Raw genomic sequence first — 55,558 nt, 5'->3', positions numbered from 1 at the left:
GGCCTGCTCCAGATCGTCGACCCGCGGCAGGGTCACCACGCGGAAATGGTCCGGCCACGGCCAGTTGAACGCCGTCCCCTGGACGATCAACAGTTTTTCCGACAGCAGCAGGTCGAGCACGAACTTTTCATCGTTGTGGATCGGGCAGACCTTCGGGTCGATCTTCGGGAAGGCATACAGCGCGCCCATCGGCTTGACGCAACTGACGCCGGGAATGTCGTTGAGCAGTTCCCAGGTGCGATTGCGCTGTTCCAGCAGCCGGCCCGGCGGCAGGACCAGGTCGTTGATGCTCTGGTAGCCGCCCAGCGCCGTCTGGATCGCGTGCTGGCTCGGTACGTTGGCGCACAGGCGCATGTTGGCCAGCATGTCGATGCCTTCGATGTAGCTCTGGGCATGATGCTTTGGACCGGAGATGGCAATCCAGCCGGAGCGGAAACCCGCCACCCGGTAGGATTTGGACAAGCCGTTGAAGGTCAGGCACAGCAGGTCCGGCGCCAAGGACGCGGTGCAGATGTGCACGGCATCGTCGTAGAGGATCTTGTCGTAGATCTCGTCGGAAAACACCACGAGGTTGTGCTGGCGGGCCAGCTCGAGCATGCCCAGCAGCACTTCCTTGGAGTACACCGCGCCGGTCGGGTTGTTCGGGTTGATGATGACCAGCGCCTTGGTGTTCGGGGTGATCTTGGCCTTGATATCCGCCAGGTCCGGGAACCAGTTGGCCTGTTCGTCGCACAGGTAATGCACGGGGTTACCGCCGGACAGGCTCACGGCAGCGGTCCAGAGCGGGTAGTCCGGTGCCGGTACCAGCACTTCGTCGCCATTGTTGAGCAGGGCCTGCATGGACATCACGATCAGCTCGGACACCCCGTTGCCCAGGTAGATGTCTTCGATACCAACGCCTTCGACCTGCTTCTGCTGGTAGTACTGCATCACGGCCTTGCGCGCGCTGAACAGGCCCTTGGAGTCGCTGTAGCCCTGGGCGGTCGGCAGGTTGCGGATGACGTCCTGGAGGATTTCATCGGGCGCTTCGAAACCAAAGGGCGCCGGGTTGCCGATGTTCAGCTTGAGGATGCGATGGCCTTCCTCTTCCAGGCGTTTGGCGTGCTTGAGCACCGGGCCGCGAATGTCGTAGCAGACGTTGGCGAGCTTGTTCGATTTGCTGACCTGCATGGCGATGTGTTCCCGAAGATGAACGATCCAGGCGGCGTATGGACGGCCGTGCTGGTGATCTTGCGTCTGTGGCGGGCCTGACGCGGCATGGCGTCACAATCCGTTTGAATACCCATGACGCGACTGCCAGACTGGCGCTGACGAGGCGCAATCATACGTGCCGCCCGACCCGCGGAAAAGCGTCGGATCGGGCTTTTTCAATTGCCGAGGTGGGACGATGGAAAAGTTGGAGAAAACCCTTGAGGAATGGCGCGCCATGCTCGACCCGGAGCAGTACAACGTCTGTCGGTTGAAGGGCACCGAACGGCCGTTCTCGGGTAAGTACAACGGCACCAAGACCGATGGTGTATATCACTGCATTTGCTGCAACGAGCCGCTGTTCGATTCGCAGACCAAATTCGATTCCGGTTGCGGCTGGCCGAGTTTCTACGCGCCCATCGAGGGCAGCGCGGTGGTGGAGGTCCGGGATGTCAGCCACGGCATGATCCGCACCGAAGTGGTCTGCGCCAAATGTGATGCCCACCTGGGTCATGTATTTCCCGATGGGCCGCCTCCCACCGGCTTGCGTTACTGCATCAACTCGGTGTGCCTGGATCTCGTTCCACGGGAGTAAATCCGGCGAGGCCCTTTGTGGCGAGGGAGCTTGCTCCCGCTCGGCGGCGCAGCCGTCGTCATTTGCAGATGCGGCTTATAGGAGCGTTTGCGTCGGCCTTGGGGGGGCTGCTCCGCAGCCCAGCGGGAGCAAGCTCCCTCGCCACGAGAAGCCTTTGAAAGTTTACAAAGGGACGCGGATATCCTCGGTAATTAAATTGCACGCAATTGAATTGCTCGCTATCTTGCACGTCAGTCCCATTCCGACGGAGCCTTGTCATGAGCGACAACCTGCTGAGCATTCCCTGCACCACCATCAAGGGTGAGCAAAAGACCCTGGCCGATTTCGCCGGCAAGGCCGTGCTGGTGGTCAACACCGCCAGTCAGTGCGGTTTCACCCCGCAGTACAAGGGGCTTGAGCAGTTGTGGCAAACCTACAAGGATCGCGGCCTGGTGGTGTTGGGCTTTCCCTGCAATCAATTCGGCAAGCAGGAACCGGGCAATGAAGGGGCGATTTCCGAGTTCTGCGAGCTGAACTTCGGCGTGAGTTTTCCGTTGTTCAAGAAAATCGAAGTCAACGGTGCCAACGCCCATCCGCTGTTTGTCCAGCTCAAGCAGCGGGCGCCCGGCGTGCTCGGGTCCAAGGGCATCAAGTGGAATTTCACCAAGTTCCTGGTGGGCAAGGATGGTCAGGTGGTCAAGCGTTTCGCCCCGACCACCAAACCCCAGGACCTGACCCATGAGATCGAAGCCCTGCTCAAATGAATGACGTGCCCGTCGATTCGCTGAAGCTCGACAGCCAGTTGTGCTTCAAGCTGTACGCCGCTTCGCGGGCTGTGATCCGCGGCTACAAGCCGATGCTCGACCAGCTCGGCCTGACCTACCCGCAATACCTGGCGATGCTGGTGTTGTGGGAATGGCAGGACACTGCGCCGGAACAACCCACGGTCAAGGCCCTGGGTGAACGGCTGTTGCTGGATTCCGGCACGTTGACGCCGCTGCTCAAGCGCCTGGAGCAACTGGACCTGGTCCAGCGCCAGCGTTCGGCCCGGGACGAGCGGGAGGTGCACCTGAGCCTGTCCCCGACGGGGCGGGCGTTGCGCGAGCAGGTCGGTCCCCTCAAGGCCCGCCTGCTGTGCGACAGCGGGATTGATCTCGACCGCCTGGGGGAGTTGCGTAACGGTCTCGATCATCTGCTGGGGCAGATCAAAGCGCTGACGTAGTCGGTACCCATTGATCCAGCATCGCCGCCAGTTCTTCGCGGCGGAATGGCTTGGACAGGTAATCAGTCATGCCGGCACCCCGGCAGCGTTCCCGTTCCTCGGGCATGGCGTTGGCCGTCAGCGCGACAATCGGCAGGTCCGGCCAGCGACCGCTGCGACGAATCTGCCGACTGGCTTCGTAGCCGTCCATCACCGGCATGTTGCAGTCCATCAGCACCAGGTCGAAAGTGCTCCGTTCGAGTTGATCCAGGGCCTCGGCGCCATGGGCGGCGACAAGCACTTCGCAGCCGAGCTTGACCAGCATGCCCTTGGCGACCAACTGGTTGACCGGATTGTCCTCCACCAGCAGCACTCGGGCGCGCCTGGACGGTGGCAGAGCTTCGATCTGCGTGTCATTGATGGTGGTCGTCTCGCTTTGCAGGGCGCGACGCAGGATCTGATACAGCGCATGGCGCGCCAGTGGCCGGGCCTGTTGAAGCAGCGGGGCCAGGGCGGCGGCCTGTTCGCTGGGCATGAAGCTACCGTAGGCGGTGACGAGCAGGATCGGTGCGTTGAAAGTTGGCCGCAAGTTGAACAGGCACTCGGGGCAGTCGGTGATCAGAACATCAGGCTTGAGGCCCTGCAACCTGTCATCCACCGAACGTCTCAGGTAGTCCAATCCCCAACCGGGTAGCAGCATGTCCAGCAGCTCGGCCAGACCGCTGCTGTTGGCGGTAATGGCGACGATATTGCCACGCAAGGGTTCGACCGGTGCCGCTGGCGTGTGGCAGGGCAGGGGCAGGTCGGCGCAGAACTGGCTGCCGAAACCGGCTTCGGAGCTGATCGTCAAGCGGCCCTGCATGGCTTCGCAGAGGTTATTGGTCAGTGCCAGGCCCAGCCCGGTGCCACCGAACTGGCGGGTAATGCCGGCGCCGGCCTGGGTGAAGGGCTGGAAGATTCTTGCCTGGGCATCCTGAGGAATGCCGATGCCGGTATCGCAGACCTCGATCCGCACTCCACCTTCATAGGCGCTCAATCGCACATCGACCCGGCCGAAGCGGGTGAATTTGAGGGCATTGGATAACAGGTTGCTGACGATCTGGCGCACGCGGGTCGGGTCGCCGAGCACTTGTGCCGGGAATTGCGGATCAATCAGGCAGGCCAGCTCGACGCTGGGGGCGGCATTCTGCGAAAGCAGGTTGGCCGTGTCTTCGATCAGGGAACCGAGATCGAACGGGATGCGTTCGAGTTCCAGTTGGCCGGCATCGAATTTCGACAGGTCGAGGATGTCGTTGAGCAGCTCGACCAACACCTTGCCGGAGTCATGGGCGATCGATAGCTGTTGCTGTTGTTCGGCGGTCAGGGGGCCGTCCAGGGACAGGGCGATCATGCCCAGCAGGCCGTTCAGCGGTGTGCGGATTTCATGGCTCATGCTGGCCAGGAACGCGGAGCGGGCCTCGGCCATGTCCAGGGCAGTACGCCTGGCCACTTCCAGTTCTTCGTTGGACTGGCTGAGGCGGGCGTTGATGGCCTTGAGTTCGGCGGTGCGAGCCGAGACGATGTTTTCCAGCTGCGCCAGGTATTCGGTCAGGCGATTTTCGGCCATGCGCCGCTGCTGGATTTCGGTGGAGATATTTTCGAACTGCTGGTTGGCGACCGATACCAGTACGCCGATTTCGTCGTATTGATGGCCGGTAGGGCATTCCAGGCTGCTCTGTTCATTACTGCCCGGGTCGCGGCTGCTCAGCTCGCGGATGACCCGCACCAGGGGTTTGGTCAGCATCACGTAGAACAAGGCCAATAACAGGCCGGTCAGGATCAGGCTGCGGGCGAAGCCGTTGAGTAACGTGACCTCGGCCCGACGCAGGAAGCGACTGCCGAAAGCATAGGTGTCGACGTCCAGTCGCAGCACGCCCAGGGATTCATTGGGCAGATGGTCCAGGTAGAGACGGTCTTCGAACCGGCGCTGGGCACCAAACAGGAAATCGCTGATGAAACGGTAACTGTTCTGCAGTTCGGGGCGTTTGACATTGGCCAGCACGGTATTGTTGTTGTCGACCAGCTCGGCGCCGATGATGGCGGGCGAGCGCAGCAGGCCCAGGGCCAACTCCTGGGCCAATTCGGCATCGATGTTGTAGGCGATGCGCGAGGCCGGGTTGTGGCTGATTTCCAGCAACGACAGGATCTCGCGGTTGATCGACGCGTCTTCGCTGGCATAATCGATGCCGATCTGCATCAGACTGAGCAAGGTGCCCAGCACGAAGCCCACCAGGACGGTCAGTCGGGCCTGCTTGTAAGACAGCCGTTGGGTGAATCTGATGTCCATGGAATGGTGAACCACTTACGTTTCCCTTCGCCGGTCAAGCATAGCTGATCATCTCCGGATACCGGCGCGGCCGGTGTGTGCTGGATGGGTTGGACTCATCCTTGAGAGCGGCGTTTCGGCGCAGCAGCGCCATCATTACTGTGAATTTGTCCGAGGAGAAGACGTGGACGCCCGATTGAATGCTTTTCTTGAGCGCGCCGATGCCGTACTGGCTCGCATCGAGCCTCTGTTGCCCGCTCCCCGGCCCGCCATCGACTGGACCGTGACCCTGGCCGCCCGCTGGCAGCGCGACGGACGCAGCGGCTATCTGCTGCCGCTGCAGGTCAGTCTCGACATGCGCCTGTCGGACCTGATCGGCGTCGATCGTCAGGTCGAGCAATTGGGTCGCAACACCCGGCAGTTCATCGACGGCATGCCGGCCAACCATGCGCTGCTTTGGGGGTCGCGGGGGACTGGCAAGTCGTCCCTGGTGCGTGCCTTGCTGGCCGAGCATGCAGACGATGGCCTGCGCTTGATCGAGATCGAGCGCGATCACCTGGCCGATTTGCCGCGGGTGGTCGAGCAGATCGCCAGGCTGCCCCAGCGCTTCGTGCTGTTCTGCGATGACCTGTCGTTCGAATCCGGCGAGGGCGATTACCGCGTGCTTAAAAGTGTGCTGGACGGTTCTCTCGAACAGGCGCCGGACAACGTGTTGTTGTACGCCACGTCGAACCGCCGTCACCTGGTGCCGGAGAAGGAAAGCGACAACGAGAACTGGAAACGGGTCGATGGCGAGCTTCACCCCAGCGAAGCCGTGGAGGACAAGATCGCGTTGTCCGACCGTTTCGGATTGTGGCTGTCGTTCTATCCGTTTACCCAGGAGCATTACCTCAACGTGGTGGAGCACTGGATCGGCGAACTGGCGGCGAAGGCCGGGCTGGCCTGGCAGCGTGACGAAGCGCTGGACGTACTGGCGGTACGCTGGGCCACCGGGCGCGGCAACCGCAACGGCCGTTGCGCCTATCAGTTTGCCCGTTATTGGGTGGGCCTGAAACTCCTGGAGCACAAGGCATGATCGATTTGAAGAGTATGGGCATGGGCCTCGACGGCTACGGCTTGCTATCGGCACAGCTGGAATCCCTGTTGGCGGATGAGCGGGATTTCATCGCCAACGCTGCGCAGTTCTCGGCTTTCCTGTTCAGCCAGCTGGACGACTTGAACTGGGCCGGTTTTTACCTCAATCGCAACGAGGAACTGGTGCTGGGGCCGTTCCAGGGCCAGATCGCCTGTGTGCGGATTCCTTTCGGGCGAGGTGTCTGCGGCACGGCGGCGGCGACCGGCCAGACCCAGCGTGTCGAGGATGTCCACGCCTTCCCCGGCCACATTGCCTGCGACAGCGCGTCGAACAGCGAATTGGTGGTACCGCTGCTCAAGGACGGGCGCCTGATTGGCGTGCTCGACCTGGACAGCCCGAAACTGGCGCGTTTCAGCGAGCATGACCAGGCTGGCATCGAGCAATTGGCGGAGATTTTCCTGCGTCTGACCGATTGCTGAATAGGCAGGAACTTCTGTGGGAGCAAGGCTTGCCCGCGATGGCGGCGGCATGGTCGACATCGTTTTCAACTGAACCACCGATCGCGAGCACGCTCGCTCCCACAGGGATTGTGGCGCGATCAGCATGACCGCAATCCCGCCTGGGCCAACAGGCTTTCCGTGTCGACGTCATCGATCTGCTGCGGATCGAGAAACTGGTTGGCGTAGCCCAGGTAGATCTGTTCATCGATGAACAGCCCGAACAGCTCGGGGTCGATGTGGGCCTCGCGGCACATGGTTGCCATGATGCCCAGGGCTTCGCTCAGTTTCTTGGCTTTCTTGTACGGGCGGTCGGCCGCTGTCAGTGCTTCGAAAATGTCCGCAATCGCCATCATGCGCGCCGGCAGGCTCATCTGCTCGCGCTTGAGTCGCTTGGGGTAGCCGGTGCCGTCCATTTTCTCGTGATGACCGCCGGCGATTTCCGCCACGTTGTCCAGATGACCGGGGAAGGGCAACTGGCTGAGCATCATGATCGTTTGCACCATGTGGTGGTTGATGACGTAGCGCTCTTCACGGGTCAGCGTGCCCCGCCTGACGCTGAGGTTGTAGAGTTCGCCACGGTTGTATTTCCATTGCGGGACGTCCAGCTGAAAGCCCCACGGGTTGTCTGTCGGAATCACTTCGGCAGCGTGGCGCTCGAACAGATGCTCGGGCTTGTCGGCCAGCAACGGTTCCGTCACCGGCAACGTTGGCTTCGGGGTGCGCGCCTGGCGCTGGTTTTCCTCCCAGGAAACTCCCAGCCGATCATCGAGGGTCCGGGTCCACTGGCGTTGGCTAATGCGTTGCAGGCGTTGCAAATCGGCATCGGCCATGGCTTCGGAGCCCAGGTTGCAGCGGGCGACGAAGGCAAAGTCATCGTCCAGGCCGGCCAGTGTCGCATCCCGTGACTGCGCCAGTGAAGATGGCTCGCCCCCCATCGCCATGGCCTGCCAGTAATCGATCCAGGCGTCGCGTTTCAGCACTTCGAAGCGGGTCCGGATCTCGTGGATGCGGTCGTTCAGGGTTTCCAGTTTGGTGGCTTTGTCCACCACGTACTCGGGAGTGGTGACTTTTCCGCAGTCGTGCAGCCAGGCGGCGATGTGCAAGGCCTCCCACTCATCTTCCGTCGGCTGGTAGCCCGCGAACGCCGGTGCCTGGCTGTTGGCGGCGGCCTGGGCGAGCATCAGCGTCAGGGCCGGGACTCGCTGGCAATGGCCGCCGGTGTAGGGGCTCTTGGCGTCGATTGCACCGGCCAGCAGTTGAATGAAGGCGTCCAGCAATTGTTTTTGCCTGGCCTGCAGGCGCTGGCTTTCGATGCTCACGGTGGCGGCACCGGATACCGCCTGCAGGAACGCGATGCGGTCGGGTTGCAATTTCTCCAGGTCGGCTTCGGTGCCGCTGTCGGTGATCAGCAGTACCAGGATCCCCACGGTTTCCTGGTGACGGTTGCGCAGGTGAATGCCGATTAGATGGACCCGCGGAGAGTCCAGCGCCCGCAGGACGCCCTGCAGGTCTCCCGCCTGCTCGAAACCCAGGGAAGTGACAAGGTTATCCGACACAGCCAGTTGCTGGAGCCAGGGAGGGCTGTCGTTGCCGGTCAGGGCGTGACCTTGCAATTCGAAGGCGGCCAGGTCCTGCGGGGTCTGCTCGATCACCAGCCCATAAGGGTTTACCCGGTCGCTGTCGTTCTCCCTCAGGTAGATCAGGCCGGCCTGGGCCTGGCCGATATTCACGGTCTCGAACAGCACCCGCTCCAGCAGCGGTGCGAAGCGGGTCTCGGCGCGCAGGCTGGCGGTGATTTCAAAGAAGCTTGCCAGGGTCTCTTTCATTCGGGCCATCGACAGGCTCAGCTGATCGACCTCCAGCACCAGGGAGCGACGGGACATCGGGTAATTGAAGTCGAAGCTGCGAATGGCATCGGCTTCTTGCACCAGCGCGTCCAAAGGCTTGACCAGGATCCTGGAGGTCAACCAGCCCAGAGGCAGACACAGCAGCAAGGTGACAAGGGTAATCAGCGCGCCTTGCCAGCGCATGCGATAGGCATCGGCCAGCAGTTCGTCTTCCGGAACCAGCAACGCCAGTTCCAGGCCGTGGGGGCCGCCTTCCTGCATATGGCTGCGGGAAACGATCCACCGACGTCCAGCCGCCTCCAGGCGCGAGGCATCAGCGCTTTCGTCCAGCGCGGCGGCGATAGCCGGATTAAGGTCGCGGGCCTTGATCAGGCGTGCCGAGTGGGTGTCGGTCAGCAATCGGTTGCTGTCGGGGTAGCCCACCGCGTTGCCAAGTGGATCGAGCAATACGATCTCGGTGCCCGGGGTGACCTTGTGCTTGGCAAGGGTCTGGGAAAGGGCCGCCAGGGTCAGGTCGGCACCGATGACCGCCTGGTCGCCGCTGCGCCGGGCGAGGGTAGTGCCGATGTCGTGGGTGGAGAAGAACACGTAGGGTTCGGTGGTGATCTGGCCGGCGGTCTCCAGTGCGCTGCGAAACCAGCTTCGGCGGCGCGGATCGAAGGCGTCGTCGGGGTTGTCCTGGCGGCTGATGAGCACCAGTGCCTGGTCGTAGAACAATGACTGGGAGCGGGTCGGGCCCACAGGGTTTGCGCGTTCCACGGTCCAGACCTGATAAAACGCGTTGGCGGGCGCTTTCAAGGCACTCTTCAGTGCGTCGGTGCGCAGCGGCCGGACCATCAGGAAGTCGCCCTTGCTATCGCCCAGGTACAACGATGCCAGGTTCGGATTGTCCCTCAGCGCCTGGCTGAAGGGCCCGAGCAGGGCCAGGCGCTGGTCCGTAGTGGATGCCTGTATCGCCGGATAGTCGGCCAGCAGGCTCAGCACATGGCGGATCGGTTCGTAGGTGTCGTACAAGTCCAGGCGCACGTCCTGTTCGATCCGGTTGAACAGTTTTTCACTGCTGGACAGGATGATCTGCGTCGTCTGCCGGTAGTTGAAGACCCCCAGCACCACACCGGTCAGCAGCAAAAGCAGTGTAAACATCACGCTGATGTGGACGTGCAGGGGAAACCGGCGTTGTTCCGGGCGCGGCGCGCTGGGCATTGCAGTCACTCCAGGAGTCAGGCGTTCTCAATGGTTTTGCACCGCGTTGTGTATTGAAGCGGGCCGCAAGGCGCGGAGGGGAACACCATTGAGAACGCCCCTGGTGCGCGCTGCTGAGCCAACAGCATAGTAAACACCAGTTTATTTTGCCTTGGCGATCTCTGTTTCCAGGACCCGCTCCAACTCGGCCATGGCGTGTTCGAGGGCGCTGGTGCATTCGGTAATCCGGTCGCGAGCCTGTGTTTCATGGCAAGCCTGCTCCAGCGCCTCGCATCGCTGGATCAGCAACGGCGACTGCACGATTCGGGCGGCACCTTTTATCTTGTGCGCTGCTTCGGTGAGTGCCTGCTGGTTCCCGCTGCGGGCTATATCAAGCAGTGCCTGGCGATCCGATCTGTTGCTGTTGAGCAATTCCTCCAACAGGCGCTGGGTGTACAGGGGATTGCCGCCGGTCAGCGCGTGCAGGTTCTGTACATTGAAGACGTTCGAGCAACTGATGGGCTTGATGGCCTTCATCCATTGGCTTAGGGCGCTCAGGCTGATCGGTTTGAACAGGCAGTCGTCCATGCCCGCTGCCTGGCAGCGCCGTTTTTCCTCGGGCTGCGCATTGGCGGTGAATCCAAGAATGGTGCAGGGTGTCAATCGGCGTCCGGACTCGTGTTTGCGAATCGCCCCGGCCAGTTCGTAACCGCTCATGACGGGCATGTTGCAATCGGCAATGACCAGGTCGAAGTCCCCTTCAAGCCAGGTCTTGAGCCCTTCGGCACCCTCGCGGGCGACTTGGTAGCGATGGCCGAGGTATTCCAGTTGTTGCGACATGAGCAAGCGATTGGCCGAATGATCGTCCACCACCAGAACGTTCAGGGCGGCCGTGGCGGTTTCTATCGTCGGTTCAGGAGGTGTGGCAGCCGTTACCGGGGGCAGGGCGGTCAGTTTCAGACAGACCCGGACCTGGGTGCCGCTGCCCGGCTGGCTGTGCAATTCCAGGCTGCCGCCCATCATCCGGCACAGGTTGCGACTGATCACCAGCCCCAGCCCGGCCCCCTTTCGAGCCATCCGGCCGGCATTGTCGGCCTGGGCAAAGGGCTCGAACAGACGTTGCAGGTCGGTGGGGCTGATACCGATGCCGCTGTCGCTGACCAGCAGTTGCATGTGCAGGGTATCGTCCCGGGCGGATCGGGTCAGCCTGACCTCGACCTTTACCCAACCCTGTTCGGTGAATTTGAGCGCATTGCTGATCAGGTTCGAAAGCACCTGTTTGAACCGCAGAGGATCGACCAGCACATCCGGATTGTCGTCAGCCGGTTCGAACTGCAAGGACAGCGCGAGATTCTTCTGGCGCGCCACGCCTTCGAATACCCGTATGACCGATTGCAGCATCGCCCTGAGATTGACCCGCTCGGGTGCCAGGCTCAGGTGGCCCGATTCGATGCGGGCGATGTCCAGGATGTCGCCTATCAACTCCAGCATGCCGGAGGCCGATTCGTAGGCCACTGCGATTGTCGAGCGATCCACGTGGCCCTTGTCGGCGTGCATCAATGCCAATTCAAGCATTCCGATCACCGCGTTCATGGGGGTGCGGATCTCATGGCTCATGGTTGCCAGGAAAGTGCTCTTGGCCCGGTTCGCGTCATCGGCCCGCTCCTTGGCGGCGCGCAGCTCATCGAAGAGCTGGCGTCGTTCACTGATGTCGATCCAGCCACCGATGATGCCTTGTACCTGCGCGGCGGAGTTCCGGTAAGGCAGGATCCAGTGATAGATCGTCAGTTTCCTGTCCCCGATGTGCAGCGGCCGGTCCACGATCAACGCAGTGCCTTCGGCCATGACCCGTTGATAGTCCGCCTGGTATTCCTGCGCTTCGAAGGCATTGCTCATCGATCCGGGCATCACGTGCTTGCCGATGACGTCTTCGCGGTTTACATCGAACACTTCCAGGTAGCTGTCGTTGCAGCTTTGCAGCACACCGTTGCGATCCCTTACGTAGATGGGGTGAGGGGTGCCGTTGACCAATGAGCGCATGAATTCGAGCTGGTCGTTCAACGCCAGCTCGGCCCTTTGCCGTTGGCGGATCTGCCGCTGCATGTAGGCGTTCCAGGCCAATGAGATCAGCAATAGCAGGCCGACGCCCGCAACGACCTGGAAGAACAGGCGATTATAGGTGCGCCAGGTGTGTTCCGATGCCGAGACGTAGCCTCGCCAACGGTTGTTGATCACGCCCAGTTCCTCGGGGTCGATGCTGGTCAAGGCTTTGTCGAGAATGGTGTTCAACTCGGGCGAGCCTTTGGCTGTGGCCAGGGAAAACAGGGCCTGCTGGGTGCCGACGGTGCTGCTGATCTGCAGTGTGTCCCGGAACGAATGCGACGAGAGAAAGTAATTGGCCATGACCAGGGCATTCACGCTGCCGTCGGCCTGGCCTTGGACGAGCAGTTCAATGGCGTGCGAGGGGTCGTTGCTTTCGACGATCCTGATGTCCGGATACTGCTTGTGCAACCACTCGATGAGCGGGTTGCCCTTGGCGATCGCCAGGGTCCTGGCCCCGAACTGGTCGAGTGTGGCGGGTGTGTCGGATTGCTTTCGGGTCAGCAGGACGAACGAGCTGTCGAGGTAGGGGCGGCTGAATCTCACCTGTTGCTGCCGTTCGCTGCTGGGTACGAGTGCCGCAATCAGATCGGCTTGACCGTTCAGGAGCGCGCTGATCGCGTCGCTGTCGTTGCGCTTGTGCTGAATTTCCAGGCGCAGGCCGGTGCGCAGCCGGATCAGTTCCAGCAGATCGGCGCTGATCCCGCGGAAATCGCCGTCCGAGTCAAAAAAAGTGAACGGGGCGAACGTTTCGTTCACGGCTACCCGAACCACCGGATGCCCGCTCAGCCAGCGTCGCTCACGATCGGTCAGTTGTATCCTGTGTTCCGTGAGATAAAGGTCGGCACCTGCACTCCAGCGTTTGGAAATCGCGGCTTGTTCGGCGATCGGGAGCTGGTTGAGCGTCGCATTGATGATCTCCAGCAGTCGGGTATCGTGACGTCGTAGCGCAAAACCGAATCCGTAGGACTCATGTTTGCCGAAGCTGGCCATGCGGATGTTGCTCAGGTAACCCTTGCTGATCATGTAGTGAGTGGAGATGGTATCGCCGAGAAATACATCGGCCTGGCCGAAGGCAACGGCGTTTATCGCGTTCTGATAGGACGGGTAGGTGGTGATGCGCGCCTTCGGGTAGAGTTTTTCGATGTCCTGCATTGGCAGGTAGTGATAGACCATGCTCAGCCGCAATCCCTCGAGATCCTCGTCCAGGGGGCGGTTTTCATTGGTTCGGGTGACGAGAACGGGCTGGTCTACGGCATAAGGGGCCGACAGGACAAGGTCGGGGTCGCGGGCCTCGAAACCGTTCGCGCTACCCAGCAGGTCGATCTGCCCATGCTTGAGCGCGGCAATGGCCGCCTCACGGGATTCGAATCGCAGGACTGTCATCGGCAGGCCGGTTGCCGCGGCGATGAGCCCGGCGTAATCGGCGGTCATGCCTTCGTAGTCGCGTCCGCTGGTAGAGAGATCGAAAGGTGGGTAATCCGGTGCGGACGTTCCCAGGACCAACGCCTTGCGTCCCCGCAACCAGTCACGCTGGCCCTCATCCAGGCTGGCCTCGGGATGAGCCGTAGTCGAGCGCCCCAGAAGCCTGTAGTGCTCGGGCGCACCAGGTGCCGCGGCGAGTAATCCTGCATATAATCCTGCCATCAAGAGCAGGAGGCATCCTTTCATGCATCTGAACATCCTGTTTATTCTCACACCAATGCGTTTCGTTTCGCCATTTCAATCAGTTCTACCAGAGACTTGACCTTGAGTTTCTGCATCAACCGTTTCTTATAGGTGCTGACGGTTTTATTACTTAGAAACATACCTTTGGCTATTTCCTTGTTGGTGCGGCCCTGGGCGAAAAGTTGCAATACCATCAATTCCCGATCATTGACGTTCTTGAAGAGATCCAACTCTATACTGCGCGGATCATCAGGGCGCATCGGATTCAGTGCCTGACTGGGGAAATAGTTGTAGCCGGATAATACGGCCTTGATTGCGCTGACAAGTTCGCTGAGGTCTTCCTGTTTACAAACGTAACCGGAGGCTCCGGACTGCATGCACCGAATGCCGAACAGCGTCGGTGACTGTGCCGTGAGCACCAGCGTTTTCAGCGGGGTCGTCATGGCGTTGAAGCGCGAGAGGATTTCCAGCCCGTCCAGCTTGGGAATGCTGATGTCCAGGATGACCAGATCCGGCATGCATTCGCGCACCATTTGCATCGCATCGACGCCATTGTCGGTTTCTCCTACGACTTTATAACCTTCGTGTTCCAAGAGCATGCGAACGGCGAGGCGAATGACCGGATGATCGTCGACAATGAAAACGGAGTTCATGAATAAAGTCCCTTGCGAGCTTAAATAAAGCGCGCACCTTAGCCCAGTTACAGCCGTGGTCGTACGAGGAGACGGGTGTACATATTCAATTTCAGAAGTTTCCTACAAAAAAAGAAGTGGGGTACTACGAGGTAATTAGGTTTTTAGTAGGTAATGGGCATGAGACGGGCGCGTTTTATGAGCGGACCACCCGTTAGGACGTTGTATTAGAGCGCCTGCTCTTACGGGCAGGTTGAAAGTATGTTGTCAATACTGTGCAACTTACGTTGCAGATCCATTGTGGGAGTGAGCCGGCTTCCGAAGCGAGGCGTCCGTCGCCACCAGGGCAAACGGATCGGACGCCATCGCGAACAGGCTCGCCTCACAAAGGGAAATGTCACTGGCGAATACGGCCGGTCATCTCCTGTGCCATTTCGCTGGCGTAGCTGTCGGTCATCCCGGCGATGAAATCGATCATCCGCAGGAACGCAGCATGCAACGGACCATTGGGGTCGGGTGCATTGTTCCCCAACAGGTCGAGAATGCGCCGATTCTTGAACGAGGGTGAGCGGCCTCCATGTTGTTCCAGGGCTGCACCGCAGAAGCCATTGAGCAGGATTTCGAGCGTGGTGTATGCACCGATTTCATTCAAGGTCTTGCGCTTGTCCTGGAATATTTTCTTGCGCGCCATGTCCTTGGCATTCAACACGCAACGCTTGGCCGGACCATGCATATGCTCCACCAGGTCACCTGCCAGCGTGCCAGCCAGTAACGCTTCCTGTTGCTCGACGAACGCCCGGGCGGCGGCGTTGGTCAGGTGTTCGATGGCCTTGCCCCGCAGGATCGCCAGTTTGCGTCGGCGGGAATCCAGTGGTCCGAGCTGGCGGTAGGTGTCCGGAATATCATCGCCCACCAGGTCCAGGAGCAACGACTCCACCTGGGAGTAGTCCAGCAGCTCCATTTCCACGCCATCTTCCAGGTCGATCAGCGCGTAGCAAATGTCATCGGCAGCCTCCATCAGGTACACCAGCGGATGCCGTGCCCAGCGCTGATCTTCAAGTTGTGGCAGGCCGAGCTTGTGGGCAATCTGTTCCAGCAATGGCAACTCGCTCTGGTAACAGCCGAACTTGTGCTTCTTGTAGCCCAGGGAGTCGGCATGGCGGGCGGTCCACGGGTATTTCAGGTAGGTGCCAAGGGTGGCATAGGTCAGTCGGGTGCCTCCATCGAACTGATGGTATTCAAGCTGAGTGAGGACCCGGAACCCCTGGGCATTGCCTTCGAAATTGAGAAAGTCGCTGCGCTCGGCCTCGCTCATGGCGTCGAGCCAGCCGCGCCCCGCCGCCTGTTGGAACCAATAGCGGATAGCGTCCTCACCGGAATGACCGAAGGGTGGATTGCCGATATCGTGGGCCAGGCAGGCCGATTGCACCACCATCCCCAGATCGCTCGGTTCGCACCAGTCGGGCAGGGCGCTACGGATGGTTTCCCCTACGCGCATGCCCAGGGAACGACCGACGCAACTGACCTCCAGCGAATGGGTCAGGCGCGTGTGGATGTGATCGTTGCTGGAAACCGGGTGTACCTGCGTCTTGCGTCCGAGGCGGCGGAAGGCGCCGGAAAAGATAATGCGGTCATGGTCCTTGTGAAAAGGGCTGCGGCCCAGCTCTTCCGGGCTGTGCACGGGTTTTCCGAGGCGTTCGCGAGTCAGCAGGGTATGCCAATCCAAGGCCGGTTGCTCCGTTGAGATAGATGCGCCCTAGCTTCCCGGTTCATGAAGCGTCCCGCAAGCCCATCAGGGCTTGCGTACGTTGCGGGCCAGTTTGATCAGCGGCACCAGCGTCGTTGCCAGCCGGATCAGCCGAACCAGCCCGCTGCTGCGGCCGCTGCGGGTGCGCTTGCCACCGATGAAACCGAGCAAGGACACGGCTGCCATGCCCCAGAGTGGCGCATGCTTGATGCCGAAGCCTTCATGCCAGCTCTGGCCAAGGCCACGCACCCGTTGCAGGGGTTGCAGCAGCTGGCGCGTTTCCTGACGGATTTCCTGGCGATGCATTTCCATGCGCAGGCGCACCAGCGCCTTGCGCATTTCCTGCCGGGTGCGGGCTTGAGGAATGTCGGGCAGGCTCATGGCAACAGACGCTCCCGGTCGTTGGTCAGTTCTTCGAGTGTGGCATGGAAGGGGGTCGATTCATCGTAGATCGCGGCCCGGAGTCGAAGGCCACAGAACAATGCCGCCAACAGATAGAACAGGCACAGGCCGATGATGCCCGCGAGGCGATACGTGTCCCATACCAGGATCAGCACCAGGGTCGAGAGGCCTACCAGGAGCAGCAAGGCAAACACCAGGGCCAGGCCGGCGAACAGCAGCAGGCTGACCGTCCGGGCTTTCTGCTCCTGCAGTTCCATGCCGAACAGTTCGACGTGGCTGTGCAGCAGCCCGAGGAACGCCGCGCCCAGGCGGCGTGCTGAAGAAGTCGTGCCCGATTCGGACGCGCCGGAGTCGTTGATATCCATATCAGCGCCGTGTCGCCAGCAGGCCGATCAGAAAGCCCACGCCGGCAGCGATGCCGACGGACTGCCAGGGATTGGCCTGTACGTATTCCTCGGTGGCAATGACCGCAGCCTGACCACGTTCGCGCATGGAGTCTTCGGTCAGTTTGAGGGTGTCGCGGGCGCGCAGCAGCGTTTCGTGGATCTGGCTGCGCAGCTCATCGGCCTGGTCGCCCGCCAGCGTCGCGGTGTGGTCCAGCAGCCGTTCGGTGTCGCTGACCAGCGTCTGAAAGTCTTCCATCAGGATTTCTTGAGCAGTCTTTGCCTGGGTTCTGGCCATGGGTGAATCTCCGTAAGTGACGTCTGAAGCGTTCGAGTGTGAGCCTTGCCGGAAGGTTCAGTGAAAGTGGCTGGTACAACTTTTGCTCGGTTTTGGCCCAAGGTTCTGCCATGTACTGGTGCGTTGCCCGCGCCGCTGCGCTGAAGCCGGGCGCAGCCCGCAAAACCTTAACCCAAATAATCAAAACCCGCGAAGCACCTCGCAACGGAACATCGCCTCGCCATTTTTCAACGCACCAAAGCGGTTCGTCAGCCTCTGACCGGCAGGCGAGCTGTTTCAACTTGGTGCGCTGGCAAGTCGAGCGAACCGCTTTGGTGCTTCTTTCAACTTTTTCAGGTCTGCCAACACCATGGAAAATATGCAAAGCGCCGTGGACAGTCTGGTCCACAGCTCCAACACTCTGTTCATCCTGCTCGGTGCGGTCATGGTCCTGGCCATGCATGCCGGCTTTGCGTTCCTGGAGGTTGGAACCGTCCGGCTAAAAAACCAGGTCAACGCACTGTCGAAAATCCTCAGCGATTTTGCCGTCTCGACCCTGGCGTATTTCTTCATAGGCTATTGGATTTCCTACGGCGTGACGTTCTTGCAACCGGCCGCCGTGTTGAGCACCGATCACGGCTACAGCCTGGTGAAGTTCTTTTTCCTGCTGACCTTCGCCGCCGCCATTCCGGCAATCATCTCCGGCGGCATTGCCGAACGTGCACGTTTCGCGCCGCAGCTGTGCGCCACGGTATTGATCGTGGCCTTCGTGTATCCCTTCTTCGAGGGTGTGGTCTGGAATGGCAATTTCGGCCTGCAAGCCTGGTTGCAGGCCCGCTTCGGTGCCGGTTTCCATGACTTTGCCGGCTCCGTGGTGGTGCATGCCATGGGCGGCTGGCTGGCGCTGGCGGCCGTGCTGCTGCTCGGTCCTCGTAACGGCCGTTACCGGGAGGGACGCCTGGTGGCGTTCGCGCCGTCGAGCATTCCATTCCTGGCCTTGGGTTCGTGGATCCTGATCGTCGGCTGGTTCGGCTTCAACGTGATGAGCGCCCAGACCCTGCCAGGAGTGAGCGGATTGGTGGCGGTCAATTCGTTGATGGCCATGGTCGGCGGTACGGTGGCGGCATTGATCGTTGGGCGCAACGACCCCGGCTTCCTGCACAACGGTCCGCTGGCCGGGCTGGTGGCGGTCTGTGCCGGTTCCGACCTGATGCACCCGGTGGGCGCGCTGGCGACGGGGGCCATTGCGGGTGCCTTGTTTGTCTGGTGCTTCACCGCAGCCCAAGGCAAGTGGAAAATCGACGATGTGCTTGGTGTCTGGCCTTTGCATGGGTTGTGCGGCGTCTGGGGTGGCATTGCCTGTGGCATTTTCGGCCAGGACTTCCTGGGTGGTCTGGGTGGCGTCAGCCTGGTCAGCCAGCTGATCGGTACTGCACTGGGTATCGTTATCGCCCTGGCCGGCGGGTTCGCGGTCTACGGCGTGATCAAGGCGCTGCTGGGGCTGCGCCTGACCCAGGAGGAAGAGTATTACGGCGCTGACTTGTCGATCCACAAGATCGGCGCGGTCAGCCAGGACTGAGTCGTCACGTATCCTTGTCCTGATTGCCGGGATAAAAGCCGTGCAGCAGCCGGTAGCGATCGTGACGGACCTGATCCACATGCTGTCGGATCCGCTGCTCCGGCAGCCCGAGCATGATCAGCGCGTGGGAGGCCAACATCAGGCTCGACTCCAGTAATTCCGGGACCACTTCGTTGGCCCCGGCCGCCTGCAACTCGGCCAGTTGGCTGTCGTCGCGGGTGCGCACCAGGATCGGTACCTGCGGATTGACCCGCCGGGCTGCCCTGAGCACGGTCAGGGCGATGTCCGTCTTGTCGACCGCGATCACCAGCAATCGGGCACGGCTCAGCCCCACGGCGGCCAGCAGGTCTCCTCGTCTCGAATCCCCGTAATGCACGCTGCTTTCCCCGACGGTGGCTTCCTGGATGATGACCGGGTCATCGTCCAGGGCGACGAAAGCCTGGCCTTCCCGGCGCAGAAACCGTCCGATGGACTGGCCGACGCGTCCGTATCCACAAATGACGACGTGATCCGAGAGGCCCGCGTTCAGCGCGTTGATCTGGTCCAGTTGCGCTTCTTCGTTGGGCTTGCGGTGCAGGCGGGCGGCAATGTTTGGCGCGGCCCGTAGCAAAAGTGGTGTAAGCAGCATCGAACAGAACGTCGCTGCCAGCAGCAGGCCACCGATGTCGGCGGGCATGAGGCGGTTCTGTTGCATCAGCGCCATCAGGGCGAAACAGAATTCGCCGCCCTGGGCCAGGGCCAGGCCGCTGCGCCAGGCGGTCTCGCCGTCGCTGCCGCGCCATTTCACCAGGGCGGCGACCACGCTGCCCTTGATGAGCATCAATCCCAGGGTCAGTCCGAGTATCAACAAGCCGTCATCGACGAACAGCTGCAGATCAATCAGCATGCCGATGCTGACGAAGAACAATCCCAGCAGGATGTCGCGGAACGGGCGAATGTCGGCTTCGATCTGGTGCCGGTAATGACTTTCCCCCAGCAGCATGCCTGCCAGGAAGGCCCCCAGCGCCGGCGAGAGGCCAAGCAGGTGGGTCAGCCATGCCGTCAGCAACACGATCACCAGGGCCAGCAGCACGAACAGTTCAGCGGAGCGGGACGCGGCGACTTCATGGAACAGGCGTGGCAACAGCAGGCGGCTGGCCAGCAGCAAGCCGCCGAACAGGACCAGCGTCTTGCCCAGCGTCATGGGCAACGCCCAATACCACGCCTGTGAACTGCTGCCGGCGAACACCGGCACCAGGGTCAGCAACAGCACCGCGACAACATCCTGGAACAGCAGTACGCCTATGGCGTTCTGGCCATGGCTGCTGAAGATTTCCCCAAGGCTGGTCAACTCCTTGCTGACGATGGCCGTCGACGACAATGCCAGCCCGGCGCCGAGCAGCAACGCGGCCAATACCGGCGCGCCGCAGAGCACCAGCAACACACCCAGGAGCGCTCCCGAACACAGCACCTGGAGGCTGCCGAGGCCGAACACGACACGGCGCAGCTCGAGCATCCTGGACAAGGAGAATTCCAGCCCCAACGAAAACAACAGGAACACCACCCCGAGCTCGGCCAGGTCCGGCAATTCCTCGCTGTCATTCACCCAGTCCAGGGCAGTGGGACCTATGGCCAACCCGACGCACAGGTAACCCAGCACCGGCGGCAGGCGCAGTCGTCGGAACAGGGCGATGACCACCAGTGACGAGGCGAGAATGATCAGCAGGTTGGCAAACAAGGGATACTCCGTTTCAAGGCTTGGTACACAGCGTAGAAGGGGAAAGCTGACCAGGGTTGTCGAAAAGCCATTTGTGTTCAGTGATTTGCATCAGCATTTTGCAAATGCGGGACGCCCGGCTCGACGGTTTTCGAGGGCGCGCCTAGAATGACCGTCTATCTTTTGTGGGTCTACCTGCCATGCCTCCTGAATGCCAACTGTTCGGTACCCTGGGTTGTCATCTCTGCGAGATCGCCGAGGGTGTGCTGATGCCTTTCGTTGACCATGGCTTGCTCGTAGAACTGGTGGATATCGGTGATGGTCCGGAGAGCGAGGCGTTGATCGACACCTATGGGCTGCGCATCCCGGTGCTGCGCCGGGTCGATACCGGTGTCGAACTTGACTGGCCTTTTGACGCCGATCAGGTCGTCGCGTTCCTGCGCTGACACCCTTCCGTTCATCGCGTCCCTCGACCCCCATTGGCGAAAAAGACGTTCTTCGGTTACTGTATGCCTATACAGCTATCTGGAGTGCACCCCTTGCTCAATGTCGAACAATTGAAGAACAGCGTGAACAGGATGTCCGTGGACGTTGTACGCGAGGCCGTCCTGGAGCTGCGTCTGGATGGACTGGTGACCGAAGGCAAGACACCTTTCAACAAGCTGCATTTCAACACCTGTTTCGCCGAGATCGAAGCGCTGTTCCAGCGTGCCGGCTATCACAAGCAACTGGATGTGGTGGGTTACCAGGGCCTGTTGTATGCGTTGTACGACCCGGGTCGCTGGGAAGCGGTAGAAGTGTTGCGCTGGTTGAAGGAGTTCACCGAGGCCGCAGCCAGTCCCGCCTCGCTTCCGGCGTGAGGTAATCATTGCTGGGCTGGCCTGCGCGAGTGTCGGATAATGTCCCTCCGCAAAATGTTCAAGAGTATTCGATGTCCGGTTCATCGTTTTCCGCTGCACACCATCAGGCCAGCACCTTGTACCTGCCCCCCGGTTCCTGGCAGACCGTGCTGGAATGCCTGTGCGAGCATTTCAGCGCCATCAGTCGCGAGCAGTGGCTGGATCGGATTGCCCGGGGAAGGGTGCTGGATGCAGAGGGCAAGGCGATTCCTGTCGATTTGCCGTACCGTGAAGGCCTGCGCATCCATTACTTTCGCGAAGTGCCCGACGAGAAGCCGATCCCGGTCGTGGAGTCGATCCTGTACGCGGACGAGCATCTGGTGGTGGCGGACAAACCGCATTTCCTGCCGGTCACCCCGGCGGGGGAATATGTCGAGCAAACCCTGTTGCGACGCTTGATCCGGCGGTTGGACAATCCTCATCTGGTGCCCTTGCACCGCATCGACCGGCATACGGCCGGGCTGGTGCTGTTTTCGGCCAACCCCCACAGCCGATCGGCTTACCAGTCATTGTTCCCGACGCGAAAGATCGAGAAACGCTACCAGGCCATTGCCCGTGCATTGCCCCAACTGACCTTTCCACGGGTGCATAAAAGCCGGATGATCGATGGCGAACCGTTTTTCCGGATGCAGGAAGGACCGGGCGAACCGAATACCGAAACGGCCATCGAGGTGCTGGAAAAGAACGGCGAGCTATGGCGCTACGGCCTGTCTCCGGTGACCGGCAAGAAGCATCAGTTGCGGGTCCATATGAATGCCCTGGGGGCGGCCATCTGCAACGACCCGTTCTACCCTGACGTGCTCAGGGATGTGGAGGATGATTACGCCAACCCTCTTAAACTGCTGGCCCAGGGACTGCGCTTCATCGATCCGGTCACCGGTGAGGAGCGCGTGTTCGAAAGCGCTATTACGCTCCAGTGGTAGCTGCGGCTTTCGAGCAGCCATCAAAAAGCCCGCAATGTTGTTGCATTGCGGGCTTTTCTGTATCGGGTTGCGACGTCAGAGCTTACAGATCTTTAACGGTGCGAACCTGATCCTTGTTCACGCGGGTATGCTTGCCGTCCAGTTGTTCGAACTCGTAGAAGCCGGTGTCTTCATCGTACTGGGGGGTGTCGACGGCCTGGATTTCGCGACCGTCATTCAAGGTAATCACTGTAGGCGATGCGCACCCGGCAAGAGTGGCGAGGCCCAGTGCGAGCATGAAAGTGGCGAGGGTCCGTTGTGTCATGGTGTTTCTCCGAAAATGAATTCTTCAGGTTACTGACCTTCAGACGTATACATTGCACGCAAGTTCCTGGCTAGGGGCCTGTACGGTTAATTCGAGTAAACGAATTAGCCACAGGCCACTAGTGGCCTTTATGTCGCGTCAGCAGTTCCGGTGTATTCAGGTTCGCCAACCGGGGATCGTCGGCCGGGCATTGCAGCGCAACGGCGTGCAGCGTGCGCATGATGCGCCCGGGGCTGCGTTCGCCTTCGCTCCAGGCCTTATCGAAAGCCGCCGCCAGGGCCAGTGGAATGACGCACAGCAGCGGTTCCCAATGTTCGCCGTGGCGCACCATCAGCGGCACATGGGGATGCTGGCTGGCCATCCCGCGCATGCTCTCGAGAAGATTGGAATCGATCTGCGGTACATCGCACGGCAGCACCAGCAAATACGGATGTCTTGCGGTCTTGAGGCCGGCCCGGATGCCTGCCAGGGGGCCAGGGTAATCACCTTCATCGTCGTGCACCAAACGATCGGCATACAGCGCATAGCGGTCAGGGTTGCGGTTGCAGGAGATGATCAGGTCATCGCTCAATGCGCGGGTCTTGCGATGAAGATGGGCGATCAACGGCTCGCCCTGCCACTCCACCAGCCCCTTGTCCTGCCCACCCATGCGTTGTCCGCGGCCACCGGCCAGCAGCAGGATGGAGCAAGATGGCAGCGCAGTGTTCGAGGTCATGGTGTGTCTCCGCACAGGCGAAAAAATCAAGCGCTGTGATATAACACCGGGCTGTTCTCCCTACAACTGGACGAGCCTATGAAAGCCAAGGCTGATGTACCTTTCGTGCCGCTCAATATCGCGGTGCTGACAGTCAGTGATACCCGTACCCTGGAAACCGATACGTCCGGGCAGGTCTTCGTCGATCGCCTCGGCGCGGCCGGGCATAACCTGGCGGCGCGGGTCCTGCTCAAAGATGATCTGTACAAGATTCGGGCACAAGTGGCGACCTGGATTGCCGATGAGGTGGTCCAGGTGGTGCTGATCACCGGTGGCACCGGCTTTACCGGCCGTGACAGCACTCCGGAGGCGGTTGCGTGTCTGCTGGACAAGCAGGTCGACGGTTTTGGTGAATTGTTCCGGCAGATTTCCGTGGCCGACATCGGTACCTCCACCGTTCAGTCCCGGGCGCTGGCGGGGCTGGCCAATGGCACGCTGGTGTGCTGCTTGCCAGGGTCTACCAACGCCGTGCGCACCGGCTGGGACGGGATTCTTGCCGAACAGCTGGATGCGCGGCACCGCCCGTGTAACTTCGTGGCCCATCTGAAACAGGCGGCTCCTTGTGAATCCCGTGGGTAAACCTGGCAAGACCGGCGCCTTGATGCCTGTCGAGGTTGCATTGGAGCAACTGCTCGCCATGGCGGCGACCACACCGGTGACCCAGCGTGAGCGGTTGCCGCTGGCTGAGGCACAAGGGCGGGTACTGGCGCAGGATCTGGTGTCGACCCTGGATCTGCCGCCGTGGCCCAACAGCGCCATGGACGGCTATGCCTTGCGGCTGGCGGACTGGAAGGGTGAACCGCTGGTGGTCAGCCAGCGGATCTTCGCCGGGCAGGCTCCGCAACCGCTGGCCGTTGGGACCTGCGCGCGGATTTTTACCGGAGCACCGGTTCCCGCTGGAGCCGACTGCGTGGAAATGCAGGAAAACGTCCTGGTTGAAAGCGACCAGCGAGTGCGGTTTACCGAGCCCTTGGCCAGTGGACAGAACATCCGCCCTCAAGGGCAGGAAACCACCGTTGGCGAACAGGTTCTGGCTGCCGGTACTCGCTTGGGACCGATCGAGCTGGGCCTGGCCGCATCCCTGGGTTGTGCCTCCCTGGACGTGATACGCAAGGTCCGGGTTGCGGTGCTGTCCACCGGCGATGAACTGGTCGAGCCCGGCCAGTCGCTGGGCCCTGGCCAGATCTATAACAGCAACCGGGTACTGCTCTGTGGCTGGTTGCAACGCCTGGGCTGTGAAGTGGTCGACGCAGGTATCCTGCCGGACGACTTGCCCGCCACCCGGACCCGCTTGGGCCAGTTGGCGGATGTTGATCTGATCCTGTCCACCGGTGGTGTATCGGTCGGGGAGGCTGACTTCCTGGGCGTCGTGCTGCGCGAGGAAGGTGAACTGACACTCTGGAAGCTCGCGATCAAACCCGGGAAGCCGCTAACGGTTGGGCACTTCCGTGGCGTGCCGGTCATAGGCTTGCCTGGAAACCCTGCCTCGACACTGGTGACTTTTGCGTTGCTGGCCAGGCCCTACCTGCTGCGGCGCCAAGGTGTTCAGTCCGTGGCGCCGCTCAGGTTCAAGGTGCCGGCCGGGTTCGTCTGGGCCAAGGCCGGCAGTCGGCGAGAATACCTGCGAGGCCGCATGGACAGAGGCCGGGCAATCATCTACCGAAACCAGAGCTCTGGGGTACTGCGCAGTGCGGCCTGGGCTGAAGGGCTGGTCGAAGTGCTCGAAGGGCAGACATTGGTCGAGGGCGACGAAGTGAGTTTCATCCCCTTGAGCGAGCTCCTGGACTAGTGGCCTGTCTCGCAAATACCGTTTTTTGACGACAGCTTTCGCGGTAACCGAGGTCATCAGAGACAAACGGTATTTGTGAGGCGGAACACCACCTCTGCAGGCGGTGTACTCCTGTTCAAATCGATTGTTGCCTTCATCGCTTCTATCGCGACAGCAGCATCACCAGTTGATCGAAGCGGCTGTTCGCGATCCAGCCCAGGAGGCCGACGATCACCGCCGCCGCACCGGCCGAATAGGCCAGTCTGTGTCGGATCACCTTCACATCGGTACGGATTTCATCCATGTCTCGACGGATGTATTTAAGGTGGGTTTCCAGTTCAACGACGCGCGGTTCCAAATCAATTCCTCCAACGGGATTACTGCAACTTTTGCATTCGTTCTGAGCATCGGTCCGCTCGCCCCCGATAGGTGCGAATTGACGAGGCGACAGCTTGTATTCATGGCTATGCATGGGACGTTTCATCCCTTTGGCCACAACTGTTCGAACCACTGATCCGTCCCTTGCGGGCCGTGACGTATCCATCCATGGGTTAGCACATCCTTGTGTAATGAGTGTTTTTATCGGTCCAGCACAACAGAATGCCAAGGTGTCTCAATACGGCTGGAGGGTCAATTGAGCTGATTCGCCAAGTCTTGTAAGAAAACTCTTTGCGTGCAGAGACATCGTTCCGATGGGCCGGCTGGCCGTCTGTCCATGGCTCAGGTAGAGGGCCTTTCTCAATTAAAATTGAAGCAGCAAGGGCTTTTTCAGCCGAATGCGCGGTCCCAATCCCTGGAACCTTCCAATGACGGAGATAAGGGATGAGCAAAGGCAAGGCGCTATTGATTCTGCATGGCAAGCAAGCGCTCAACGAAGAGGTTCGCGCCGCCGTGATGCTCAGGCGCAAGCAGGGCTGGGACCTGGCGGTACGGTTGACCTGGGAGGCGGGCGATGCCCGCCGGTGCGTCGAAGAGGCGCTGGAGGCCGGCTATACGCGGCTGATCGCCGGTGGCGGCGACGGAACCTTGCGTGATATCGCCGAAGCGATGGCCCTCAGCGCCAGCGATGCCAGTCTGGTGTTGCTGCCGCTGGGGACTGCCAATGATTTCGCCAGGGCGGTCGGGGTTCCGCTGGAACCGGATCGAGCCCTGGATCTGCTGGACCTTGAACCGCACCCCATCGATCTGGGTGAGGTCGGTGGACGAATATTCCTCAACATGGCCACGGGCGGCTTCGGCAGCCAGGTAACGGCGAATACTTCCGAAGACCTTAAAAAGGTGTTGGGAGGCGCCGCTTATCTGTTTACCGGGCTCACGCGCTTCAGTGAACTGAGTGCGGCCTACGGCGAATTGCAGGGACCGGGATTCAACTGGCAGGGCGATATGCTGGCGTTGGGCATCGGTAATGGTCGGCAGGCCGGAGGAGGCCATGAGTTGTGTCCGCAGGCACTGGTCGATGACGGATTGCTGGACATCAGTATCCTGCCGGCGCCCCAGGAGGTGGTCAGCACGCTGAAGGATTTGCTGGCCGGTGGCCTGGGGATCGACAACATGTTCGTGCGTGCACGCTTGCCATGGGTGGAGATCAAGGTGGCCCAGGGCCTGGATATCAATCTGGATGGCGAGCCCTTGCAGGTCGACAGCCTGCGGTTCACGGTGCGTCCGAAAGCCCTGCGAGTACACCTGCCACCCGATTCGCCTTTGCTGGTTGCCGCGCCGGCGCTCAATCGTCCAGGCTGATGATTTGCTCGCGCACGGCGAAAAGTACCAGCCCGGCCACGTCATGGATCTGCAGGCGCTTCATGATCTGGGCACGGTGGGTTTCCACGGTCTTGATGCTCAGGCTCAGGCCGTTGGCAATTTCGCGGGTGGATTTGCCCCGCACGATCAGTCGCAGTATTTCCAGCTGGCGTGCCGTCAGATTATGGGTCTGGACAGGGGAGGGTTGATGCTTCTGTTGGGTGCGGGTCAAGGCCTGGTTGATCACTGTATGGGCGATGGCCGGGCTCAGATAGTGTTCATCGTTACGTAGCGCGTTCAGGGCGTGTTCCAGCTCGGTGGCCGTCGTGTCCTTGAGCAGATACCCATGGGCACCGGATTCAAGCGCCTGCATGATCAGCGCCGGGTCGGTGTGCATCGACAGGATCAGCACCTTGCTGCGTGGCCGTACCTGCTTGAGCTCGCGCAGGGCGTCCAGGCCGCTGGTGTTCTTCATGGAGATGTCCAGCAGCACGATATCGGGGTCCAGCCGTTCGACCAGGGCCAGGAGTTGTGCGCCGTCACTGGCTTCACCGATGACGGCATAGCCGGGCAGATCCGTGATCAGTGCGCGCACGCCGGCGCGGATCAGTGAGTGGTCATCTACCAGGAGCAAATTACAAGTCAATGGAGAACCTTATTCTTGTTGGCCCGTGCCAGGGCGCGAGGGGCCCAGGGGAAACGGGCTTCGATGTGCGTGCCCTTGCCGGCTTCACTGATGACTTTCAGCGTGCCGCCCAACTGCTCGACTCGCTCTGACATGCCAGCCATGCCGCGTTGTCCTTCGCGAGCGGGGTGGGGCGCCGGAACGAACCCGTGACCGTCATCGTGGATCAGCAGCAACAGGCCTTCGGGCAGGCGTTGCAGGCGCACCAGCAGGTTATTCGCTTGGGCATGACGCAGGACGTTGGTGACCGCTTCCTGGGTGATTCGAAAGGCGGCGACCGTCATTTCCTCCGGGATGCCCGTCATGCGCTGCTGGCAGTCGAGGCTCCATTTTACCGGGGTGTTGGCCAATGTCTTGAGCAGGTGCGCGCGCAGGCTGGCTTCAAGTCCGAGGCTGGTCAGCTGCCTGGGGTTGAGAATGGCCGATACGTCGCGGACTTTGTCGAGGGTTTCATCCAGGGTCTCGCAGAGGATCGAGCACTGCGCTTGCAACTCGTCCGGCAGCCGGCGCTTGAGCCATTCGCTCTGCAGTTTCGCTGCCGTCAGTAGCTGGCCGATGTCGTCATGCAATTCGCGACTGAGCCGATGGCGTTCGTTTTCCTGGACTTCGAGCAGTCGCTCGGCCAACTCCTGAGGTTGCAGCTTGATGGATTTTCGCGACGACTGGTACTGGATCAAGACACAGGCCAGGGCCGCGATATCCAACACCAGCAAGGCCAATGGCAGTGTCCGGGCGAACAGATAGATCAGCAGGCAGCCAAGGGTCGAGCTGATGCACAGAAACAGTGTGAACCGGCGGGCGTTTTCTTGGGAGGGTGGCCAGGTGACGAATGACTTGAGGCTGGCGTGCATGACGGATGGAGCCACTGAATGTTCGCTGCGGGCGAGCCGGTCAGCACAGGGGACGGCCCGGGTCGGTAAATGGTTCAGGTCGGGGCTGGCTTCAGATTGACGGCATTTCCTGCCGTTGTTTCGAAGCGTCCGACGCGAGACATAGTACCACTTCATCCATGGTTGGTCGCGCTCGGCATGGCGGTTTGAAAACGTCCTGGAGCAGGCGCGTCGAGCTGCGCCGGCACATCGGTATCACGCTTGTTTCTGGGAATAGGAAAGCAGGCTCAGGGGGCGCGCCGCAGGCAGTACCTCGCAGGGGTTCTGGCCCACCTGGAGTGCAAAAGCTTCGATCAACGAGACCTGTTCGCTGTTGTCCAGGCCGAGCTGGCCGGTAGTGGGGTCGACGAGTTCAAGTTGCCATGCCATCAGCGTGAAGCAGTCCTTCAACGCCTCCAGGGCCTGATCATGCAATTCCATGTGGTTTTGCGCGTGGCTGAGCAAGCCATGGATATGCAGCGAAAACTCCGAAACGGCTTCCAGCGCCAAGGCATTTGCCTTGTTTGCCAATTTCAGCAGGGAGCTGAGCATGCAATCGATCGCATCCTTGTCGTTGTTGATCAATTGCAGGTGGCTCAGGCATTCCTCCGACTTGGCCAAAAGGGTCTCGGCCTCGGTCAGGAATTCTGGAAAGCGCTGGATCCAGTTCTTACGATCGTTCGGCATGCTTATCTCCACAACATCATGTCAGGCGAAAGGAAACCGCTTGTGGCGAGCGAGGGGACCTGACGGTCGGCAACGAGCGGACTGGTCGTTGCACCCTTGCCTGATCCTTCGGTCGCGCACAAAGGCCTGACTCCGTTCAGCAATGAGAATGGCGTCACATTAATGGCTATTGGATATCGGGAATATCAGGTTGGACCTGATTGTGCCTAGGGGAATCCCTTAGGCAGGGGAACCTTTTGCGCAAAACGAAGTCGCGCGGCGGGGAATAAAGCGGGATGAGAAGGTGAAGGCAGTAAAACATGATGTTAAGGTGATATCAATCCTTTGCGCAGCTATTTCAGGTCGGGGTCAAGATCCGCGTTGGGCGGCCGATAGCTGTTCTATTGGATTCATCCGAACAATCCCCAGGAGTCATCGATGGCCAGCATTCTCGACACAGTAGATCAACGAACCCAGCTAGTGGGTGAGAATCGCCTGGAAATTCTCATGTTTCGCCTGGCGGGCCGGCAATTGTTCGCCATTAACGTGTTCAAGGTCCAGGAAGTGTTGCAACTGCCCAAGTTGACCCTGATGCCGCAGCGTCATCCATTTGTCTGTGGCGTGGTCAACCTGCGGGGCCAGACGTTGCCGGTGATCGACCTGTCCCAGGCTATCGGCATGCGTCCATTGGTGCCGGGGGCCAACAGCACCATCATCGTGACCGAATACAATCGCTCGGTTCAGGCTTTCCTGGTGGGTGGCGTAGACCGCATCGTCAACATGAACTGGGAAGCGATCATGCCGCCCCCGGGCAGCGCCGGCCGTGAACACTACCTGACCGCCATCAGCAAGGTGGACGATCAGTTGGTGGAAATCATCGACGTGGAAAAAGTCCTGGCTGAAATCGTGCCGTACAACGCCAAGGTTTCCCGGGACAAACTCGAGGACCCGGTGCTGGAACGTGCCCGTGGGCGCGAAGTGCTGTTGGTGGACGACTCCAAAGTCGCGCTCTCGCAACTGCGCGACACCCTAGGGCAGTTGGGCATAAAGATGCACGTTGCCGGCGACGGCTTGAAGGCCCTGAACATGCTCAAGACCTGGGCCGATAGCGGCGAGGTGATGACCGACAAGTTGCTGATGATCTTCACCGACGCGGAAATGCCGGAAATGGACGGCTACCGCCTCACCACCGAAATTCGCAACGATCCACGGTTGCGTGGGCTCTATGTGGTGTTGCACACCTCGCTGTCCGGCAGCTTCAATGACTCGATGGTCAAGAAGGTCGGCTGCGACAACTTCCTCTCCAAATTCCAGCCGGACAAACTGGTCGATGTGGTGCGCCAGCGACTGATGCTCGACTGAAGCCGATCGTGGTTTGCTTCGATGGCCGGCTCGTATATGGTGGCGTTTTTTCACCATCCGGGAGCTGGCCATGTTGCGTCTGAGCGCGCTGTATCGTTATCCGTTGAAATCCGGCAAGGGCCAGTCTCTGCAAGGGATTGGCCTGGACAAGCTCGGCCTGGACGGTGACCGGCGCTGGATGCTGGTGGATGAAGGCACCGGGCGATTCCTGACCCAGCGGGCCGTGGCGAAGATGAGCCAGCTTTCGGCATTGTGGAACGAGACGGGTGGCTTGACCCTCAGCGCGCCGGGCTACGGCAGCATCGACGTGCCGCTGCCATCAGCCCGGGAAGAACAGCGCCGCGGGGTGATCATTTGGCGCGATACTCTGCGCGTGCCGGATGCCGGTGACGAGGCAGCGGCCTGGGTCAGCGAATTCATTGGCAACGCCACCCGCCTGGTGCATGTGCCGGTGGAGCTGGCACGCACCACGGCGGCCGGTTATGGCAAGGATGACGACAAGGTTGCCTTCGCCGACGGATTCCCGTTGTTGCTGATCGGCCAGGACTCGCTGCAGGATCTGTCGAATCGGGTCGGTCGCTCGCTGGAGATGTTGCGTTTTCGACCCAACCTGGTGATCGAAGGCAGCGAGGCGTTTGCCGAGGATGGGTGGAAGCGAATCCGCATCGGCGATGTGGAATTCCGGATAGTCAAACCCTGCTCGCGTTGCATCATGACCACGGTGGACCCACAGACCGGCGAACGTGATCCGGGTCGTGAGCCCTTCGCCACCTTGCAGCAGTATCGTTCGACACCGGACGGCCCGATGTTCGGTCAGAACCTGGTCAATGACAGCAATGGCCGGCTTGAAGTCGGCATGCCGGTCGAAGTGCTTGAATAAAATTTGCGCGGCCCTGTGGCGAAGAGAGCAATCCCCTCGCCACAGCTGTTTGCGACTCAGCTGCGGTATTCACACAGATAGGCCGTGTCGACCGCGACCTTGAGTTGGAACTTGCTGTCGGCAGGTACATTGAACTGGCTGCCGGCCGCGAAAGTTTCCCATTCGGTGCTGCCGGGCAGTTTCACGGTCAGGGCGCCGGACACCACGTGCATGATTTCCCGCTGGGCCGTGCCGAATTCGTATTCACCCGGAGCCATGACGCCGATGGTCGCAGGGCCTTCAGCCGTACCGAACGCGATCGACTTGACGGTGCCGTCGAAGTACTCGTTGACTTTGAACATGGGCGATTCCTCGAAAAAAGGGCTGAAAAAGGCCGGCCAGTATGCACAAGGCTTCGAGACTCGTCATCTGGGCGGAGCAGATCAATCCACCAGCACCAGGGGCAATAACCTTGCCGTGTTGCGCGCATCTTCCAAGGCGCGGTGCTGCTGACCGGAAAATTGCAGGCCGGCCAGTTGCAACGCCCCGTTAAGCCCCAGTGGCCGTTCGAGTCGACGGGTCTTGGCGAAGCGCTGCTTGAGGTTCATGTGGGGCACGCGGGCGAGAACACTGTCCAACTGTTGCTGCTGCCATTCCTGGAGCAACTGCTTGCGGTCATAGTCGCCCCAACTGACCCATCCTCCCAGGTTCGCGTGGTAGGGCGCCAGCCAGCGTTCGAACGCTGGCCAGACCTCGGAGAGGGTCGCTGCGCTGTCGATATTGGCTTGGGTAATGTGCGTCAGCTCGCGGCAAAAGGGCGTGAGCAGCGGTCGTCGCAGGGGCCGCACGAAACGCTGGAAGTGGTCCAGCTCACGCCCGTCACGGTTCACCAGCGTCGCGCCAATCTCGATAATTTCCATTTCGGCTACCGGCCAGCCACCTTCATCGGTGGTGGCCTCCAGATCAATCACCAGCCATTGAGGCATCACGGGCTTCCCGGTATCGGCGTGCAGATGGTTTTGAGCGTAGTCAAATGCGCTACATTCGCCTAGTGTCTTGCTTCGCAAAAAAGAACAGTATTTGTGATACAGGACACTAGTGGCTTGTACGGTTAATTCGTGGACTCAACTTCTGTCCGAGCGCTTGCCTGGGTGATCCGCCCGGCTTAAATTGCCGGCGCCAATGACGACTGCGGGAGAGAATGGGTGGACGAGCGAAAAGCCTTGGCGGTGATGGATGAACTGGTTGGCCTCGGACAATTGACCGACCCGGACAGTGCTCGCGGCAAACTGCTCCAGACCGCCGCCCACCTGTTTCGCAACAAGGGCTTCGAACGCACCACGGTGCGCGACCTGGCGAGCGCCGTGGGCATTCAATCCGGCAGTATCTTCCACCACTTCAAAAGCAAGGACGAGATCCTGCGGGCAGTGATGGAAGAAACCATCCGCTACAACACCGCCTTGATGCGTGCGGCCCTGGCCGAGGCGCGCGACGTGCGTGAGCGGGTACTCGCGCTGATCCGCTGCGAGTTGCAGTCGATCATGGGCGGTACCGGCGAGGCAATGGCGGTATTGGTCTATGAGTGGCGCTCGTTATCCCAGGAAGGACAGCGGCAGGTGCTGGCCTTGCGGGATATTTATGAAGACTTGTGGCTCGAGGTATTGGGTCAGGCCAAGGAGGCCGGGTATATTCGCGGGGACGTGTTCATTACCCGGCGTTTTCTCACTGGCGCCTTGTCCTGGACCACCACCTGGTTTCGCGCCGAAGGCTGCCTGAGCCTCGATCAACTGGCCGAGCAAGCGTTGATACTGGTGCTTGAAGAAAAACAATAATCAAGCGGCCCGTTAAGTGGCCGCGGAGCTGGCTAAGTGGCTGAAACCGCCTAGCTTGAATGTATGGATGGACTTTTGGGGAGTGGTGCCTTGACGTTTTCGCCGAAGGGGATGATCCCCCGTGCTTTGCTGGCTGCACTGGCTGTTTTCCTGATGGTGCCGGCCTCGGCGGCGCAACTGGTCAGGATCGGGGCCGCGCATTTTCCACCCTATACCGTGCGCCCCGAAAACGGCGCCGACACCGGCCTGCTGCCGCAGTTGGTCGAAGCCCTGAATCACTCCCAGGCCGACTATCAATTCGAGCTGGTACCGACGTCTATTCCACGCCGTTTCAACGATTTCAAGCAAGGCCGGGTCGATATGGCGATCTTCGAAAACCCCGAGTGGGGTTGGAAGGATGTGCCTCATACCGCAGTGGACATGGGGTTGGAAGATGCGGAAGTTTTCGTTGCCCAACGTCAGCCGGATCGCCAGCAGAGCTACTTCAGCGACCTCAGGGGAAAGCGCCTGGCGTTGTTCAGCGGCTATCACTATGCCTTTGCCGAGTTCAACGCCGACCCCAAGTTCCTGATGGGCCAGTACAACGCCACGCTGACCTATTCCCACGACAGCAACCTGCTGATGGTCTTGCGCGGGCGGGCGGACATCGCCCTGGTGACCCGTTCGTACCTGAACGATTACGTGCTGCGCAACCCTGAGGTCGGCCCGCAGTTGCTGGTGTCCGAACGTATCGACCAGGTTTATCACCACTATGCCCTGATCCGGCCACAGGCGCCGATTACCAGTGAAGCGTTCGGGCAAATGTTGCAGAAGCTCCGGGATAACGGCCAACTGCTGGCGATTTTCAAGCCTTACCAGATTGAGCTGGTACCGTCGCACGCACATTGACCGCCGTCCGTGGGTTTCCTTGTCCACTTCTCGCGCCGGTATCAGGCCGGCGAATCGGAGCGATAAGCCGAACAGCATTTTTCAGGCTGGTTGAAAAAGACTTCACCGGGCCCAAACGCGCCGATTTTCTGAAAGGTGTCATTGACCGCGTCCATCAAGCCGAACTGTTCCTGGGTCTGTGTGTGGCTGCACGCGGCCAGCAGCGCTTCAAAAAAGAGCAGCTTTGCTTTGGCCCTCTGCCCGGATGCCCGGTCTGTGTTGATGGCTTTCGGTTTCAGGAGGTCGATCTGCTCTTGAGCGAAAGCTTCAAGCTCGACTTTGGTCATGGCTGTTACTCCACCGACTGTTGAGGAATCTCACGCTATCGCCGGCAACCGGAGCGGTCTACTGTCAGACCTGACAGGTACCTGTTACAACACGGATGGCCTAAGCGATTGACGGCTTGCCGTACGGCACGTCAGTCTGGCCGGGTTTTTTCATACGCAAACAAGGAGGTCATCGATGCCCTTTGCATCCCTTGACGGACAACCGCTTCATTACCTGGACCAGGGCCACGGCCCGGTGGTGCTGCTGGGCAGCAGCTATTTGTGGGACCACGGCATGTGGGCGCCGCAGATCGAGGCGTTGTCGCGGCATTACCGGGTGATTGCCCCGGACCTGTGGGGCCACGGTCAATCCGGACGTTTGCCCGAGGGCATGTCCTCCCTGGACGACCTGGCCCGCCAGGTCCTGGAATTGATGGACCACCTGGACATCGATCGCTTCAGTCTGGTGGGGCTTTCGGTAGGCGGAATGTGGGGGGCACGGCTGGCGTTGATGGCTCCGAAACGGCTCCAGGCGCTGGTGTTGATGGACACTTACGTGGGCGTCGAGCCGGAACCGACGCGCCTGTATTACTTCTCGCTGTTCGACAAGATCGAAGCCGGCGGCAGCATTCCCGAGCCGTTGCTGGACATTGTCGTACCGATCTTCTTCCGGCCAGGCATCGATCCGCAGTCGCCGCTGTACCGGCAATTTCGCGCGACACTGGCCGCGCTGCCGGCTGACCGCCTGCGTGACAGCATCGTGCCGTTGGGGCGAATCATTTTCGGCCGCGACGATATCCTGCCGCGCCTGGGTGAACTGGATGCCGGCGGCACCTGGGTGATGTGCGGTGACCAGGACAAGCCACGGCCACCTTCCGAGTCTCTGGAGATGGCCGGGTTGATCGGTTGTCCCCATGTGCTGATCCCGGAGGCGGGGCACATTTCCAACCTGGAGAATCCTGGGTTTGTAACCGAGGCGTTGCTGGAGTTTCTGCGTAGCTGACCCTCTGCAATCGCGAGCAGGCTCGCTCCCACAATGGCCCGGTGTTGGCAGGTCAATGTGGGAGCGAGCTTGCTCGCGAAGAGGCCAGCCCGATCTACATCACTTCGGCCCGAGAATCTTCACCAGTTTGTCCGGCGATGGGGCGCCTTGTTGCTGTTGCAGCTCGCCTTTGTCATCCAGGTAGAAAATCGCCGGGGTGGCGGACAGCTCCAGTTCGTCCATCAACTGCTGGTTGGCGTCGAGCTTGGCCTGGACGGCGGGCGGTATGTCCTTGAGGGGTTTGAGCGTGCTGCCCTTGCCGGATTTTTCATGGTCCTCCAGGGCTTTTTGCGGGTCCTTGGCCGCCAGCAACGCGGCGGATTTCCCGGGGCTGTCTTCGCGGATGATGCCCACCATGATGTGGCGCAACTGCACCTTGCCGGCCTTGACCCACGGCCGGGCCTGCTCCCAGAACATGTTGCAGTACGGGCAATTGGGGTCGCTGAACAGGTACACGATACGCGGTGCGTCCTTGCTGCCGTCGGCGATCCAGTTGCTCGCCTCCATTTTTGCCCATATTTCCTTCGCCATCGGTGCGTAGACCAGTTTCTGCAGCGGCTCGGCGCTCAAGTCCTTGCCGTCGGCGTCGTACAGGTTGCCGAGCAGGACGTGCTGGCCGTCCGGGGTCAGGTACAGCGCCATGCCGCGGTTCTGGTATTGCGCCGCGTAACCGCGCAGCCCGTCCGGTGCCTCGAAGGTGCCGACGATCTTCGCGCCCTTGGCTTCGATTTTCTTGATGGCTGCCGGCAGTTCTTCGGCTTGTAGCAGCGGCGCTTGCAACAGCGCCGTGGCGACGGCCAGCGTCAGCAGGTGGCGGAGGCGGGGCATGGCGGTTTCCTTGTGGCGGGGTGGGGCGCCGTGGTTGAACCCGGCGTTTCGAAATTTTCCAGGGCGCGGGCCAGGCTGGCTTCCGACAGTTCACCCAGGTGACTGCCCAGCAGGCGGCCGTCGGCGCTGTAGAACAATGTTGTTGGCAGCGCCATGGAGCCTACGGCCTGGCCAAGGCGACCACTGCCGTCGAACAAGACATTGTCCAGGCTCAGGCCCTGGGTGGCGAGGTAGGTGCTGACGCTCTGCATGCTTTCGGCCTGGTTGACGAAGAGGAAGGTCAGGTCCGGACGCTGCTGCTGGGCTTCTTCCAGTACCGGCATTTCTCGCCGGCAGGGCGGGCACCAGGTGGCCCAGAGATTGACCACCAGGGGGCCGCCCTGATAATCGGTGAGTTTCACGGTCTGTCCGCTGGCGTCGCGCAGGTCGATGTCCGGCAACCGGGTGCCTTGTTCATAGATCGTCAGCGCCATCGTCGCCACCAGCCAGAACAGCAGGCCGCTGCCGACGCCGAACCCCAATGGCCGGCGCAGGGCCGGTCGACGTCGAGCCCACAGCCAAGTCCCGATGACCAGCGCCACGATGCCAGGCCAGGCCAGGAAGCCACCGTCGCGCAAGTCGACGATCTGCCACGGATCGTCCTGGTAATGGTTCCAATAGGTGACGACAAAGCTGATCCGTGCGGCCAGGAGACCCACCAGAAAGAGCACGAACAGCACCGACTCGGGGTTCTCGCCACCGCGCTTGGCTACCCGCCAGCCTACGAAGGTCGCCAGTGCCAGGGCACTGATCAGCAGCAAGTGGTTAAGGGCGATGGCAAAGGTACCCAGGGTCAATGTCAGCATCAGTTCGCGTCCCGGGTACTGTTCCAGCGTTCCAGGAAACCCTTGGCGTCGACTTCCCCGGTGATGCGCCGGCTGCGGCGCTCTTCACCATCGGCGCCGATCCACAGCAGGCTCGGCGGCCCGGGCACCTGGTAACGGCTCAGCAGTTCACGGCTGGCGGCGTTGTCGGCGGTCACGTCGAGGCGCAGCAGGCGGACATCCTTCAGGGCGTTCAATACTTCGGCGCGGCCGAACACCTGTTTCTCCATGATTTTGCAGGACACGCACCAGTCGGCGTAATAATCCACGAGCACCCATTGGCCCTGGGCCTTGGCCGCGTCCAGTTCCCGTTGCAGGACAGCGGGTTCGCGGATCGTGACGAAGGCGTCGTGGGCGCTGACGGTCGCGCCGCCCTGGGCGCCGGTGTAGACCTTCAGGGGCTGGAAGAAATCATCGCTACCACCGGCAGCACCCACCAGCAACGCGCTGCCCCACAGGCCAAACAGCAATGACGCGCTGCCGCAGGCATAGGCCATGCGGCCGAACCCTTCGGTCTGGCGCCAGGCGCTGTAGGCGGCGATCAACAACAGCACGCCCCACAGTCCGATCCACAGCGAGCCGTCGATGATCGGGCGGATCATCAGTAGCGCGGTGCCCAGGAACAGGAAACCGAACACCCCCTTGACCAGATCCATCCAGGCGCCGGGCTTGGGCAGGAAACGGTTGCCTACGGTCACCAGCAGCAATAGCGGCAAGCCGATGCCCACGCCCATGGCAAACAGGATCAGGCCGCCGTGCAGCGCGTTACCGCTCTGGGCGATGTACAGCAGCGCGCCGGCCAGCGGGGCGGTCATGCATGGACCTACCAGCAGGCCGGACAGTGCGCCGAGAATTCCGGCACCCACCAGGCTGCCGCCGCGGCGCTGACGCCCGGCATTCTCCAGGCGGTCGCGCAAGGCGGCCGGCAACTGCAATTCGAAGAAACCGAACATGGGCAGCGCCAGCACCACGAACACCGCGGCGAAGGTGCCCAGCAGCCACGGCTGTTGCAGCAAGGCCTGGAGGTTGGCGCCCAGCAGCGCGGCGAGCACCCCCATGGCGGCATACACCAGGGCCATGCTGATCACATAGCTGCCCGCCAGGGCTAGGCCGCGTCGAGGCCCGGCGCCGCTACCGACGACCAGGCCGGCGAGGATCGGCAACATCGGCAGGGAACACGGCGTAAACGCCAGCAACAGTCCCAGGCCGAAGAACACCAGCAGGCTCCAACCCAAGGCCCGTTGCTGCAGGCCGCTGGCCAGGGCCTGGTCCGGCGCTTCGCCCTTGGCCGCCGCAGAGCTATTGCCGCCCAGGTCGACCACCTGGGTCTGGGGTGGGTAGCACAGCCCGGCATCGGCACAGCCCTGGAAACCCACTTTGATCTTGCCGGTGGCGCCCGCCGGGATCTTCAGTTCCAGTGCCTGGCGATAGACCTGTTGGTCGCCGAAAAACTCATCGCTGTGGGCTTCTCCCGCCGGAAGCTTGGGTTTCTGCGCGTCGGCCAGGCCGTCGAATTTGAGGCGCTGCTGATACAGGTAATACCCATCGGCGATCTGCCAGAAGAGCTGGGTCTCACCGGAATCCAGGCGTTCGGAAGTAAACACGAAGGCCTTTTCCACCGGCAGGAAATCGGGTTTGGTTTCGAAGGGATTGGCGGCCTGGGCCAGGCTCGAAATCAGCAGCAGCCACAGCAAAAACAATCGACGCATGGATAAAGCCTTAGAACGAAGCGAGTGGAAAGCACGATGGCGGCTGGCGATTAACCGTCGATTAAACGGCGAGGGCCGATGGCGCAATGATCGCCCATGTTTGCCGCACTCGTCGCATAATGTCGGCTTAATCGGCCGGCGGCCTAATGTACCTTTTTCCACGAGGCTTACCATGCGCGTACTGGTGTGCGAAGACGATGAACTGATCGCCAGCGGGATCGTCGCCGGTCTTACGGCCCAGGGCCTGACGGTCGAGCATGTCGGGTCGGCCTCGGCGGCGCGGGCGATGATCGGCGTGGCCGAGTTCGATGTCATGGTGCTGGACCTGGGGTTGCCCGATGAGGACGGCCTTAAACTGCTCAAGCAATTGCGCCAGCAAGGGCTGGAGATTCCGGTGCTGATCCTCACCGCGCGGGATTCGGTGACCGATCGGGTCGACGGTCTGCAAGCGGGGGCCGATGACTATCTGCTCAAGCCCTTCGACCTGCGCGAATTGGCGGCGCGCCTGCACACCCTGCTGCGACGCGTGGCGGGTCGCAGCGTCAACCTGATCGAGCACGGTCGCTTGACTTACGACCCCAGCAGCCGTGAAACCCTCCTGGACGGTCAGCCGGTGGATTTATCCCGGCGTGAGCAATCACTGCTGCAGGCACTGTTGCACAGCCGTGGCCGGGTGCTGTCCACCGAGCAACTCAAGGACAGCGTGTACGGTTTCAATGACGAACTGGAAAGCAACGCCCTCAACGTCCATATCCATCACCTGCGGCGCAAGCTCGGCAACGGGATTGTCGAGACGGTGCGCGGACTGGGTTATCGCCTGGGACCGGCCGATGGCGGAGAACCTTCCAAGTGATGAGCCTGCGATTGCGCCTGAGCCTGACCCTTGGCGCGGCGTTCACCCTGATCTGGGCCCTGGCGGCGGCGTGGATGCTCAGCGATCTGCGCAACCAGATGATGTTTTCCCTCGACCAGCGCCTGGTGGCGTCGGCGCGGATGGTCGCCGGTCTGCTGGAGCAGTTGCCGTCGCTGCCCAGCAAGGGCGAGGGCACGCATTTCAGTGCCGAGCAGTTGAGTATTCCCGGTGGCATGGCCTGCCAGGTCAGTTCCTTGCGTGGCGAAATCCTCGCCCGTAGCCACGGCACCCCGGAACAGGTCCTGGAAGCCGAGAAAATGGGTTTTCACGATCAGATGATCGACGGCGCGCCCTGGCGCAGTTTCACCCTGGCCCGGGGCGATGTGCGCATCACCACCGCCGACCGCCAGATCGAGCGGGAAGCGCTCAATATGTCGATCCTCTTGGCTGCCTCGGTGCCGGTGGGTGTGGCGTTGCTCGGTTGCCTGTGCCTGCTGTGGCTGGGTATCGGCCAGGGCCTGGCGCCGCTCAATCGCATGCGCGATGCGCTGATGCGTCGCAATGCCGACTCCCTGGAGCCCTTGCAGATCCATCCGTTGCCCAGCGAACTGCGCCCCCTGCTGGAGACGCAGAATCAGCTGTTCCAGCGCATCGGCAAGACCATCGAGCGCGAGCGCAGGCTGACCGGCGACGCGGCCCATGAACTGCGCAGTCCCTTGACGGCCATCAAGACCCACCTGCAGGTGGCGCGCATGACCGAAGGCGCCGCGCGCGACCAGTCCCTGGCCAGGGCCGAGGAGGGCGCCGACCGGTTGCATCGCACCCTCGAACAGTTGCTGCTGCTGGCTCGGGTGGAGGGCAGCCTGTCCTTCGACGACGGGGTGCAGTGCAACGCCGAGCAGGTCGCGCGGCTGGCGATCCAGGATGCGGCCGGCGGCGATCCCGGGCGAATCAGGCTACAGGTATCTCCAGGGGTTTCCGATGCACCGGTGCAGATGCCGGCGGTGCTGTCCATCGCCGCGCTGCGCAACCTGCTGGATAATGCGCTGCGCCATACCCCGGAAGGTACCGAGGTGGAGCTGGGCCTGGAAATGATCGGCCAGCGGGTGCGTTTCCAGGTCCGCGATCACGGTCCTGGCATTGCCGCCGACGATATCCAGCACCTGACCCAGCGCTTCTGGCGCAACGGCCAGAGCACCGGCTGCGGCCTGGGGTTGGCGATCGTCCAGGCCATTGTCCAGCGATGTGGCTGCAGCCTGCATTTCGACAGCCGTCCGGATGGGCTGCGGGTGGAATTGACGATGCCGGTGCAGGCGCAGGTTCGGTAGCTGGCTGCTCGAAGCTTCCTGCAATCATTCCCATTGGCGCCCCCGGCTTATCCGGGTCTATGTTTTTTTCAGCTCGACTCAAGGACTGAGGAAAACAGCGACAATGGACACCTTCATCGAAATCAGCACGGCCGCGCCCGGCGATGCCGGCATCATCAGCCGGATCGCCGAGCGCTCCATCCGGGTCGGTTGTGCCGCAGAGCACCGAAACGACCCGCGCGTCGTAGCCGCCTGGATCCGTACCAATGCCACTACGCGTATTCGCCCCTGGCTGCTCGACCCGCGGTTACGCCTGACCCTGGCGCGTCTGCATGGACGGCCGGTGGGCGTTGCGATGGCTTCGGTCAGTGGTCGGATCGCCTTCTGCTACGTGCAGCCGGAGTGGTTTCGGCGCGGGGCCGGGCGGGCGCTGGTGCAGGACATCGAGGCGTGGTTGTGTGGGCGCGGGCTCGCCCAGGTACGCCTGAACAGCACGGGTACCAGTCATGGGTTCTACCGCCGCCTGGGATTTGAGCAAAGCGCCAAGGCCTTTGCCATCGGCGGTATCGCCGCCATTGCGATGCACAAGTCACTGGGCGGGCAGTTGAAGCATTGACCCAGGATTTCCGCGAATCCCTTGTGGGAGCGAGCCTGCTCGCGATAGCGGTGGATCAGCCTATTAGAAGTCGGCTGACACACCGCTATCGCGAGCAGGCTCGCTCCCACAGGTATTGTCTCTGCGGCTACTTGAACCGCCGCTCCACGCCTTTTTCCACCAGGATCTTCGCCGAAATCTCCTCCACGGAAAAATGCGTGGAGTTGATGTGGGGGATATTCTCCCGTCGGAACAGGTTTTCCACCTCGCGCACTTCGAACTCACACTGGGCGTAGCTGGAATAGCGGCTGTTGGGCTTGCGCTCGTTGCGGATCGCGGTAAGGCGATCCGGGTCGATGGTCAGGCCGAACAGCTTGTGCTGGTGGGCGCGCAGGGCGCTGGGCAGTTGCAGGCGCTCCATGTCTTCTTCGGTCAGCGGATAGTTGGCCGCACGGATGCCGAACTGCATCGCCATGTACAGACACGTCGGTGTCTTACCACAACGCGACACCCCCACTAGGATCAGGTCGGCCTTGTCGTAATAATGCGTGCGGGCGCCGTCATCGTTGTCCAGCGCGAAGTTGACCGCCTCGATCCGCTCCATGTAATTGGAGTTGTGGCCGATGGAGTGGGATTTGCCGACCGAGTAGGAAGAATGCTCGCTCAGCTCCTGCTCCAGGGGCGCCAGGAAGGTAGAAAAAATGTCGATCATGAAACCATTGGACGTTGCGAGAATCTCACGGATGTCCTGATTGACGATGGTATCGAAGATGATCGGGCGAAAGCCGTCGGTTTCGGCGGCTTTATTGATTTGCTGTACCATCGCCCGCGCCTTGTCGACGCTGTCGATGTACGGACGTGTCAGCTTGGTGAAGGTAATGTTTTCGAATTGCGCCAAAAGGCTTTGGCCCAGGGTTTCGGCGGTAATGCCGGTCCCATCGGAGATAAAGAAAGCAGATCGTTTCATTTGCGCCTTGGGCCTTAAGCTAGTGACGATTCTTGGATATGATAGGCGCGATTTGTTGGCCGCCAGTGGCCAGCATTCTCACTTATTTTCCAGGTCCAGGCCATATCGCCGGCCAACGCTCCCCAGGAGTCGCCGGTGCCTTGAGCTTTTCCAACACAGTTAGTGGAGAGATCACCTTGGTAGAGTACGTAGTTTCCCTCGATAAGCTCGGCGTCCATGATGTGGAGCATGTGGGGGGCAAGAACGCATCCCTGGGCGAGATGATCAGTAACCTCGCCGGTGCCGGCGTATCGGTGCCGGGTGGCTTCGCCACGACAGCTCAGGCTTATCGTGATTTCCTGGAACTGAGCGGCCTGAACAAACAGATCCACGATGCGCTCGATGCCCTGGACGTCGACGACGTCAATGCCCTGGCCAAGACCGGTGCCCAGATCCGCCAATGGATCATGGAAGCCGAATTCCCAGAGCAACTGAACAGCGAAATCCGTACCGCTTTCGCCAGGCTGTCCGAAGGCAACCCCGACATCGCTGTCGCCGTGCGTTCCTCGGCCACCGCCGAAGACTTGCCGGATGCTTCCTTCGCCGGCCAGCAGGAAACCTTCCTGAACATCCGTGGCGTGGAAAACGTCATCCGCGCCGCCAAGGAAGTCTTCGCCTCCCTTTTCAACGACCGTGCCATTTCCTACCGCGTGCACCAGGGCTTCGACCACAAGCTGGTCGCCCTGTCCGCAGGCGTGCAGCGCATGGTCCGTTCCGAAACCGGCACCGCCGGCGTGATGTTCACCCTCGACACCGAGTCGGGCTTCCGTGACGTGGTGTTCATCACCGGCGCCTACGGCCTGGGTGAAACCGTCGTCCAGGGCGCGGTGAACCCGGATGAGTTCTACGTCCATAAAGGCACCTTGCAAGCCGGTCGTCCGGCCATCCTGCGCCGTAACCTGGGCAGCAAGGCCATCAAGATGATCTACGGCGACGAAGCCAAGGCCGGTCGTTCGGTGAAAACCGTCGATGTGGACAAGGCCGAGCGCGCCCGTTTCTGCCTGACCGACGCCGAAGTCAGCGAGCTGGCCAAGCAAGCCATGATCATCGAGCAGCACTACAAGTGCCCGATGGATATCGAATGGGCCAAGGACGGTGACGACGGCAAACTGTACATCGTGCAGGCCCGCCCGGAAACCGTGAAGAGCCGCACCCAGGCCAACGTCATGGAGCGCTACCTGCTCAAGGAAACCGGCACCGTGCTGGTGGAAGGTCGTGCCATCGGCCAGCGCATCGGCGCCGGCAAGGTGCGGATCATCAAGGACGTCTCGGAGATGGACAAGGTCCAGGCCGGCGACGTACTGGTTTCCGACATGACCGACCCGGATTGGGAGCCGGTGATGAAGCGCGCCAGCGCCATCGTCACCAACCGTGGCGGACGTACCTGCCACGCGGCGATCATCGCCCGTGAGCTGGGTATCCCGGCGGTGGTGGGCTGCGGCAATGCCACCGAACTGCTCAAGGACGGCCAGGGCGTGACCGTTTCCTGTGCCGAGGGCGATACCGGCTACATCTTCGAAGGTGAGCTGGGCTTCGACATCAAGAAGAACTCCGTGGACGCCATGCCGGAGCTGCCGTTCAAGATCATGATGAACGTCGGCAACCCGGACCGTGCCTTCGATTTCGCGCAGTTGCCGAACGCCGGCGTGGGCCTGGCCCGCCTGGAGTTCATCATCAACCGCATGATCGGCGTGCACCCCAAGGCTTTGCTGAACTACAGCGGCTTGCCGCCAGAGATCAAGGACAGCGTCGACAAGCGCATTGCCGGCTACGACGACCCGGTCGGTTTCTATGTCGAGAAACTGGTGGAAGGCATCAGCACCCTGGCCGCAGCGTTCTATCCGAAAAAGGTCATCGTGCGCCTGTCGGACTTCAAGTCCAACGAATACGCCAACCTGATCGGCGGCAAGCTCTACGAGCCGGAAGAAGAAAACCCGATGCTGGGCTTCCGCGGCGCTTCGCGCTACATCAGCGAAACGTTCCGTGACTGCTTCGAGCTCGAATGCCGCGCCCTCAAGCGCGTACGCAACGACATGGGCCTGACCAACGTCGAGATCATGGTGCCGTTCGTGCGTACCCTGGGCGAAGCGAGCCAAGTGGTCGACCTGCTGGCGGAAAACGGCCTGGCCCGTGGCGAGAACGGCTTGCGTGTGATCATGATGTGCGAACTGCCATCCAACGCGATCCTGGCGGAAGAGTTCCTCGAGTTCTTCGACGGTTTCTCCATCGGCTCCAACGACCTGACCCAGTTGACCCTGGGCCTGGACCGCGACTCCGGAATCATTGCGCACCTGTTCGACGAGCGGAATCCGGCGGTCAAGAAGCTGCTGGCCAACGCCATTGCTGCGTGCAACAAGGCTGGCAAGTACATCGGCATCTGCGGCCAGGGCCCTTCGGACCACCCGGACCTGGCCAAGTGGCTGATGGAGCAGGGCATCGAAAGCGTGTCGTTGAACCCGGACTCCGTCCTGGAAACCTGGTTCTTCCTGGCTGAAGGGCAGGGCGCGGTTTGATCGAGTAAAAGGGACCTCACCGGTAATGTTTGCCGGGTAATTCCTGTGTGGGAGCGAGCCTGCTCGCGATTGCGGAGTGTCAGTCGATATTGATTTTGCTGACCCACCGCGATCGCGAGCAGGCTCGCTCCCACGGTCGTCTTTTTTTTGTGCAAGAGCATTATGCAAAGCAGCAGCAACCTCTTTCCTGTCGCCCTGATCAGCGCCGAGCGGCGCGGTGATCTGAGCGAAGACGTCTACCGTTTGAAACCCGGCAACAGCCCGGACTACAGCGTCGAGCTGGCGGTCACCCGGTTAGGCATGGCTGACGGCGCCGAAGCCCGTGGTGTCCCCGTGATCCTGTTGCACGGCAGCTTTTCCAACCGGCGCTTCTGGTATTCACCCAAGGGCCTCGGCCTTGGGGCATACCTGACACGCCTGGGCTTCGATGTATGGATCCCCGAGATGCGCGGCCATGGGCTGTCCCAGCGCAACCAGAACTATCGCAACAATCGTGTAGCTGACTACGCCCGCTACGACTTGCCGGCCATCGGCGCCTTTGTGCGCGAACAGAGCGGGCAAGTGCCGCACTGGATCGGCCATTCCCTGGGGGGCATCACCCTGGCGGCAGCGTTGGGCGGCCAATACCTGGGCGAACCAGCCGTAGCGTCGGCGGCGTTCTTCGGCACCCAGGTCAGCCGCACCTACTGGCCGCTGAAAATTCCACCGGTGGAGTGGGGCGGACGCTTCATCCTCAAGCGTTTCGCGCAGTTGTCCGGCTCCCGGCTCAAGCGCGGTCCGGAGGACGAGCCCATCGGCCTTGCCCTGGAGAGCATGCGTTGGTACGGCTTGTTCGGCCGTTTCGGCGATGCCGAGAAGGACTGGTGGGCGGGCCTGGCCGAGGTGCAGGTGCCGGTACTGGCGGTGAGCGCCGCTGGCGATCACCAGGACCCGACCTGGGCTTGCCGCAAACTGTTCGAGCAGCTGGGTTCCGAGCGCAAGCGGTTTGTCTGCCTGGGCCGGGAGCACGGCTTCGGTGACGATTTCGGTCATGTCGAGATGCTGGTCAGCAAGGCTGCGCATGCGGAGGTCTGGCCTCTGGTGGCGCGTTGGCTGGAGGAACAGAGCATGCCTTTGCCGGCAACCCTGCCGGATCTGGCCGAGGCGGTGTGAGCAAGGGCATTTCGCTTCAGTCGGCTTGCGGCTAAGATATGACGCGTTAAACGGTTCCGGTCACAAACGGTTGCTCATCCAGTCTGACGTTCCAATCTCCCAGGAGTTGTTCGATGAACCATTACCTCACGCCCGACCTGTGCGACGCCTATCCGGACCTGGTGCAGGTGCTGGAACCGATGTTCAGCAATTTCGGCGGCCGCGATTCGTTTGGCGGTGAAATCGTGACCATCAAGTGCTTCGAGGACAACTCCCTGGTCAAGGAGCAGGTTGAACTCAAGGGCAATGGCAAGGTACTGGTCGTCGACGGCGGCGGCTCCCTGCGCCGCGCGCTGTTGGGCGACATGCTGGCCGAGAAAGCCGCGAAAAACGGTTGGGAAGGGTTGGTGATCTACGGCTGCATCCGCGACGTGGATGTCATCGCCCAGACCGACCTCGGTGTCCAGGCCCTCGCCAGCCATCCCATGAAAACCGACAAGCGCGGTATCGGTGATCTCAATGTGGCCGTGACCTTTGCCGGCGTGACGTTTCGTCCGGGCGAATATGTCTATGCGGACAATAACGGCGTGATCGTCTCGCCAAGCCCGCTGAAAATGCCTGAATGAAGCGTCAAAGCCGTAAGGGATGAGGATGTTCGAGGAAGAAAACGCGCAATGGGGATTGGTGCATGCCCTGGTGCTGGACGGTAAAGGCGGCGCGCGTTCGATTGCCCGGACCGAGCTCGACGCTCTGCAGTTGCAGGCGCACGAAAGCCTGTGGCTGCATTGGGATCGCAGCCATCCGCAGACCCATACCTGGTTGCGTAAATCCAGCGGATTGAGCGAGTTCAACTGCGATCTGCTGCTCGAGGAGAACACCCGGCCACGGCTGTTGCCGCTGCCCGAAGCCGAGCTGCTGCTGTTCCTCAGGGGTATCAACCTCAACCCGGGCGCCGAGCCGGAAGACATGGTCTCGGTGCGGATTTTCGCTTCCGCCCAGCGGGTGATTTCCCTGCGTCTTCGTCCCCTGCGTGCCACCGATGAGCTGTTGGCGCACCTGGCCGAAGGCAAGGGGCCGAAAACCGCGTCGGAACTCATCCTTTATATGGCGCAGTACCTGACCAACAAGGTCCAGGATCTGGTTTCCCAGCTCTCGGAAATCGTCGACGGCGAAGAGGAAATGCTCGATGCCGACGAACGGTATACCCCCGAGCACGATGCCATCTTGCACATTCGTCGCCGGGCCGCCGGACTGAAGCGGTTCCTGGCCCCGCAGCGAGATATTTTCGGCCAGATGTCGCGCATCAAACTGCCCTGGTTCGTCGAGGACGATGGCGATTACTGGAATGAATTGAACAACAGCCTGACCCGCTACCTCGAAGAGCTGGAATTGACCCGGGAGCGCGTGGGGCTTGTGCTGGAGGCTGAAGACCGGCGCCTTTCCGTGCGCATGAACCGGACGATGTACCGTTTCGGCATCATCACCGGGATCTTCCTGCCGATGAGTTTTCTCACGGGCCTGCTGGGCATCAATGTCGGCGGTATTCCATTCTCCCAAAGCCCTTATGGCTTCCTGGTCGCGTGCCTGCTGATGGTCTGCGTGGCGCTGGGGCAGTGGTGGTTGTTCCGTCGTCTGCGCTGGGTGTAACAGGTTTCATGTGACCCGACGAAATTTGATCGCGTCTTTCACAGACATCACGAGAGGTGCGTATGCACGATCCGTTTGAACAGTCTTTGCGCGACATGCTCAAGGCCTCGCCGTCCAGCCGGGATGACGATGCCTGCTTGGGGCGTGTGCTGAAAACCGCCAACCGCCAGGTCGGCGCGGGCGATCTGTTCAGCCTGCTGGGCCGTTGGCTGCCCGCGCTGATGATCGCCTTGAACAACGGGTCGGCCCATGTCTCGCCGGTTTCCCGTCGTAAACCTGTTACCCGCACCGCTGATAAGGCTGATTGAATATGGAACTGAATCTCTGGACCCAGAGCCTCGTCGCGGCAATGACTGCGCTATGGACCAAAGTGGCCAATTTCATCCCGAACCTGTTCGGTGCCCTGGTGGTGGTGCTGTTGGGGTTCGTCGTGGCCAAGTTGCTGGACACGCTGCTGTCCAAGCTGTTGGCCAAGCTGGGTCTGGATCGCCTGATGGGCGGCACGGGCCTGACCAAGCTGCTGTCCCGTGGCGGCATCCAGGTACCGATCTCGACCCTGGTGGGCAAGATTGTCTACTGGTTCGTGCTGCTTATTTTTCTCGTCTCTGCGGCTGAGTCCCTGGGCCTGCAGCGGGTTTCGGCCACCCTCGACATGCTTGCGCTGTACTTGCCCAAGGTGTTCGGGGCGGCCCTGGTGCTGCTGGTTGGTGTACTGCTGGCTCAACTGGTCAATGGGCTGGTGCGCGGCGCAGCCGAAGGTGTCGGGCTGGATTACGCCTCGGGCCTGGGGCGCATCGCCCAGGGCCTGGTGATCATCATCAGTATTTCTGTCGCGATCAGCCAGTTGGAGGTCAAGACCGACCTGCTCAACCATGTGATCGTGATCGTATTGATTACCGTTGGTCTGGCGATCGCGCTGGCCATGGGGTTGGGAAGCCGGGAGATCGCCGGCCAGATTCTCGCGGGAATCTATGTGCGTGAGCTGTATGAAGTTGGGCAACAGGTGCGGGTTGGAGAGGTCGAAGGCCAGATCGAGGAGATCGGCACGGTGAAGACTACATTGCTGACCGAGGAGGGCGAACTGGTGTCGCTCTCCAATCGGATCCTGCTGGAGCAGCATGTGAGTAGCCGCTAACCCGGCAAACTCTGCTAATGTATGCCGCCGCAAAATGCCTGCTACCGCAGGCTGCGGCGCACATTGACCTAGACCGTCGGCCCGACTTGTTTTGAACAAACCCCAATCGCTGTCCACGCGCTATGACCCCCGTGATCTCTCTGATGAGGAGTTGGTCGCGCGCGCGCATACGGAGCTGTTCCACGTAACACGTGCTTACGAAGAGTTGATGCGCCGTTACCAACGTACATTATTTAACGTCTGTGCACGTTATCTAGGGAACGATCGCGACGCTGACGATGTCTGTCAGGAGGTGATGTTGAAGGTGCTGTATGGCCTGAAGAACTTCGAGGGGAAATCGAAGTTCAAGACATGGCTATATAGCATCACGTACAACGAATGCATCACACAGTATCGCAAGGAACGGCGAAAGCGTCGCTTGATGGACGCCTTGAGCCTTGACCCTCTCGAGGAAGCGTCCGAAGAAAAGGCGCCCAAGCCCGAGGAAAAGGGTGGACTCGATCGCTGGCTGGTTTATGTGAACCCGATCGACCGTGAAATTCTGGTGCTACGATTTGTCGCAGAACTGGAATTCCAAGAGATCGCAGACATAATGCACATGGGTTTGAGCGCGACAAAAATGCGTTACAAGCGCGCTCTCGATAAGCTGCGTGAGAAATTTGCAGGTACTGCCGAAACTTAAGTTCGGCGCAAATATCTCTTACGTGTAGGCAAGTTCTGATAGACTTGCCGCCGAGTTGTCCCCCGGTTTGCGGGACTGCTTCACAATCACCAGATGGGGATTTAACGGATGAAACTGAAAAACACCTTGGGCTTTGCCATTGGTTCTCTTATTGCCGCTACTTCGTTCGGCGCGCTGGCACAAGGCCAAGGCGCAGTTGAAATCGAAGGCTTCGCCAAGAAAGAGCAATTCGACAGCGCTCGTAACTTCAAGAACAACGGCAACCTGTTCGGCGGTTCGGTTGGTTACTTCCTGACCGACGACGTTGAACTGCGTCTGGCCTACGACGAAGTGCACAACGCACGTTCCGACGACGGTCGTAACATCAAGGGCGCCAACACTGCACTGGACGCTCTGTACCACTTCAACAACCCAGGTGACATGCTGCGTCCGTACGTCTCGGCCGGTTTCTCCGACCAGAGCATCGGTCAGAACGGCTCCAGCGGTCGTAACCGTTCGACCTTCGCCAACGTTGGCGGCGGCGCCAAGCTGTACTTCACCGAGAACTTCTACGCCCGTGCCGGCGTTGAAGCTCAGTACAACATCGACCAAGGCGACACCGAGTGGGCTCCAAGCGTCGGTATCGGTGTGAACTTCGGTGGCGGCTCCAAGCCTGCTGCTGCTCCAGTTCCAGCTCCGGCTGAAGTCTGCTCCGACAGCGACAACGACGGCGTGTGCGACAACGTCGACAAGTGCCCTGACACCCCAGCCAACGTTACCGTTGACGCTGATGGCTGCCCGGCTGCTGCTGAAACCGTACGTGTTGAGCTGGACGTGAAATTCGACTTCGACAAGTCGGTCGTCAAGCCAAACAGCTACGGCGACATCAAGAACCTGGCTGACTTCATGAAGCAGTACCCAGAAACCACCACTACTGTTGAAGGTCACACTGACTCCGTCGGTCCTGACGCTTACAACCAGAAACTGTCCGAGCGTCGTGCAAACGCCGTTAAGCAGGTTCTGACCAACCAGTACGGTGTTGAAGCATCCCGCGTTAACTCTGTTGGCTACGGCGAAACCCGCCCAGTTGCTGACAACGCCACCGAAGCCGGTCGTGCTGTTAACCGTCGTGTAGAAGCGCAAACTGAAGCTAACGCTAAGAAGTAATTAGCCACAGCTTTGGAAAAGCCCGGCTTATGCCGGGCTTTTCTTTGCCTGCGATTTACCCAAGGCGAAATGCAAACCTTGTGGGAGCGAACTTGTTCGCGATGGCTATCGGTCAGTTACATCGATATTGGCTGGGCCACCGCTATCGCGAGCAGGCGCGCTCCCACAGGCCCTGTGCCCGATACAGAACCACCGCACACCGCAGTCCCTTGTGGGAGCGAGCCTGCTCGCGATAGCGGTGGGTCGGCTTGCGACAATGTTGAATACCGCCACCATCGCAAGCAAGGGCGTTGTTACAGGGCTGAGGCCTGGCGCCATTCGGATGGGGACGTTGCCAGTTCCGCAGCGCCGGCCACTGCGCCGATAACCAGGATCGCCGGGCTCTTGAGCTGAAACGCACTGGCGTCGGCCTCCATCGAAGCCAGGTCGCTACGGCAGTCCCGTTGATGAGGCAGGGAGGCATTCTCGATCATGGCCACGGGGGTATCCGCTGCCAGGCCACCGGCCAGCAGTTGCTCGCGGATCTCGCTCAGTTTCGCCACCCCCATATACACCACCAAGGTCGTCCCGCTTTGCGCCAGGGCTTGCCAGTTCAGGCTGCTGTCATCCTGGGTGTGGGCAGTGATCAGCGTCACGCCCCGGGCGATGCCGCGCAAGGTCAAGGGAATATCGCACTGGGTCGCTCCGGCCAGCCCGGCCGTGATGCCATTGACCAGCTCCACTTCGACGCCATGCTCGCGCAGCCATTGCGCTTCTTCGCCGCCCCGGCCAAAGATGCACGGGTCGCCGCCCTTGAGGCGGACCACGCATTTGCCCTGGCGCGCATAGCGCAGCATCAGCCGATGGATGAAGGCCTGTGGCGTAGAGCGGCAGCCGCCGCGCTTGCCCACGGCGATGATGCGGGCACCTGGGCAATGTTCCAGCACCGCCTCGTTGACCAGATCGTCGATTAACACCACGTCGGCTTCGCGCAGGGCGCGAACGGCCTTGAGGGTCAGCAATTCGGGGTCGCCAGGACCCGCACCCACCAGCCAGACTTTTGCGTTCATAGTGTTTTCCTCACGAGAGAGCGGCCATCGGTTGCGCAGTGGCAACCAGCAGGCGCTTGATTTCCGGTACGCAGGAGCCGCATTGCGTGCCACAGCCCAGTTCCTGTCTCAGCCCTTGCAGATCCAGCCCTCGTTCAATGCCGGCGCAGATTGCACGCTGGCTGACGTTCAAGCAGTTGCACAAGGTCTTGCTGCCGCCTGCCGTTGCGCCGGCATTGCCCGGTGGCGCACTCAACGGCGCCAGCAGCCAGCGGCGCAGCTGTTCATCGGCACGCCCCTCCTGCCACAGGTTCTGCAACCAATGGCGGGCGAGGGTTTCGCCGGCCAGGCGGATGGCGGTGATACGGCCGTTTTCGATCCGCACCCGTTTACCGATGGCGCGACGGGGATCGTCGTAGGCCAGCACCGGCCCGTCGATCAGTCCCAGTTGTTCATCGATCGCTTGTAGCAGTGCGGGGTCAGGTGCTTCGGCGCTGGCGGCGCGAATCAGCAGCGCAGGACGTTCACGGCCGGTCAGGCTCAGGCTGACGTAGGCAAACGCCTCACAGAGCGGACGCAAGGTCTCCAGATGCTGTTGGACATCGTCCTCGATCAGGGCGAAAAGCTGCCAGGGCAGGTTCACCGGTTCCAGGCGCACGCCGCTGTGCTTGAGCTCCGGTTGTTTCGACAGCGGATCGAAAGCCGGCTGGGTCAGGGTATTGACCCCACCCTTGAGGAAGCGGTCGCCCCAGTGCATCGGCAGGAACGCCTGGCCGGGCCGCACGCTTTCGTCGCTGTCCACGGCCACGATCACCGCGCCACGACGGCTCTTGAGGCTGACCAGGTCGCCCGGTTGCAGGCGCTGGCGCTGCAGCTCGTCGGGGTGCAGGCTGAGTACGGCTTCGTTCACGTGCCCGAACAACCGCGCGGCGGTGCCGGTACGGCTCATGCCGTGCCACTGGTCCCGCAGGCGGCCGGTATTGAGGGTCAACGGATAACGGGCGTCACGCAGTTCCCTGGCGGCGCGATACGGTTCGGCGAGGAACCGCGCGCGGCCGTTGTCGGTGGGGAAAACCCCATCGACGTACAGGCGGGCCGTTCCGACCGTGGCGCCATCCGGGAACGGCCACTGCTGGGGACCGAGCCGATCGATCAGTTCATGGCTGATACCCGACAGGTCGAGATCCAGTCCACGGGTCAACTGCTTGTATTCGTCGAACAACCGGGCGGGTGTGTCGAAGGCGAACAAGCTGGGCTGGCCCGGCCGCAGACGTTTCTCCAGACGTTGGGCGAAATCCACGGTAATGGCCCAGTCTGGTCGTGCTTCGCCTGGTGCGTCGATGGCCCGGCGGACGTGGGAAATGCGGCGTTCGGAGTTGGTCACCGAACCTTCCTTTTCGCCCCAACTGGCCGCTGGCAACAACAGGTCGGCAAACCCGGCGGTCTCGGTGGTGCGGAAGGCCTCTTGCAGCACCACGAACGGGCAGGCTTGCAGGGCGTCCCGGACCGCTGTCTGGTCCGGCATCGATTGAGCCGGGTTGGTGCAGGCGATCCACAAGGCCTTGATCTTGCCATTGCGCAGCTGCTCGAACAGCTCGATGGCGCTCAAGCCAGGGGTGGCGGGCAGTTGCTCGACGCCCCAGTATTCGGCGACTTCGGCCCGATGCTCCGGGTTGGCGGCTTCGCGGTGGCCCGGCAGCAGGTTCGACAGGCTGCCGGTTTCCCGCCCGCCCATGGCGTTGGGCTGGCCAGTCAGCGAGAAGGGCCCGGCACCCGGCCGGCCGATCTGCCCGGTGGCCAGGTGCAGGTTGATCAATGCACTGTTCTTCGCGCTGCCGGCGGTGGACTGGTTCAGGCCCATGCACCACAACGACAGGAAGCTGGGGGCCGTGCCGACGGCTTCGGCGCACTGATGCAGCTGCTCAACGCTGATACCGCACAGCTGGGCAACCATGGCCGGCGTGTAGTCGCGCACCAGGTTTTTCAGGTCCGCCAGGCCTTCGGTGTGAGCCTTGATGAAGTCGCGGTCGACCCAGTCTTCCCACAACAGCAGGTGCAGAATCCCATGGAACAAGGCGACATCGGTGCCCGGGAGGATCGCCAGGTGCAGGTCCGCCAGGTCGCAGGTGTCGGTGCGCCGCGGGTCGATGACGATGATCTTCATCTGCGGCCGGCGGGATTTGGCTTCTTCGAGGCGGCGAAACAGGATCGGGTGGGCGTAGGCCATGTTACTGCCGACGATCATGACGCAGTCGCTCAGTTCCAGGTCTTCATAGTTGCAGGGCGGCGCGTCGGCGCCGAGGCTGCGCTTGTAGCCCACCACCGCCGAGGACATGCACAGCCGGGAATTGCTGTCGATGTTGTTGGTGCCGACCAGGGCCCGGGCAAGTTTGTTGAAGGCGTAGTAGTCCTCGGTCAGCAATTGGCCGGAGATATAGAACGCCACGCTGTCGGGGCCATGTTCGGCGATGGTCTCGGCGAATACGCTGGCGGCGTGTTCCAGGGCGCTGTCCCAGTCGGTGCGGGCCCGGGCCAGGCCTTTGCCCAGGCGCAGCTCGGGGTACAGGGCCCGCGCGGCAAGATCGCCGGTCAGGTGCAGGGTCGAGCCCTTGCTGCACAGTTTGCCGAAATTGGCCGGATGGGCGGGATCGCCACTGACGCCGAGGATGCGCTCGTCGTCATGTTCGATCAGTACGCCGCAACCGACCCCGCAATAACAGCAGGTCGAGGCAGTGGTCAGGCGGTTCATCAGCTTGCATCCCTGAATGCCAACAGCACCCGGCCGTTCTCGACCCGTGCCGAATGATGATGGGCACACCCCACATCCGGCGCCTGGGCCTGGCCGGTCTCCAGGTCGATCTGCCAGTTGTGCAGCGGGCAGGCCACGCGCTTGCCGTAGATCAAGCCCTGGGACAGCGGGCCACCCTTGTGGGGGCAGCGGTCATCGAGTGCGAACACTTCATCGTCGCTTGTACGAAAAATCGCGATGTCGCCCTTCGGGCCATTGATGATGCGCGAGCCCAGGGCATTGATGTCTTCCAGCGCGCAGATATCCAGCCAGTTCATGCCGGCACCTCCAGGTTCTTCACGGGGATGACTTCAAACTCTTTCTTCAGCTGGGGTTGTTCCAGGCGTTGTTTCCATGGGTCCTGTTCCAGCGACAGGGAGAACTTCAGGCGCTCGTGAAGGGCCTTGCGCCGCACCGGGTCTTCGAGCACGGCTTTCTTGATGTGCTCCATGCCGACCCGCTGCATGTAATGCACGGTGCGTTCGAGGTAGAAGGCTTCTTCGCGGTACAGCTGCAGGAAGGCACCGTTGTATTCGCGCACTTCCTCGGCGGTCTTGAGCTTGACGAAGAACTCGGCGACCTCGGTCTTGATCCCGCCATTGCCGCCGATGTACATCTCCCAGCCGGAATCGACACCGATGATGCCCACGTCCTTGATGCCAGCTTCCGAGCAGTTGCGAGGGCAACCGGAGACGGCCAGCTTGACCTTGTGCGGCGACCACATGTTGAACAGGTCGTGTTCCAGTTCGATGCCCAGTTGCGTGGAGTTCTGCGTACCAAAGCGACAGAACTCGCTGCCCACGCAGGTTTTCACGGTGCGGATGGACTTGCCGTAGGCATGGCCGGACGGCATGTCGAGGTCTGCCCAGACACCGGGCAGGTCCTGCTTCTTGATGCCCAGCAAGTCGATGCGCTGCCCGCCGGTGACCTTGACCATCGGCACGCTGTATTTGTCGGCCACGTCGGCAATGCGCCGCAGCTCCGATGGCGTGGTCACACCGCCCCACATCCGCGGGACGACCGAGTAGGTGCCGTCCTTCTGGATGTTGGCGTGGGCACGTTCGTTGATCAGCCG

General features: G+C 61.2%; 55 protein-coding genes (2 of these 55 only partly in view). 28 read left to right on the top strand and 27 right to left on the bottom strand.

Annotation, left to right across the window (positions count from 1 at the left end; genetic code table 11):
* Positions 1-1,170: the 5' portion of a pyridoxal phosphate-dependent aminotransferase gene (locus N005_RS12765; RefSeq protein WP_047701531.1), read on the bottom strand. The gene continues 42 nt to the left of window position 1, outside the view; only the first 1,170 of its 1,212 coding nucleotides appear in the window; its start codon is at positions 1,168-1,170; its stop codon lies beyond the left edge, outside the window.
* A 217-nt stretch (positions 1,171-1,387) separates the two neighbouring features.
* Between N005_RS12765 and msrB the strand changes: the two genes are divergently transcribed.
* The 3 genes from msrB to N005_RS12750 all read left to right on the top strand — a co-directional run bounded on the left by msrB (position 1,388) and on the right by N005_RS12750 (position 2,984).
* A complete protein-coding gene (gene msrB / locus N005_RS12760; RefSeq protein ID WP_047701530.1) occupies positions 1,388-1,783 on the top strand; it encodes a peptide-methionine (R)-S-oxide reductase MsrB in 396 nt (131 codons plus the stop codon).
* Between the two features lie 257 nt (positions 1,784-2,040).
* Complete coding sequence (locus tag N005_RS12755; RefSeq protein ID WP_041020686.1) at positions 2,041-2,526, top strand: glutathione peroxidase; 486 nt, start codon at positions 2,041-2,043, stop codon at positions 2,524-2,526.
* Complete coding sequence (locus N005_RS12750; protein ID WP_041020687.1) at positions 2,523-2,984, top strand: MarR family winged helix-turn-helix transcriptional regulator; 462 nt, start codon at positions 2,523-2,525, stop codon at positions 2,982-2,984. The genes N005_RS12755 and N005_RS12750 overlap by 4 nt, the downstream gene beginning before the upstream one ends.
* Here N005_RS12750 and N005_RS12745 read toward each other — a convergent pair.
* Entirely contained in the window at positions 2,968-5,289 is a 2,322-nt protein-coding gene (locus N005_RS12745) for a hybrid sensor histidine kinase/response regulator (protein WP_047701529.1), read from the bottom strand. The two genes, N005_RS12750 and N005_RS12745, sit on opposite strands and share 17 nt — an antisense overlap.
* A gap of 163 nt (positions 5,290-5,452) precedes the next feature.
* Between N005_RS12745 and N005_RS12740 the strand changes: the two genes are divergently transcribed.
* Together N005_RS12740 and N005_RS12735 are read left to right on the top strand one after the other, a co-directional pair.
* Entirely contained in the window at positions 5,453-6,343 is an 891-nt protein-coding gene (locus N005_RS12740; protein ID WP_047701528.1) for an ATP-binding protein, read from the top strand.
* Positions 6,340-6,822, top strand: coding sequence for a GAF domain-containing protein (locus N005_RS12735; protein WP_047701527.1), 483 nt, complete (start codon positions 6,340-6,342; stop codon positions 6,820-6,822). The genes N005_RS12740 and N005_RS12735 overlap by 4 nt, the downstream gene beginning before the upstream one ends.
* Positions 6,823-6,941: 119 nt before the next feature.
* Here N005_RS12735 and N005_RS12730 read toward each other — a convergent pair whose 3' ends face one another.
* The 7 genes from N005_RS12730 to N005_RS12700 form a co-directional block, all read right to left on the bottom strand.
* A complete protein-coding gene (locus N005_RS12730; RefSeq protein WP_047701526.1) occupies positions 6,942-9,893 on the bottom strand; it encodes an HD domain-containing phosphohydrolase in 2,952 nt (983 codons plus the stop codon).
* 141 nt (positions 9,894-10,034) lie between these two features.
* Complete coding sequence (locus N005_RS12725) at positions 10,035-13,619, bottom strand: transporter substrate-binding domain-containing protein (protein ID WP_392397511.1); 3,585 nt, start codon at positions 13,617-13,619, stop codon at positions 10,035-10,037.
* A gap of 47 nt (positions 13,620-13,666) precedes the next feature.
* Positions 13,667-14,293 carry a response regulator transcription factor gene (locus tag N005_RS12720; protein WP_041020693.1) on the bottom strand — a complete coding sequence of 209 codons (627 nt, stop codon included), beginning with the start codon at positions 14,291-14,293 and terminating at the stop codon, positions 13,667-13,669.
* A 376-nt stretch (positions 14,294-14,669) separates the two neighbouring features.
* Positions 14,670-15,998 carry a deoxyguanosinetriphosphate triphosphohydrolase gene (locus tag N005_RS12715; protein ID WP_047701524.1) on the bottom strand — a complete coding sequence of 443 codons (1,329 nt, stop codon included), beginning with the start codon at positions 15,996-15,998 and terminating at the stop codon, positions 14,670-14,672.
* A gap of 66 nt (positions 15,999-16,064) precedes the next feature.
* The gene (locus N005_RS12710) at positions 16,065-16,400 is read right to left on the bottom strand and encodes a hypothetical protein (protein WP_047701523.1); all 336 of its coding nucleotides are present in this window, start codon (positions 16,398-16,400) and stop codon (positions 16,065-16,067) included.
* Positions 16,397-16,786, bottom strand: coding sequence for a phage holin family protein (locus tag N005_RS12705; protein WP_047701522.1), 390 nt, complete (start codon positions 16,784-16,786; stop codon positions 16,397-16,399). The genes N005_RS12710 and N005_RS12705 overlap by 4 nt, the downstream gene beginning before the upstream one ends.
* Position 16,787: 1 nt before the next feature.
* Complete coding sequence (locus N005_RS12700) at positions 16,788-17,102, bottom strand: ElaB/YgaM/YqjD family protein (protein WP_041020697.1); 315 nt, start codon at positions 17,100-17,102, stop codon at positions 16,788-16,790.
* Between the two features lie 349 nt (positions 17,103-17,451).
* Here N005_RS12700 and N005_RS12695 point away from each other — a divergent pair, with 349 nt between their 5' ends.
* Entirely contained in the window at positions 17,452-18,660 is a 1,209-nt protein-coding gene (locus N005_RS12695; RefSeq protein WP_047701521.1) for an ammonium transporter, read from the top strand.
* 4 nt (positions 18,661-18,664) lie between these two features.
* Here N005_RS12695 and N005_RS12690 read toward each other — a convergent pair whose 3' ends face one another.
* Positions 18,665-20,377: a cation:proton antiporter gene (locus N005_RS12690; protein ID WP_047701520.1), complete on the bottom strand. Its 1,713-nt coding sequence runs from the start codon at positions 20,375-20,377 to the stop codon at positions 18,665-18,667.
* A gap of 179 nt (positions 20,378-20,556) precedes the next feature.
* Here N005_RS12690 and N005_RS12685 point away from each other — a divergent pair, with 179 nt between their 5' ends.
* The 3 genes from N005_RS12685 to N005_RS12675 all read left to right on the top strand — a co-directional run bounded on the left by N005_RS12685 (position 20,557) and on the right by N005_RS12675 (position 22,178).
* Complete coding sequence (locus N005_RS12685; RefSeq protein WP_047701519.1) at positions 20,557-20,802, top strand: glutaredoxin family protein; 246 nt, start codon at positions 20,557-20,559, stop codon at positions 20,800-20,802.
* A gap of 93 nt (positions 20,803-20,895) precedes the next feature.
* Positions 20,896-21,216 (top strand): hypothetical protein, encoded by a 321-nt coding sequence (locus tag N005_RS12680; RefSeq protein WP_047701518.1) that lies wholly within the window; start codon positions 20,896-20,898, stop codon positions 21,214-21,216.
* A gap of 71 nt (positions 21,217-21,287) precedes the next feature.
* Complete coding sequence (locus N005_RS12675; protein WP_047701517.1) at positions 21,288-22,178, top strand: pseudouridine synthase; 891 nt, start codon at positions 21,288-21,290, stop codon at positions 22,176-22,178.
* 82 nt (positions 22,179-22,260) lie between these two features.
* On the opposite strand, the gene N005_RS12670 is transcribed toward N005_RS12675, so the two are convergent.
* Entirely contained in the window at positions 22,261-22,482 is a 222-nt protein-coding gene (locus tag N005_RS12670) for a YgdI/YgdR family lipoprotein (protein ID WP_024776721.1), read from the bottom strand.
* A 118-nt stretch (positions 22,483-22,600) separates the two neighbouring features.
* Positions 22,601-23,197 carry a molybdenum cofactor guanylyltransferase MobA gene (mobA, locus tag N005_RS12665; protein WP_047701516.1) on the bottom strand — a complete coding sequence of 199 codons (597 nt, stop codon included), beginning with the start codon at positions 23,195-23,197 and terminating at the stop codon, positions 22,601-22,603.
* 78 nt (positions 23,198-23,275) lie between these two features.
* Here mobA and moaB point away from each other — a divergent pair, with 78 nt between their 5' ends.
* Together moaB and N005_RS12655 are read left to right on the top strand one after the other, a co-directional pair.
* Complete coding sequence (moaB, locus tag N005_RS12660) at positions 23,276-23,815, top strand: molybdenum cofactor biosynthesis protein B (RefSeq protein ID WP_047701515.1); 540 nt, start codon at positions 23,276-23,278, stop codon at positions 23,813-23,815.
* A 22-nt stretch (positions 23,816-23,837) separates the two neighbouring features.
* The gene (locus N005_RS12655) at positions 23,838-25,025 is read left to right on the top strand and encodes a molybdopterin molybdotransferase MoeA (protein WP_162843643.1); all 1,188 of its coding nucleotides are present in this window, start codon (positions 23,838-23,840) and stop codon (positions 25,023-25,025) included.
* A 142-nt stretch (positions 25,026-25,167) separates the two neighbouring features.
* Here the strand turns inward: N005_RS12655 and N005_RS29665 are convergent, their stop codons facing one another.
* The gene (locus N005_RS29665; protein ID WP_231983244.1) at positions 25,168-25,476 is read right to left on the bottom strand and encodes a hypothetical protein; all 309 of its coding nucleotides are present in this window, start codon (positions 25,474-25,476) and stop codon (positions 25,168-25,170) included.
* 350 nt (positions 25,477-25,826) lie between these two features.
* Here N005_RS29665 and yegS point away from each other — a divergent pair, with 350 nt between their 5' ends.
* Positions 25,827-26,744, top strand: a complete 918-nt coding sequence (gene yegS, locus N005_RS12645) for a lipid kinase YegS (protein WP_047701513.1) — start codon at positions 25,827-25,829, stop codon at positions 26,742-26,744.
* Here the strand turns inward: yegS and N005_RS12640 are convergent.
* The 3 genes from N005_RS12640 to N005_RS12630 all read right to left on the bottom strand — a co-directional run bounded on the left by N005_RS12640 (position 26,728) and on the right by N005_RS12630 (position 28,985).
* Positions 26,728-27,390 carry a response regulator transcription factor gene (locus tag N005_RS12640; protein ID WP_047701512.1) on the bottom strand — a complete coding sequence of 221 codons (663 nt, stop codon included), beginning with the start codon at positions 27,388-27,390 and terminating at the stop codon, positions 26,728-26,730. The two genes, yegS and N005_RS12640, sit on opposite strands and share 17 nt — an antisense overlap.
* A complete protein-coding gene (locus tag N005_RS12635; protein ID WP_047701511.1) occupies positions 27,387-28,280 on the bottom strand; it encodes a sensor histidine kinase in 894 nt (297 codons plus the stop codon). Before N005_RS12635 ends, N005_RS12640 begins: the two co-directional genes overlap by 4 nt.
* Positions 28,281-28,514: 234 nt before the next feature.
* Complete coding sequence (locus N005_RS12630; RefSeq protein ID WP_047701510.1) at positions 28,515-28,985, bottom strand: hypothetical protein; 471 nt, start codon at positions 28,983-28,985, stop codon at positions 28,515-28,517.
* A gap of 417 nt (positions 28,986-29,402) precedes the next feature.
* Between N005_RS12630 and N005_RS12625 the strand changes: the two genes are divergently transcribed.
* Positions 29,403-30,326: a chemotaxis protein CheV gene (locus N005_RS12625; RefSeq protein ID WP_047701509.1), complete on the top strand. Its 924-nt coding sequence runs from the start codon at positions 29,403-29,405 to the stop codon at positions 30,324-30,326.
* 70 nt (positions 30,327-30,396) lie between these two features.
* On the top strand, positions 30,397-31,206 hold the full coding sequence (locus N005_RS12620) for an MOSC domain-containing protein (RefSeq protein ID WP_047701508.1): 810 nt from the start codon (positions 30,397-30,399) through the stop codon (positions 31,204-31,206).
* Between the two features lie 56 nt (positions 31,207-31,262).
* On the opposite strand, the gene ppnP is transcribed toward N005_RS12620, so the two are convergent.
* Both ppnP and N005_RS12610 read right to left on the bottom strand, forming a co-directional pair.
* Entirely contained in the window at positions 31,263-31,547 is a 285-nt protein-coding gene (gene ppnP / locus N005_RS12615; protein ID WP_041020714.1) for a pyrimidine/purine nucleoside phosphorylase, read from the bottom strand.
* An 81-nt stretch (positions 31,548-31,628) separates the two neighbouring features.
* Entirely contained in the window at positions 31,629-32,171 is a 543-nt protein-coding gene (locus N005_RS12610) for a 3'-5' exonuclease (RefSeq protein ID WP_047701507.1), read from the bottom strand.
* Between the two features lie 219 nt (positions 32,172-32,390).
* Here N005_RS12610 and N005_RS12605 point away from each other — a divergent pair, with 219 nt between their 5' ends.
* Both N005_RS12605 and N005_RS12600 read left to right on the top strand, forming a co-directional pair.
* Positions 32,391-33,017 (top strand): TetR/AcrR family transcriptional regulator, encoded by a 627-nt coding sequence (locus tag N005_RS12605; RefSeq protein WP_047701506.1) that lies wholly within the window; start codon positions 32,391-32,393, stop codon positions 33,015-33,017.
* Positions 33,018-33,128: 111 nt separating this feature from the next.
* Entirely contained in the window at positions 33,129-33,905 is a 777-nt protein-coding gene (locus N005_RS12600) for a substrate-binding periplasmic protein (RefSeq protein ID WP_047702211.1), read from the top strand.
* 41 nt (positions 33,906-33,946) lie between these two features.
* Here N005_RS12600 and N005_RS12595 read toward each other — a convergent pair whose 3' ends face one another.
* The gene (locus N005_RS12595; RefSeq protein WP_047701505.1) at positions 33,947-34,231 is read right to left on the bottom strand and encodes a hypothetical protein; all 285 of its coding nucleotides are present in this window, start codon (positions 34,229-34,231) and stop codon (positions 33,947-33,949) included.
* A gap of 175 nt (positions 34,232-34,406) precedes the next feature.
* On the opposite strand from N005_RS12595, the gene N005_RS12590 reads away from it, so the two are divergent.
* Positions 34,407-35,213 (top strand): alpha/beta fold hydrolase, encoded by an 807-nt coding sequence (locus tag N005_RS12590; RefSeq protein ID WP_047701504.1) that lies wholly within the window; start codon positions 34,407-34,409, stop codon positions 35,211-35,213.
* Between the two features lie 99 nt (positions 35,214-35,312).
* Here N005_RS12590 and dsbG read toward each other — a convergent pair whose 3' ends face one another.
* Genes dsbG through dsbD form a run of 3 tightly spaced genes read right to left on the bottom strand, consistent with a single transcriptional unit; the run spans position 35,313 to position 38,652 of the window.
* The gene (gene dsbG / locus N005_RS12585; RefSeq protein ID WP_047701503.1) at positions 35,313-36,080 is read right to left on the bottom strand and encodes a thiol:disulfide interchange protein DsbG; all 768 of its coding nucleotides are present in this window, start codon (positions 36,078-36,080) and stop codon (positions 35,313-35,315) included.
* On the bottom strand, positions 36,056-36,925 hold the full coding sequence (locus N005_RS12580) for a TlpA family protein disulfide reductase (RefSeq protein ID WP_047701502.1): 870 nt from the start codon (positions 36,923-36,925) through the stop codon (positions 36,056-36,058). The genes dsbG and N005_RS12580 overlap by 25 nt, the downstream gene beginning before the upstream one ends.
* Positions 36,925-38,652 carry a protein-disulfide reductase DsbD gene (gene dsbD / locus N005_RS12575; RefSeq protein WP_047701501.1) on the bottom strand — a complete coding sequence of 576 codons (1,728 nt, stop codon included), beginning with the start codon at positions 38,650-38,652 and terminating at the stop codon, positions 36,925-36,927. The genes N005_RS12580 and dsbD overlap by 1 nt, the downstream gene beginning before the upstream one ends.
* A gap of 172 nt (positions 38,653-38,824) precedes the next feature.
* Between dsbD and N005_RS12570 the strand changes: the two genes are divergently transcribed.
* The 3 genes from N005_RS12570 to N005_RS12560 all read left to right on the top strand — a co-directional run bounded on the left by N005_RS12570 (position 38,825) and on the right by N005_RS12560 (position 41,428).
* A complete protein-coding gene (locus tag N005_RS12570) occupies positions 38,825-39,505 on the top strand; it encodes a response regulator (RefSeq protein WP_047701500.1) in 681 nt (226 codons plus the stop codon).
* A complete protein-coding gene (locus tag N005_RS12565) occupies positions 39,502-40,833 on the top strand; it encodes a sensor histidine kinase (protein ID WP_047701499.1) in 1,332 nt (443 codons plus the stop codon). The genes N005_RS12570 and N005_RS12565 overlap by 4 nt, the downstream gene beginning before the upstream one ends.
* Before the next feature lie 103 nt (positions 40,834-40,936).
* On the top strand, positions 40,937-41,428 hold the full coding sequence (locus tag N005_RS12560; RefSeq protein ID WP_047701498.1) for a GNAT family N-acetyltransferase: 492 nt from the start codon (positions 40,937-40,939) through the stop codon (positions 41,426-41,428).
* Positions 41,429-41,555: 127 nt separating this feature from the next.
* Here the strand turns inward: N005_RS12560 and ppsR are convergent, their stop codons facing one another.
* A complete protein-coding gene (gene ppsR / locus N005_RS12555; protein ID WP_042732259.1) occupies positions 41,556-42,374 on the bottom strand; it encodes a posphoenolpyruvate synthetase regulatory kinase/phosphorylase PpsR in 819 nt (272 codons plus the stop codon).
* Between the two features lie 176 nt (positions 42,375-42,550).
* Between ppsR and ppsA the strand changes: the two genes are divergently transcribed.
* From ppsA to N005_RS12510, 8 genes are all read left to right on the top strand, one after another.
* The gene (gene ppsA / locus N005_RS12545; RefSeq protein ID WP_047701496.1) at positions 42,551-44,926 is read left to right on the top strand and encodes a phosphoenolpyruvate synthase; all 2,376 of its coding nucleotides are present in this window, start codon (positions 42,551-42,553) and stop codon (positions 44,924-44,926) included.
* Between the two features lie 162 nt (positions 44,927-45,088).
* Positions 45,089-46,078 (top strand): alpha/beta fold hydrolase, encoded by a 990-nt coding sequence (locus N005_RS12540; RefSeq protein ID WP_047701495.1) that lies wholly within the window; start codon positions 45,089-45,091, stop codon positions 46,076-46,078.
* Between the two features lie 113 nt (positions 46,079-46,191).
* Positions 46,192-46,683: a ribonuclease E activity regulator RraA gene (gene rraA, locus N005_RS12535; RefSeq protein ID WP_041021633.1), complete on the top strand. Its 492-nt coding sequence runs from the start codon at positions 46,192-46,194 to the stop codon at positions 46,681-46,683.
* A gap of 25 nt (positions 46,684-46,708) precedes the next feature.
* On the top strand, positions 46,709-47,704 hold the full coding sequence (locus N005_RS12530; protein WP_047701494.1) for a zinc transporter ZntB: 996 nt from the start codon (positions 46,709-46,711) through the stop codon (positions 47,702-47,704).
* A 62-nt stretch (positions 47,705-47,766) separates the two neighbouring features.
* Positions 47,767-48,012 (top strand): hypothetical protein, encoded by a 246-nt coding sequence (locus N005_RS12525; RefSeq protein ID WP_014337331.1) that lies wholly within the window; start codon positions 47,767-47,769, stop codon positions 48,010-48,012.
* Positions 48,013-48,014: 2 nt separating this feature from the next.
* Positions 48,015-48,839, top strand: a complete 825-nt coding sequence (locus tag N005_RS12520) for a mechanosensitive ion channel family protein (protein ID WP_047701493.1) — start codon at positions 48,015-48,017, stop codon at positions 48,837-48,839.
* Between the two features lie 91 nt (positions 48,840-48,930).
* Positions 48,931-49,521, top strand: coding sequence for an RNA polymerase sigma factor SigX (sigX, locus tag N005_RS12515; protein ID WP_047701492.1), 591 nt, complete (start codon positions 48,931-48,933; stop codon positions 49,519-49,521).
* A gap of 108 nt (positions 49,522-49,629) precedes the next feature.
* Positions 49,630-50,667 (top strand): OmpA family protein, encoded by a 1,038-nt coding sequence (locus N005_RS12510; RefSeq protein WP_047701491.1) that lies wholly within the window; start codon positions 49,630-49,632, stop codon positions 50,665-50,667.
* 293 nt (positions 50,668-50,960) lie between these two features.
* On the opposite strand, the gene cobA is transcribed toward N005_RS12510, so the two are convergent.
* The 4 genes in view from cobA to nirB are tightly spaced (at most 10 nt apart) and all read right to left on the bottom strand, a layout consistent with a single transcriptional unit that may run on beyond the window.
* A complete protein-coding gene (gene cobA / locus N005_RS12500; protein ID WP_047701489.1) occupies positions 50,961-51,716 on the bottom strand; it encodes a uroporphyrinogen-III C-methyltransferase in 756 nt (251 codons plus the stop codon).
* 10 nt (positions 51,717-51,726) lie between these two features.
* Positions 51,727-54,444, bottom strand: a complete 2,718-nt coding sequence (locus tag N005_RS12495; protein WP_047701488.1) for a nitrate reductase — start codon at positions 54,442-54,444, stop codon at positions 51,727-51,729.
* Positions 54,444-54,761 carry a nitrite reductase small subunit NirD gene (gene nirD, locus N005_RS12490; protein ID WP_047701487.1) on the bottom strand — a complete coding sequence of 106 codons (318 nt, stop codon included), beginning with the start codon at positions 54,759-54,761 and terminating at the stop codon, positions 54,444-54,446. Before nirD ends, N005_RS12495 begins: the two co-directional genes overlap by 1 nt.
* Positions 54,758-55,558: the final stretch of a nitrite reductase large subunit NirB gene (nirB, locus tag N005_RS12485; protein ID WP_047701486.1), read on the bottom strand. Its footprint extends 1,653 nt past the window's final position; 801 of the gene's 2,454 nt are visible here — the last part of the coding sequence; the start codon falls outside the window, past its right edge; it ends in the stop codon at positions 54,758-54,760. Before nirB ends, nirD begins: the two co-directional genes overlap by 4 nt.

It is taken from the genome of Pseudomonas mediterranea CFBP 5447, assembly GCF_000774145.1.
GTDB classification, from domain to species: Bacteria; Pseudomonadota; Gammaproteobacteria; order Pseudomonadales; family Pseudomonadaceae; genus Aquipseudomonas; species Aquipseudomonas mediterranea.
Note: the sequence above shows the minus strand (reverse complement) of the source record. Positions and strands in the feature narration are given on the sequence as shown.

What these genes read in the sequence shown, in the direction of transcription:
- msrB (WP_047701530.1), top strand. Translation starts at nt 1,388, where the DNA reads ATGGAAAAGTTGGAGAAAACCCTTGAGGAATGGCGCGCCATGCTCGAC.
- N005_RS12755 (WP_041020686.1), top strand. Translation starts at nt 2,041, where the DNA reads ATGAGCGACAACCTGCTGAGCATTCCCTGCACCACCATCAAGGGTGAG.
- N005_RS12750 (WP_041020687.1), top strand. Translation starts at nt 2,523, where the DNA reads ATGAATGACGTGCCCGTCGATTCGCTGAAGCTCGACAGCCAGTTGTGC.
- N005_RS12745 (WP_047701529.1), bottom strand. Translation starts at nt 5,289, where the DNA reads ATGGACATCAGATTCACCCAACGGCTGTCTTACAAGCAGGCCCGACTG.
- N005_RS12735 (WP_047701527.1), top strand. Translation starts at nt 6,340, where the DNA reads ATGATCGATTTGAAGAGTATGGGCATGGGCCTCGACGGCTACGGCTTG.
- N005_RS12730 (WP_047701526.1), bottom strand. Translation starts at nt 9,893, where the DNA reads ATGCCCAGCGCGCCGCGCCCGGAACAACGCCGGTTTCCCCTGCACGTC.
- N005_RS12725 (WP_392397511.1), bottom strand. Translation starts at nt 13,619, where the DNA reads ATGGCAGGATTATATGCAGGATTACTCGCCGCGGCACCTGGTGCGCCC.
- N005_RS12720 (WP_041020693.1), bottom strand. Translation starts at nt 14,293, where the DNA reads ATGAACTCCGTTTTCATTGTCGACGATCATCCGGTCATTCGCCTCGCC.
- N005_RS12710 (WP_047701523.1), bottom strand. Translation starts at nt 16,400, where the DNA reads ATGAGCCTGCCCGACATTCCTCAAGCCCGCACCCGGCAGGAAATGCGC.
- N005_RS12705 (WP_047701522.1), bottom strand. Translation starts at nt 16,786, where the DNA reads ATGGATATCAACGACTCCGGCGCGTCCGAATCGGGCACGACTTCTTCA.
- N005_RS12700 (WP_041020697.1), bottom strand. Translation starts at nt 17,102, where the DNA reads ATGGCCAGAACCCAGGCAAAGACTGCTCAAGAAATCCTGATGGAAGAC.
- N005_RS12695 (WP_047701521.1), top strand. Translation starts at nt 17,452, where the DNA reads ATGGAAAATATGCAAAGCGCCGTGGACAGTCTGGTCCACAGCTCCAAC.
- N005_RS12685 (WP_047701519.1), top strand. Translation starts at nt 20,557, where the DNA reads ATGCCTCCTGAATGCCAACTGTTCGGTACCCTGGGTTGTCATCTCTGC.
- N005_RS12675 (WP_047701517.1), top strand. Translation starts at nt 21,288, where the DNA reads ATGTCCGGTTCATCGTTTTCCGCTGCACACCATCAGGCCAGCACCTTG.
- N005_RS12670 (WP_024776721.1), bottom strand. Translation starts at nt 22,482, where the DNA reads ATGACACAACGGACCCTCGCCACTTTCATGCTCGCACTGGGCCTCGCC.
- mobA (WP_047701516.1), bottom strand. Translation starts at nt 23,197, where the DNA reads ATGACCTCGAACACTGCGCTGCCATCTTGCTCCATCCTGCTGCTGGCC.
- moaB (WP_047701515.1), top strand. Translation starts at nt 23,276, where the DNA reads ATGAAAGCCAAGGCTGATGTACCTTTCGTGCCGCTCAATATCGCGGTG.
- N005_RS12655 (WP_162843643.1), top strand. Translation starts at nt 23,838, where the DNA reads ATGCCTGTCGAGGTTGCATTGGAGCAACTGCTCGCCATGGCGGCGACC.
- N005_RS29665 (WP_231983244.1), bottom strand. Translation starts at nt 25,476, where the DNA reads ATGCATAGCCATGAATACAAGCTGTCGCCTCGTCAATTCGCACCTATC.
- yegS (WP_047701513.1), top strand. Translation starts at nt 25,827, where the DNA reads ATGAGCAAAGGCAAGGCGCTATTGATTCTGCATGGCAAGCAAGCGCTC.
- N005_RS12635 (WP_047701511.1), bottom strand. Translation starts at nt 28,280, where the DNA reads ATGCACGCCAGCCTCAAGTCATTCGTCACCTGGCCACCCTCCCAAGAA.
- N005_RS12630 (WP_047701510.1), bottom strand. Translation starts at nt 28,985, where the DNA reads ATGCCGAACGATCGTAAGAACTGGATCCAGCGCTTTCCAGAATTCCTG.
- N005_RS12625 (WP_047701509.1), top strand. Translation starts at nt 29,403, where the DNA reads ATGGCCAGCATTCTCGACACAGTAGATCAACGAACCCAGCTAGTGGGT.
- N005_RS12620 (WP_047701508.1), top strand. Translation starts at nt 30,397, where the DNA reads ATGTTGCGTCTGAGCGCGCTGTATCGTTATCCGTTGAAATCCGGCAAG.
- ppnP (WP_041020714.1), bottom strand. Translation starts at nt 31,547, where the DNA reads ATGTTCAAAGTCAACGAGTACTTCGACGGCACCGTCAAGTCGATCGCG.
- N005_RS12610 (WP_047701507.1), bottom strand. Translation starts at nt 32,171, where the DNA reads ATGCCTCAATGGCTGGTGATTGATCTGGAGGCCACCACCGATGAAGGT.
- N005_RS12600 (WP_047702211.1), top strand. Translation starts at nt 33,129, where the DNA reads ATGATCCCCCGTGCTTTGCTGGCTGCACTGGCTGTTTTCCTGATGGTG.
- N005_RS12595 (WP_047701505.1), bottom strand. Translation starts at nt 34,231, where the DNA reads ATGACCAAAGTCGAGCTTGAAGCTTTCGCTCAAGAGCAGATCGACCTC.
- N005_RS12590 (WP_047701504.1), top strand. Translation starts at nt 34,407, where the DNA reads ATGCCCTTTGCATCCCTTGACGGACAACCGCTTCATTACCTGGACCAG.
- dsbG (WP_047701503.1), bottom strand. Translation starts at nt 36,080, where the DNA reads ATGCCCCGCCTCCGCCACCTGCTGACGCTGGCCGTCGCCACGGCGCTG.
- N005_RS12580 (WP_047701502.1), bottom strand. Translation starts at nt 36,925, where the DNA reads ATGCTGACATTGACCCTGGGTACCTTTGCCATCGCCCTTAACCACTTG.
- dsbD (WP_047701501.1), bottom strand. Translation starts at nt 38,652, where the DNA reads ATGCGTCGATTGTTTTTGCTGTGGCTGCTGCTGATTTCGAGCCTGGCC.
- N005_RS12570 (WP_047701500.1), top strand. Translation starts at nt 38,825, where the DNA reads ATGCGCGTACTGGTGTGCGAAGACGATGAACTGATCGCCAGCGGGATC.
- N005_RS12560 (WP_047701498.1), top strand. Translation starts at nt 40,937, where the DNA reads ATGGACACCTTCATCGAAATCAGCACGGCCGCGCCCGGCGATGCCGGC.
- ppsR (WP_042732259.1), bottom strand. Translation starts at nt 42,374, where the DNA reads ATGAAACGATCTGCTTTCTTTATCTCCGATGGGACCGGCATTACCGCC.
- N005_RS12540 (WP_047701495.1), top strand. Translation starts at nt 45,089, where the DNA reads ATGCAAAGCAGCAGCAACCTCTTTCCTGTCGCCCTGATCAGCGCCGAG.
- rraA (WP_041021633.1), top strand. Translation starts at nt 46,192, where the DNA reads ATGAACCATTACCTCACGCCCGACCTGTGCGACGCCTATCCGGACCTG.
- N005_RS12530 (WP_047701494.1), top strand. Translation starts at nt 46,709, where the DNA reads ATGTTCGAGGAAGAAAACGCGCAATGGGGATTGGTGCATGCCCTGGTG.
- N005_RS12525 (WP_014337331.1), top strand. Translation starts at nt 47,767, where the DNA reads ATGCACGATCCGTTTGAACAGTCTTTGCGCGACATGCTCAAGGCCTCG.
- N005_RS12520 (WP_047701493.1), top strand. Translation starts at nt 48,015, where the DNA reads ATGGAACTGAATCTCTGGACCCAGAGCCTCGTCGCGGCAATGACTGCG.
- N005_RS12510 (WP_047701491.1), top strand. Translation starts at nt 49,630, where the DNA reads ATGAAACTGAAAAACACCTTGGGCTTTGCCATTGGTTCTCTTATTGCC.
- cobA (WP_047701489.1), bottom strand. Translation starts at nt 51,716, where the DNA reads ATGAACGCAAAAGTCTGGCTGGTGGGTGCGGGTCCTGGCGACCCCGAA.
- N005_RS12495 (WP_047701488.1), bottom strand. Translation starts at nt 54,444, where the DNA reads ATGAACCGCCTGACCACTGCCTCGACCTGCTGTTATTGCGGGGTCGGT.
- nirD (WP_047701487.1), bottom strand. Translation starts at nt 54,761, where the DNA reads ATGAACTGGCTGGATATCTGCGCGCTGGAAGACATCAATGCCCTGGGC.